A 57671-nucleotide genomic window follows, 5' to 3' on the forward strand; every position below is an offset into this window, starting at 1 on the left:
ATCCAGACCGCATCCAGACCAAACGCCGGGTCCTGGGTGGTGATGCCCTGCAGGGTGCCGAAGACCTGGCCTGGATTGATCGCCATGACCATGTCGGGCTGGATCTCGGACTCCGCCACCGGCACCCCGTGCAGGGTGATGCGGTAGGCAATGGGGGTCAGGTCCAGGTTATCGCGGATGTGTACCGGCTGCACCAGAAAACCCAGCTCCTGTGAGAGTTTCTTGCGCACCCCCTTGATCCGGTTCATCAATTGGCCGCCCTGGTTGCGGTCCACCAGAGGGATCAGGCGATAGCCTACCTCCAGGCCGATGATGTCCACCGGCGGCACATCGTCCCAGGACAGCTCCTTGATCTCGGGCTGGCTCTCGCTCGCCTCGGGCACCGCTGCCTGTAGTTGTTGCGCCTCGTTGCGCCGCTTCACCAGCCAGGCTCCACCACCGGCAATCCCGCCCAGGGTCAAAAAGGCCAGATTGGGCATGCCGGGAATCAGCCCCATGAAACCCAGGATGCCACCGCTGATGGCCAAGGAGCGGTGGTCGGTAAACAGCTGATGCATCACCTGGCCACCCAGGTTGTCCTGACTGGAACTGACCCGGGTGACGATGATGGCGGTGGCGGTGGACAGCAGCAGGGCCGGGATCTGCGCCACCAAACCGTCACCTATGGTGAGCAGTACGTAGTATTCCAGGGCGGTGCTGAAGTCCAGATCATGCTGGATCATACCGATGGCCAGGCCGCCGACGATATTGATCGCCAGGATCAGCAGGCCGGCCATGGCATCGCCGCGGACGAACTTGCTGGCACCGTCCATGGAGCCGTAGAACTCGGCCTCGGCGGCTATCTCTTCGCGCCGACGGCGGGCCTCCTCGTGGTCGATCATGCCGGTGTTCAGATCGGCGTCGATCGCCATCTGCTTGCCCGGCATGGCATCCAGGGTGAAGCGGGCGCTGACCTCGGAGACACGCCCGGCACCCTTGGTGATAACCACGAAGTTGATGATGATGAGGATGGCGAACACCACCAGACCCACGGCGAAGTTGCCGCCGATGACGAAGGCACCGAAGGCCTCGATCACCTTGCCCGCAGCATCGCCGCCCTCATGCCCCTCCAGCAGCACCACCCGGGTAGAGGCGATATTCAGCGCCAGACGAAACAGGGTCACCACCAGCAACAGGCTGGGAAACACAGAAAACTCCAGCGGCCGGACCGCATAGAGCACCACCAGCATCACCACCAGCGATAGGGTGATGTTGAAGGTGAACATCATATCCAGGGCCAGCGGCGGCAGGGGGATGATCATCATCGCCAGCAGCAGCACCAGCATCAATGGCGTGCCTAAGCCCGCCAGATTGCCTGGCCGGATCTGTTTGATGTTGCCAAGTAGCGCGGTAGCGTCCATAAAGCCTGTTCTCAAATGCCTGGGGTCAATTAACAAGGTGCCTTAGCGGCGGAATCCTGAAGAAAAGTCAAAAATTTCAGGGTGCAGTGGGTTCAACCTATATTCCTCAGTTAAGCCACAGAGACACAGACGACTCCAGGGCCACCGATGATCCAGTCATCGGTTTGGCATGACCTACCTCCCTGTAGGCCCGACGGAGGAGGTAGAGCCAAGCCTGGAGCCAGAGCCGAGGTCACAGAGTTGTTTCAACGGGTTAGCTATCAGACCAGGCTCACCTAGAAGGTGCTGAATGCGTGCTTTCCAACACATTGATTTTTCTCTGTGTGCTCTGTGGCTCTGTGGCCAAATGCTCTTTTTAGGTTCAATCTACCCGATTACCCCTGTATCTCAGCCATTATCTCGGCTTGGCGGGGCGTGCCCGCTTCAGCCCTCAGACCACCGGGTCGGTGCGGTATTCCTCTGGAATCATGTAGTCATCCGGTGGCACCGGCACCTCGCTGGCGGTACGCAACTGGTACACATAGGCCAGCAACTTGGCCACCGCCAGATACAGCCCCTGCGGGACGTACTCTCCAATCTCGGCGTTGTAATACAGGGCACGGGCGAGCATGGGGATCTCCATCACGGGAACATGGTGCTCTGCCCCCACCTTGCGGATATTCAGCGCCACCCGATCCACGCCCTTGGCCACCACCTGGGGGGCGCGCATACGCAGTTGATCGTATTTCAACGCCACGGCAAAGTGGGTCGGGTTGGTGACGATGACATCGGCCTGGGGTACCGCCTCCATCATCCGGCGCATCGCCGCCTCGCGCTGCTTCTGGCGAATCTTGCCCTTCACCTGAGGGTCGCCCTCGGACTGCTTGTTCTCGTCCTTGACCTCCTGCTTGGTCATCTTCAGCTGCCGCTTGTGGTCCCACACCTGAAAGGGCACGTCCACCAGGGCCACCAGGATCAGGGTGGCGGAGAGCAGAAACACCGACCAGCCCAGCATCCAGGACATCTCTTCCATGGCCGGTTCCAGCTCCATGGTGACCAGCGCCAGATACTTGCCCATGGTCAGATAGAGCAGGCCCACCGTGGCCCCGCCAACGAGAAAGAACTTGATCAGCGACTTACCCAACTCGACCAGGGACTTGAGCGAGACAAAGCGCTTCATGCCGGTGATCGGATTGATCTTGCTGAACTTGGGTTTCATCGACTCGGTGCTGAAGATAAAACCACTCAGCGCCACCGAGGAAACAATGGCGATGACGATCATGACGGCGAAAAAGGGGGTCAGCATGGTCATGGCATCGACGATGGCGTCAACGAAATGGCGCATCATCGCCTTGGTATCGAAGATATCGGCCCGATCGATCTGAAAATTGGCCAGCGAGACCTTCCAGAAGCCCTGGCCGAAGTGGTCCAGCAGGACCCACAGGGTAAGCACGCCGATCATCGCCATGGCGGCGTTGTTCAGCTCGCGGGAGCGCGCCACCTGGCCCTTGTTGCGGGCATCCGAGATGCGTTTTCCCGAGGGGTCTTCGGTCTTTTCCTGGCCGTCCGCGTTTTCCTGGGCCATGGGCCAATGCTCCGACAATGATCATCACTGCCACTGACCTAACAAGAATCGCGCCAGCTTGGCCCAGGGTATGCCGAATCCTACCTGATTACCCCTGTATCCCGGCCATTATCTCGGCTTGACCCGCCGTGCATGGCTTGAGCCGGGAGGCCGGATCTGCCGACGATCTGACCGGGTATCGCCCATCGCGCTGCAAGTGCCCCTGCCAGGTCGAGCAGCAAGCGGCCCTCGCGGTGCCCTGGCTTGGCGGCGGGCGCGGCCCCCCTATGCCGTGCGGTGAGCCAAAACCAATCGCATTTTCGCTGGCCTCCCTATCAACTTATCCGCTAGGATTGACCCAGGCATCGTGGATAATGCCTGGTCGCCCCAGAGCCCGGGGGATTGCTGCGACCCACTCCAGGACATGCCACCCTCGCCGAGATTAAAACCATGACAAACCAAGGCTATATGCTGGTGTTCAATGGCCATCTGACCCAGGGCAGCGACCCGGAGGAGGTCAGAGAGCAGTTCTGCGCGCTCTTTCAGTTATCGCGCAAACAGGCCGATGTGCTGTTTGACCAGGCCCCCATGGCGGTAAAAAAGGACATCAGCCAGGAGTTGGCGCGCAAATACCAAAAACGCCTCAAGGCCATTGGCATGTTGAGCGAGATCCGCCCCATGCCCGGTCAGACCGTAGTGAAAGCGGCTACCCCGGCACCCGCGCCCCGGCCCCTGCCCTTTGCCCACCAACCCCATGGCGATCCGCCCCCTGCCGACCCGTCCGCCAGCGAGGACGGGCTTGATGACGAGGACAACCGGCCGCGCCGCCTGCCCTTCCGCTTTCATGGCCAGGGCGGCGAGTACTTCCGCATCTGGATCGTCAACATACTGCTCAGCCTGCTCACCCTGGGCATCTACTCGGCCTGGGCCAAGGTGCGCAACCACCGCTATTTCTATGGCAACACCGAACTGGACGGCCACAGCTTCGAGTACCTGGCCAGCCCCATCGCCATCCTCAAGGGGCGCCTGATCGCCGTGCTGATCCTCTCCCTCTATGTCCTGATCGGAAACCTGGTACCCCTGCTCGGGCCGGTGCTGGGCCTGGGCTTTCTTATCGCCCTACCCTGGCTGGTGTGCCGCTCCATGGCCTTTCGCAACTACCACAGCCGCTACCGCAATATCCGCTTCGGCTTCGATGGGGGCTACGCCGGGGCCTTCAAGGCCTTTGTGCTCTGGCCCCTGGTCGGGGCCCTGAGCCTGGGCCTGGCCATCCCCTATGTACTGTACAAGCAAAAACGCTTTCTGCTGGAGAACAGCCGCTACGGCGTACACGGCCTTCAGCCCAGCTTCACCGGCAAGAACTTCTACAGCATCTACCTGGTCGCCCTGGGCATGTTCCTGCTGGGTGCCCTGCTGGCGCTGATCCCCCTGGTGGGGCCGGTGTTCACCCTGGTGGCCTATCTGTTTGCCTTTGCCTATATCTCGGCCCACACCAGTAACCTGATCTACAACCAGACGCGGGTGGAGCGCTTTGGCTTTGACAGCCGCTTGCAGTTTCTGCGCCTGGCCTGGATCTACTTCAGCAACCTGTTGCTGATCCTGCTCAGCCTGGGCCTGGCCCTGCCCTGGGCCAAGGTGCGCCTGGCCCGCTACCGCGCCCAGTGCCTGAGCCTCAAGGCCAAGGGCTCGCTGGGACGCTTTATCGCCGCCGAAGAGCAGCGCGCCGGTGCCCTGGGCGAGGAGATCGGCGAGGCCTTCGATCTGGACCTGGGCATTTAACCGGATCGGCAGCGAATGAATCCCCCACCGCACCCGGTAGAGGGCCAGCTGTATGCAAACGCCAGCTCCGCCGCCCAGCCCGCCAGCCTGAGCGCCGATGGCCCGGGCCGGGTGCGCCTGCGCAGCGCCGACGGCCACAGCAGCCATGCCCTGAGCGATTTACAGATCAGCACCCGCCTGGGCAATACCCCGCGCCATCTGGGCCTTGCCGATGGTCGCCGCTTCGAGACCCGCGATAACCCTGGGCTGGATCGCCTGCTGCGCGCCCAGCGGGGCCCGCCCGCCGGCCACTGGTTGCATCGCCTGGAGAGCCGCTGGGGGTTTGTTGCCCTGGCCCTGGCGCTGAGCCTGTTGCTGCTCTGGGGCCTGGCCGTCCACGGCCTGCCGGCGGCGGCGCGGGTGGTGGCCATGCAGATGCCCATGGGCCTGACCGACAGCCTCAGCAACCAGGTATTGAAACAGCTGGATGAACGCCTGCTACGGCCCAGCGCCCTGCCCCAGGCGACCCAGACGCGGCTGCGGCAGCGGCTCGATCCCATCCTCGCCGAACAGGACGCCTTCACCTTTGAGCTGCGCTTTCGCCAGGGCGGCAAGGCCCTGGGTGCCAATGCCCTGGCGCTGCCCTCGGGGCTGATCATCATCACCGATGAGCTGGTCCGGCTGGCCCAGGATGATAACGAGCTAGCCGCCGTGCTGGCCCATGAGGTGGGCCATGTGGTGCACCGACACGGGCTGCGGCAGATGGTGCAGAACGCCGCCCTGGGGCTGATCCTGACCTATCTGACCGGGGACATATCCTCCCTCGCCGGGGCCCTGCCCCTGATGCTGCTGCAACTGGGCTATTCCCGCGAGTTCGAGTACGAGGCCGATCGCTTTGCCCGCGATTGGCTCAGCGCCCAAGGCCTCTCGCCCGAGCACCTTGCGGGTATGCTGAAACGCCTGGAAGGGCAGTCGAAGCAGCACAAGGCAGGGGGCTACCTGTCCACCCACCCGGCCACAGAGGAGCGCATCCAGCGGCTGAAAACAGAAGACAGAGGACGGAGGACAGAGGACAGAATTTTGCATCGCTGCGCGACAGATCAATAAACCTGGCGCGAAGCGCCTCAATCCTCTGTCTTCTGTCTTCTGTCCTCTGCCCTCAGGGCTCTATCCCCACAGTGCCTGCCACCAGGCCAAAGGCCTCGTCCAGCAGGTCCAGGAACTCGGTCATGATATTGGCCATGCTGATCCAGATGATGATGATGCCCAGCAGTATGGTGATGGCAAAGCCAATGGAGAAGAGATTGAACTGGGGCGCGGCGCGGGCCATGATGCCCATGCCCAGGTTGACCAGCAGCAGGGTGCCGACGATGGGCAGGGACATGAGCAGACCGCCGGCAAACATACGGCTGGCCCAGGAAACCAGGTTCCACAGATGGATGGAGTCGAACTTGGCCCCCACCGGCAGGGTGTGAAAGCTCTCCACCACCAGCTGGATCAGGATCAGGTGGCTATTGGTGACGACAAACAGCAGGGTGGCCATGATCAGAAAGATCTGCGCCACCACCGGGGCGTTCATGCCGCTGCCCGGATCGACCATGGTGGCAAAGCCCAGGCCCATCTTCAGGGCCATCATCTGGCCGCCGAACACCAGGGCACCGAACACCATCTGCAGGATAAAGCCCATCATCAGGCCGATCGCCAACTGCTGTACGATAAGCAGCACCCACTGCGGTGTCATCACCTCCACCATCGGCATTTTCGGCAACACCGGTGCCGCCACCAGGGTCACCAGCAGGGCCAGGATGACACGATGCCTGGCCTGGACCTGCTTGGCGCTGAACACCGGGGCGGCGGCAAATACGGCACCAATGCGGATGAAAGGCCAGAAGAAATCCGCCAGCCAGGAGGCCAGCTGTGTCTCCAGCAGGATCATCGAATCAATTCAGGGATGGAATCGATCAGCTGAATGGAAAAGTCCATCAGCAACTGCAACATCCAGGGGCCGGCCACGGCCAGCACAAAGCCCACCACCGCCAGCTTGGGGACGAAGGTCAGGGTCATTTCGTTGATCTGGGTGGCAGCCTGAAAGATGGACACCAGCAGGCCAACCACCAGTGCCGCCAACAGGATGGGGACGGACAGCATGACCACCGTCTCCATCGCCTTCTGCCCCAGGTCAATCACCATATCCGGGTCCATCGCGGCCTCCTCAGGGGACGAAACTTCGGGCCAGGGTGGAGGCCACCAGGGACCAGCCATCGATCACCACGAACAGCATGATCTTGAACGGCAGGGAGATGATCATCGGCGAGAGCATCATCATACCCATGGACATGAGTACGCTGGCGACCACTATGTCGATGATCAGAAAGGGGATGAACAGCATGAAGCCGATCTGAAAGGCGGTCTTCAGCTCGGAGATAAGAAAAGACGGCATCATCACCGTCATGGGGATCTCCTCGGTGGAGGCGTAGGGCTGCTCTCGCCCGGACAGACGGGTGAACATGGCCAGGTCATCCTCCCGGATCTGCGCCAGCATGAAGGAACGCAGGGGTTTCTGCGCCTCGATGAAGGCCTGTTCGGCGCTCATCTTTTCCTCCAGGTAGGGGGCGATGGCAGTCTCGTGCATGCGCTCGAACACCGGCATCATGATAAAGGCGGTGAGAAACAGGGCCAGCCCCAACAGGATCTGGTTGGAGGGCGTGGTGCCCGCCCCCATGGCCTGGCGCAGCAGGGCCAGGACTATGATGATACGGGTGAAGGAGGTGGTTACCAACAGCAGGCCGGGCAGCACGCTGATGATGGTCATGAACACCAGCACCTGCAGGGTCAGGCTATAGGACTGACTGCCATCCGGGTTCGATACCACAGTGACGGCATCCAGGCCAGGTGCCGCCAGGGCATCGACCGGGATCAGCGCCAGCAGGGCCAGCAGCCAGGGCATCACGGCGGCGGCACCCCGCTTGGCCCGTCACCCCCTGAGCCCGGTCTGGCCTCATTCTTAGGTTTCAGTTGTTGCCCAAGCTGTTGTTTCAGCTGGGTAGCGAAGCCGCCCGCGCCATCGGCCCGGCCCTGATCCTCGGCTGCGTCGGCCTCGGGCAGCTGTAGCAGTCGGCGGACCTGGCCGGGGGCCACCCCAACCAGGATCCGCTGCCCCTCTACCTCCAGCAACAGGGCGCGCTCGCGCCCGCCCAGGGAGACGCCGCCCACCACCCGCACCGCGCCCCGATGGGCCGGGCTGATGCCCAGGCGCTTGACCAGCCAGCCCATGGCCAGGATCAGCAGCAGCACCAGCAGCAGGCCACCGAAGGCCTCCACATAGCTGACATGGGTGGTCATGGGCGGCACCGCAGTCACCCCCTCGCCGCCCCCCTGGGCGGCCCCGGCGATACCTGGCAGAACTGGCAGAAACAGCGCAAGCGACCTAATCATGGCCCAACTGCTTGACCCGCTCGGTGGGGCTGATGACGTCGGTGAGGCGGATGCCGAATTTCTCGTTCACCACCACCACCTCGCCCTTGGCGATCAGGGTACCGTTGACCATCACATCCAGGGGCTCGCCGGCCAGGCGGTCCAGCTCCACCACCGAGCCCTGGTTCAGTTGCAGCAGATTGCGGATACTGATGTTGGTACGGCCAATCTCCATGGCGATGGTGACCGGTACATCCAGGATGGCATTGATATTGATGTCTTCATGGCCGGTATTCTCGTCCATCAGTTCGGCAAACTGCGCCGCCTGGGCCTGCTCGTCGCCCGAGGCATCGGCCTGCTCGGCCATGGCCGCAGCCCATTCATCGCCTACCGGCTCGCCGTTTTCATCGGTTAGTGTGTCATTGCTCATGTTTGCTTAGCCTGCTTAATAAAACTCGCGAAGGGGGTCAGGGCCAGCCGCCGTGCGCTTGTGCCTGGATTCGGCGGTCACGCCACAAAGCCACAGAGACCACAGAGTTTTTTCAATGGGTTAGGCCTCTATTAACCACTCACCCGTCATTCCAGCGAAGACGGGTAAGTACTCGACCACTCTCATACCTAAAGGGAGAGAGTCAAATCCCTCCCTTTAACAAAGGGGGCCAACTCTCTACCCAGCAAGCTCTCCTCGGTTAGGGGCTTAACGGCCTGAGTAGTCACCCTGGCTTTTCAGACCATCCTCAGCCCGGTTTTTTCGCTGCATCGACCAGCTCCTGCAAGGGGTTGACCGTCTCCCGTGCCAACCATTCGTTGACCTGGATCGCATAGTGCTCATCGGACACCCCCAGCCTGCCATTGAACACGGGAATATCCTGGGAGAGGACATCCAGGGTCTCCGGGATCTCCACCGGGATAATGTCCCCCGGCTTGAGCTTGGCCACCTGGCGCAGGGTCAGCTGGGTCTCGGTGAGTACGCTGTGCAACTCCAGCCGTACCCGCATCAATTCTTCACGGATGGCCTTGGTCCAGCGGGCATCGGCCTCGCCCCGCTCACTGTGTACCCCGGCATCGAGCAACTCGCGGATCGGCTCCAGCATGGAATAGGGCAGGCAGACATGGAAATCGCCGCTGCCGCTTTCCAGATCGACGTGGAAGCTGGATACCACCACCACCTCGCTGGGATTCACGATGTTCGCAAACTGCGGATTCACCTCCATGTTTTCAAAGGAAAAGTCAACATGGAGCACGGGTGCCCAGGAGGCCTGCATATCAATAAAGACATGCTTGAGCAGGATCTGGATGACGCGGTTTTCGGTGGGGGTGAAATCACGCCCCTCGATCTTGGTGTGAAAGCGTCCACTGCCGCCGAAATAACAGTCCACCACGCTGAATACCAGCTTGGGGTCGAAGATCACCAGGGCCTTGCCGCGCAAGGGCGAGATACGCACTATGTTGAGACTGGTGGGCACGAACAGGCTGTGCACGAATTCAGAGAACTTGACCATCTGCACCGCCGAGACGGAAATATCGGCGGTGCGCCTGAGCATGTTGAACAGGCTGGTGCGGTAATAACGGCCAAAACGCTCGTTGATCATCTCCAGGGTGGGCATGCGCCCACGCACGATGCGGTCCTGACTGGCAAAGTCATAAACTGAGGCATCCCCATCGGGCAGGCCCTCATCGGTCTCGGTCTCGACATCACCGCCATCGACGCCGTGCAGCAGGGCGTCGATTTCGTCCTGGGAGAGAAGATCGCTGCCGCTCATGTCACTCCATCACCAGCTTGGTGAAATAGACATTGGCCACCTTGGCCTCTGCCATACCCATTTCCTCGGCCAGTTGATCGATCTTGGCGATCAGCTCGGCCTGTAGCTTTTCCTTGCCGGCGCGGGTCTTCAGCTCCTCGGAGTTCTGGCTGCTGAACAGATTGAGCAGGTGATGCTTGACCATGGGGTCATTGTCCGTCAAGAAATTGAACATGTCCTGGTGTCGCGTCATCACCTCCACCGACACCTGCAACATGCGGTGCTGGCCATCGGGCGGTAGAGTCACCAGAAATGCCGGCTTTATAGAATAGTACAAATAGGGCAGCGGATTGCCCTTCTCATCCACATCCTGGGGCTCGCCCTGCTCGGTCTGTTCCGGCTCATCGGGTTTCTTCTCGCCCCCGTCGCTCATGATCAGATACACCGCCAGGCCGCTGAGAATCATCAGCGCAAAGGCACCGATGACAATCATGATAATGAGTTTTTTATTGGGATTCGCCGCGGCCTCGCCGTCTTCGACATCATCCTCAGGATCACCTTTCGCCATGATTCCTCCGCAGTTGGCACGACCCCTTTGCCGCCAGCCGCCCCCAAGCGGGGCAGGAAACGGGGGCATGGGGTCGAATAGTCAGGTCACGCAATAGCTGGTGACACAATAGCTGATCACACAATAGCAAGTAGCACGCCAAAGTTCATGCCTTGCCCGGCTGCCGCAGGCGCGAATGGGCTGGATTGGCCCTCAGTGCCAGGCAAATCCCTCTATCCCGCCCTGCCCCTGGCTGCCCAGATTCCAGGCCGAGTTGGGTGCCCCCGCACCGCCAGACCTGGCCTTGGGCAGATTCTTGTCCACCAGGACTTGGGTACGGCCCATCTCGATGAAACGGGTGTTCAGCCAGCGGGCATCCTCGGTGTACATACGCACGCAGCCGTGGCTGGCGTTATAGCCGGGCAGGCTATCGGAGCCGTGAAAGGCGATGCCGCCATTGAAGAAGACGCAATAAGGCATGGGCGCGCCGCCACCGGGCTTATCGACAGGAAAGCTGCTGGACTTGCAGTCCGCCCCTTCCTTGCGGAATACGGTGTACTTGCCTGCCGGGGTATGGCACTTTTCCTTGATGTCGGCACACCACTTCTTGCCGCCGGACATAGGCCCCCACTTGAGCAGACGGCCCTCGGGGCTGTAGGCACCCCAGGCCAGTTTTTTCTGATCCACCACCAGGGTGCTGCGCTGGGGGGCCTCGATCGCCTGGGGAAAGGGGGCGATATCATCCAGGTCCAGCCCGGAGAGCTTTTTCGGCACGGCAATCACCTGACCAGGGCGCAGCCGGGTGTTCATCCGATTCAGGCGCATCACCAGCTCGCGCTGACGGCCGTTGGCAAACAACGAGCTCCAGCTTTGGCCCTTCTTCACCTTCACGCATTGGTATTCTTTCTGTTTGCACAGTTCGGCACCAAAGGCGGCTGCGGCAGGCGGCACCCAGCCCAGCGCAATACCGCCAGCAAAAAGAGTCAAAACAGCTAACTGCTTGAACATCAAGATCTCCATACACTAAAAATCATGGGACAGCCAACGCCACCACAGAATATGAAATACCTCTTGGCTGCTTCGGGACTCGGGGCTCGAAAATTGGTTGGGACGGTGCCAGGATCCCTCCAGGCTAGAGCCGCCGCCAGCCGGTGCCGTCCGCACCGTCCTCCAGCACTATGCCCTGCTGCTTGAACAGGTCGCGGATACGATCGGCTTCGGCCCAGTCCTTGGCCGCCCTGGCGGCGTTGCGGGCGCTGATCAGGGCCTCGATCTCGCCATCGCTGAGGCCCTGTACTACCTGTGGATCACCGCCGCGCAGATAGTCCTCGGGGTCCGCCTGCACTATCCCCAGCACGGCCCCCAGCGAGCGCAGTTCCGCCGCCAGCGCCGCCGCCTGTTGCGGCTGCTGGTTGCGGATGCGGTTGATCTCACGCACCAGATCGAACATCACCGCCAGGGCCTCAGGGGTATTGAAATCATCGTTCATCGCCGCCGCAAAGCGCTGATCGAACAGGCGGCTGGGCGGGACATCCAGCGGCAGGCCGCGCAGGGCGGTGTAGAAACGGGTCAGGGCGGCGCGGGCGTTATCCAGGTGTTCCTCATCGTAATTCAACGGGCTGCGGTACTGACTGGTGAGGATAAAGTAACGGATCTCCTCGCCACGATAGCGCCCCAACAACTCGCGCAGGGTGAAGAAATTGCCCAGTGACTTGGACATCTTCTCCTCATTGACGCGGACAAAGCCGTTGTGCATCCAGTAGTTGACGAAGGGATGCCCGGTGGCCCCCTCGGACTGGGCGATTTCGTTCTCGTGATGGGGGAAGATCAGATCGGCACCGCCGCCGTGGATATCGAAGGTATCCCCCAGGGCCTGGGTGGACATGGCCGAGCACTCGATATGCCAGCCAGGGCGCCCCTCACCCCAGGGCGAGGGCCAGCTGGGCTCGCCGGGCTTGGCCGCCTTCCACAGCACGAAGTCCAGCGGGTCTCGCTTGATCTCCCCCGGTGCCACCCGCGCCCCAGACTCCAGATCGTCGATCGACTTGCCCGACAGCCTGCCGTACTCGGGAAAGCTGCGCACGCTGTAATAGACATCGCCATTGTCGGCCAGATAGGCGTGGCCCCGGTCGATCAGCCGTTGCACCATGGCGATGATCTGCGCCAGGTGCTCGGTGGCCCTGGGCTCGGCATCGGGCGGCAGCACCGCCAGGGCCTCGGCATCCTCGTGCATGGCATCGATGAAGCGCTGGGTCAGCTGCAGGAAGGGCTCGCCGCGCTCGTTGGCGCGCTGGATGATCTTGTCGTCGATATCCGTAATGTTGCGGATGTAGTTGACCTCATAGCCGAGTCGCTTGAGGTAACGATAGACCAGGTCAAACACCACCAGCACCCGGGCATGACCCAGGTGACAGTGGTCATACACGGTCATGCCGCAGACATAGAGGGACACCTTGCCCGGAACCAGGGGGCGAAAGGTCTGTTTACGGTTGTGCAGGTCGTTGTAAATCTTCAGCATGGCAGATGTTCAGCATGTCACGGGTAAGGAAGCAGCGACAGGCCGCTCGCGGCCCTGGCACCCAACGCCGCATTCCGGGTTGTGCCTCTGGGCATCGCGGAATGATAGCAGCCCGGGGGGCTTGCGTCCCAGCGACAGATTGCCCCAGCGAGGGATTCAGGCCAAAAGGGCGGGGAGATTTTGCCCTGCCCCGCTCAGTGCGTATCATAGCCCCGCCTATAAACCCCAAAGGAGCAGCCCATGCACGCCATACGCCCCCTCATCCTCGCCAGCCTGCTGCTGATCGGCAGCGGCAGCCTCCTGGCCGCCCCGATCAAGGTACTGATGCAGACCTCTCTGGGTGACATCAGCCTGCAACTGGATGCCGACAAGGCCCCCAAGACCGTGGAGAACTTCCTGCGCTACGTGGACAAGGGCTTTTACGATGGCACCATCTTCCATCGGGTGATCTACGATTTCATGATCCAGGGCGGTGGTTTTGACCGCGACCTGAACAAGAAACAGACCCTGGCCCCAGTCCGCAACGAGGCCAAGAACGGCCTGAAGAACGACCGTGGCAGCATCGCCATGGCGCGCACCGCCGATCCTCATTCGGCCACCGCCCAGTTCTTCATCAACCACGCCGACAACAACAACCTGGACCACCCCAGCTTCGACGGCTGGGGCTACACCGTATTCGGCAAGGTCATCGACGGCATGGACGTGGTGGACAAGATCGCCGAACAGGCCACCGAGGACCGCCCCGGCGGCCTGCAGAATGTGCCGAAAAAGACCGTTGTAATCAAATCCATCAAAAGGCTCTAAGAACCCATGACTCAGGTAAGACTCCAGACCAACCAGGGCGACATCCGTATCGAATTGGATACGGAAAAGGCCCCCAAGACCTGCGCCAACTTCATCCAGTATGTCGAAAGCGGCCACTATGACAAGACCATCTTTCACCGGGTAATCGACAACTTCATGATCCAGGGCGGCGGTTTCATGGCGGACATGATGCAGAAGGCCACCGAGCCACCGATTGAAAACGAGGCCGACAACGGCCTGAAGAATATCACCGGCAGCGTCGCCATGGCGCGCACCATGGACCCCCACTCGGCCACCGCCCAGTTCTTCATCAACGTGGCGGACAACGGCTTTCTCGACCACCCCGGTCAGGACGGCTGGGGCTACTGCGTGTTCGGCAAGGTGGTGGACGGCATGGAGACGGTGAATCGCATCAAGGCGCTGGAGACCGGCAACAAGGCTGGCCACGCCGATGTACCGGTGGAGCCCGTGATCATCGACAAGGCGACAGTGGAACCTGTGGCAAACTAGGCATGGGCGAGCGCCTGTTCATCGCCGATCTGCACCTGTCCGCCCAGCGACCCGAGGTAACGCGGCTGTTCCGGGCCTTTATCCAGCGGCGTGCCCCAGCGGCCCAGGCGCTCTACATCCTTGGCGACCTGTTCGATATCTGGATCGGGGATGATGCCCTGGATGCCTTTGGCCGGGAGATCGCCGATCTCTTGCGGGGTCTGACCGCCCAGGGCAGCGCCTTGTACCTGCAGCACGGCAACCGTGACTTTCTGTTGGGGGAGGACTTCTGCGCCCGCAGCGGTGCCCACCTGCTGAATGAGGAACAGGGCCTGGAGCTGCCCACCGGCCGCTGCCTGCTGATGCACGGCGATCTGCTGTGCAGCGATGATGAGGACTACCAGCGGGCGCGGGCCCTGTTGCACAGCCCCGAATTTATTGCCGATTTTCTCGCCAAACCGCCACGGCAGCGGCTGCAACTGGCCCAGGAATACCGCCGCCGCAGCGGCGAGGCCACCTCGCTCAAGGCACAGGACATCATGGACGTCAACCCGGAGACCCTGCTGCGATATATGCAGCGGCACCAGGCCCAGAGCCTGATCCACGGCCACACCCACCGGCCAGGGTTGCATGAACTGGGAGGCTCGGCCGAGGGCAAAAGACGCATAGTGCTGGGCGACTGGCGGCCAGAAGGTGCCGTCTGCCTGAGCCTGCAGGCCGATCAGGGCTTCCGCCTCTTCGATTTCAGGCCTTAAAGGGAACAAAAGGACGTAGCGTCTTCGAGGGAGTCCAGCGCGCTAAAAAGGAGCCCCCTGGTAGCTCCGAGCGCTGGCTCGGAGGCAGGCAGCCAGGCTCCACACCAGCAGGTTGGGTGTGGGACTGGCTGCACGGTCGTCAGAAGGGATGGCTACCAGCGACGTACGCGGCCGGTGTCCAGGTGAACGAATTGGGGGCCGGGATAATAGCCAACGCCGCCGGAGTGCATGGACAGGGCCGCCAGGCGCACCTGGCTGAGGGAGTGGCCGGGGACGCGGATATCGATGGCGCGACCGTACATGTGCAGGCTGCGCCGGGCCACGCCCCTGCCCTGCCGACGCAGCAAGGCATTGGTCTTGGGTGAGCGGTAGCCGGAGATGATCTGGAAGGGTCTGTTGGTATCGAGCTTCTTGCGCAGGACAAAGAGCTGATCCAACAGGCCCTTATCGATCTGGGTCACCTCGTTGCTGCGGTGATCACGCAGATGGTGGTTGACCTCGGCCAGGGCGTCATTCAGGTATTTGCCGTCTTCCCAGTAGGTCACCTTCAGCTTTTCACCCGTGTGGGTGTTGTGGAAGGCCAGGTAGCGGGCATCGTAGCGTTGCAAGGGCATGGCGCTGCGGTTGCGCGTGCTTGATGGACGCTTGGAGGAAGGTGCCTTGCCCTGAACGATCTGTTCACGCTTGGATTTGGCCTCATCCTTCCAGGAGGAGAAAAAGTCTCCACTGAGGATGTCGATCAGGCTACAGCCACTCAGCCCCAGGGTGGAGCCGGCCACGGCAGCGCCGAGAAAGAGTCGACGCGAGGGCGTGATAATCAGGCCGTCGTTATCGGAATCTTGTTTGTATTCAGACATTAATACACCCTTTCTGATACAGATTCTTAGGAGGATTGTTCGCTAATACTAAACCAGAGATTGGTTTTATTCAAGGTCGTTTAATCGCTTAGCACGGATACATCAGCAAACTTTTCATTTCTGCCGTAGATATCCCGCCTGAAATGCGCCTGACCCTGCTCATCCACCCAAGTCGTGAAATAGGTCAAATACACCGGAATCTTCTCAGGCAAGCCGATATATTTGGTTTCACCCGCCTCGATCGCCTGGATCAGTTGACGGCGTCCCGCGACGGGTTCAGTCTTGTTAAGCAACATGCCTGCCAACTCATAGGGCTGCTGTACCCGCACACAGCCCGAGCTGTACGCCCGCTGCTCCCGCTCGAACAGATTTCTGCTTGGCGTATCATGCAGATAGATGGCGTGGGCGCTGGGCATCTCAAACTTCAGTCGGCCCAGGGCATTGCTCTCTCCCGCCTCTTGGCGCAGCAGATAGGGGAAATCCTCTGCGGTGAGATAATAGGCCCAGTCGATCTCTGCCGGGTCCACCACCTGGCTCATGTCACGCAACAGCACCTGATAGCCGGACTGCTGCAGGTACTTGGGGTTGCTCAGCTGCTTGGGCACCAGGTCTCTGATGCTGATGGACTCGGGCACATGCCACTTGGGGTTGACCTTGAGTTGGGTGATGGTGCTGGAGATGGACGGGCTGGGCCGCTCCTTGCGGCCGACGATCACCCGGGTGGTCCAGAATGGGTTATCCCCCTCGTAGAGGGTTAGCTCAAACGCCGGAATATTGACCATCAAAAACCGACCGTCAAGATTCCGTGGCAGCCAGCGCCAGCGCTCCAGGCTGGCAATGATGCTGCGCAGGCGCTGCTCCACCGGGACATCCAGTTCGGCGCGGGTGGCCGGGCCAACCACCCCGTCTGCGGTCAGGCCATTGCGCCACTGAAAGGCCCGCACCGCCGCCACCAGGTCCGACTCGTAGCGCGGTGAGTCCTCCGGCTCCAGGCTGTTGAAGCTGAACTCGGCCTTGATTCGTCGCCGCAGGGCGGGCACCCAGCGTGAACTATCCCCCGGCCGCAGCAGGGGAATCTGTTGCGGCAGGCTGGCCCAGCCGCCCCGTTCGGCAATCGCCCGGTAGTAGCCATACACCTGGGTCAATCGCTGGTAGCCGGCATGGCGCGGTGGCAGCCCATCAAGCAGTTGCAGCAGGCTCTGCTCCCCCCGCACCACCTGGCCGAGGAACCCCTGCACGCTGTAGTCCTGGGACTTGATCAGCCAGTCCGGGTCATAACGCTTGGGCGAGAGCCGCCCCACGGCAAGGGTCCGGGCATAGGTCAGCAGCAGCTCGCTGAACCTCAGCTCATACTCCACCAGGCGCTGTTTCAGCGGGGCATCCGGGCGGAATTCAGAGAAGGGCACCAGCCATTCGTCGCCAATGCCGGTAAAGGGGGTGGCGCGCACCCGCTCCAGCACCTGTTCGATCCAGTCGGCCGGCCGCCGCTGATCGAGGATCCACAGGGTCTGGTAGTCGCGGGTGTGATAGAACCGGACCAGTTGCGCCCAGTCGCTGGCCGACAGCAGCGCCCCCTGGCTGCGCCCGCCCAGCTGTCGGCGCAGCAGGTGCTGCAGGGAACTGTTACCGGCCATGCTGCGCTCCAGGTCCGCCAGGGGATCAAACACCGCCAGCAGCGGTGCCGACAGCGCGAGCAGTAGCAGGGAACTGATAATGAAAGGGATAGTCTGTCTCATAACAATCTGGTCCGGCAGCGTCGGCCGCAAGGACCTCTGAACTGGACAATGGAATGGGCTGTGGCAACCCCGGATTCCGTTGCACTCCATTATCCGGGCTGCAACCTTACACCTCCGAGCCAGCACTCGGCGCTCCCAGGATCACTGGCAGCGGCAATACCCTCTCACACCAATCCCCTGGCCTGATAGGCACTGAGGAATTGGTCAAAATCCACCCGGTCTGCCGCCTCTGTCTCCCGCTGCTTCTGCAAGGAGCGTTCCACCTCTGCATCAAACGAGGCCTGCACCCCTGCCCCCAGCCGCCGCTGGGCGAAGAAACGGCGGTGCTGCCGCGACATGCGCTGGGCAAACGGATAAAAGCCCTCGCCCTGCTCGCGCATCTCTTGCAGTATCAGCGCCGAGGGCGTGGCGTTGGGGTCGCGCACCTTTTCCCGCTGCTGCTCCAGGGCCTGCGCATAGTCCGGTCGCGCCCGGCCCATGGAATCACACAGCGGAAGCATCGCCTGTAACAGCTCGTCGGCCCAGCGGCGCAGCTCCACGGCCTCACCCTGGCGTTGCAGGCACAGGCCCGGTTCACGGCCACGGTGGGCCACGGCGGCCAGGTTGAGGTCGATCTCACGGCGCTCGCGCCGGTCCAGGGGCGGGCTGTCCAGCAGCAGGCAGAACTGCATCAACAGATGCAAAAAGCGCAGCTGTACCCCATCCACCCCGGTTGGCTGATAGATATTGACATCCAATGAACGCAGTTCCACATAGCGGATACCGCGCTGACCCAGGGCCTCAACGGGCTTCTCCAGCCCCTGCAATGGCTGCTTGGGGCGTACCGTACTGTAATACTCGTTCTCGATCTGCAGGATGTTGGCATTGAGCTGGCGGTATTCCCCGTCCAGCTTGACGCCGATCTCCTCCCAGATCAGGGCCGGGGTAGAGATGGCATGGCTCAGGGAGGCCAGGTAATCGACCAGGGAGTCGTAGTTGGCCTTGATCCCGACGCCCTCCTCCTTGCGGTTCTGATAACCGATGTCGCCCATGCGCAGAGAGGTGGCGAAGGGTTCGTAATAGGTGCCCTCGTCAAACGCCTGCATGTGCCGGGGCCGCTGTTGAAAAAAGGACTTGCACACCGCGGGCGAGGCCCCGAACAGATAAGGCACCAGCCAGCCGAAGCGCTGCAGATTGCGCAGCAGGCCCATGTAGCAGGCATCGGTAAAGTCACGCAGACTGGAGCCGTCCCGCCGCTGCTGCTGCCACAGGGGCCAGAAGGCGGGATCGACCGAGTAATTGAAATGCACCCCGGCAATCACCTGCATCACCCGCCCATACCTGTGCCCCAGCCCGACCCGGTAGATGTGCTTCATGCGCCCGGCATTGGAGTCACCGTAGCGGGCAATGGGGATGCTGTCCTCGCCGTGCAGGACACAGGGCATACTGGTGGCCCACAACAGCTCCTCGGGCAGGCGCTGCTGTACCCAGGTCTGAAGATCGGCGAGGAACTCCAGTGCCGGATCGATCCCGGCAAAGGGCGGCGTGACCAACTCCAGCAGGGCCTCGGAATAATCGGTGGTGATCCAGGGATGGGTCAGGGCCGAGCCCAGCGCCTGCGGATGGGGGGCCTGGCTCACCCCCCCCTCGGGGGCCACCCTCAGGGCCTCCTTCTCCAGGCCTATGCTGGCACCCGCCAGCAGGGGCAACCCGTTGCGCCGATCAAGCCCGGCCAACCCAGCCTCGATTGCGTGGCTTGGCATAATCCCACCCTGTTCAAGACAACAAACCGCCGATTATAGCATTTCGCTGCCCGCAGCCCCTATGAAGCACTGCCATTTTTGGCTAAAGTAGCGCCCACGGATCGACAGAGGACATCCCATGTTACGCTATCTCATCGCACTCGCGCTCCTGCCCCTGGTACTCATGCTGGGCAGCAACGGCCTGGTCCTGGCCCAATCCAAACAGCCAAATATCCGCGCCGCCCATGCCCTGGTGCTGAATGGACAAGGCAAGCCACTGATCAGCAAGAACGCCGATCAAGCCACCCCCATCGCCTCCATCACCAAGCTCATGACCGCCATGGTGGTGCTGGATGCAGGCCAGCCCCTGGACCAGATCCTCAAGATCACCAAGGCCGATCGCGATACCCTGAAGAACACCAGCTCACGCCTGCGCTTCGGCGGGCGTCTGAGTCGGGGCAAGATGCTCACCATCAGCCTGTCCTCCTCGGAAAACCGCGCCGCCCACGCCCTGGCCCGTCACTATCCCGGTGGAGTAAAAGGCTTTGTCCAGGCAATGAACCAAAAGGCCGAGGCCCTGGGCATGTCCCACACCCGGTTTGCCGACCCCACCGGCCTGAGCCCGAACAACATCTCCACCGCCAACGACCTGGCCAAGCTGGTACAGGCCGCCATGGACTATCCGCTGATCCGCCGGGCCACCACCAGTACCTACAACCAGGTCTATCCCTTCAAGAACCGCGGCCCCCTGGAGTACCGGGTGACCAATCGCTTTCTGCGCAACGACAACCCGAACTGGGAGGTACTGCTCTCCAAGACCGGCTACATACGCGAGGCCGGTCGCTGCCTGGTCATGCGCGCCCGCACCGCAGGTCAGGACCTCACCATCATACTGCTCAAGGCACAGGGCAAGCTCACCCCCTACGGCGACTCAAACCGCATCCGCAAGTGGTTACTCCAAGGCAACAGCCAAGTGGCCTGGCAGCACTGAACGCTGCTCACCGAGCAAAAGGCCAAGGCAAAAACGGCATCACTCCTCATCCGGCCCCGGCCAGGAGGTGATGACGGCCTGCACCAGGGTAGCCAGGGGGATAGCGAAGAACACCCCCCAAAAGCCCCAGAAACCGCCAAATACCAGGATAGCAACGATAATGGCCACCGGATGCAGGTTGACCACCTCGGAGAACAGCAGGGGTACCAGCACGTTGCCATCCAACGCCTGGATGATGAAGTAGGACACCGTCAGCCAGATGAAGTCCGGCCCCCAGCCCCATTGAAACCAGGCGATCAGGACCACCGGGAAGGTAACCACGGCGGCACCTATATAGGGGATGATCACCGACAGCCCCACCAGCACCGCCAGCAACACCGCGTAGTTGAGGCCAAACAAACGGAAGGTGACAAAGCTGGCGCTGCCGACGATGAGGATCTCCCAGAACTTGCCGCGCACGTAGTTGGCGATCTGGCGGTCCACATCCTCCCAGATCTGCAGGGCCAGATCCCGCTGGGAGGGCAGAAAACGGGTGCTCCATGCCAGGATCAGATCCTTATCCTTGAGAAAGAAGAACACCAGCAGGGGCATCAGCACCAGATACACCAGAATGGTGATCAGCCCCACCAGGGAGGCCAGGGACAGGGACAGCACCTTCTGTCCCAGATTGGCCAACTCGGTGCGCAGAGTACCCATGACCTCCTGCACCTGCTCGGTGCTGAGCAGATCGGGATAGCGCTCGGGCAGCAGCATCAAAGCCTGTTGACCCTCGGATATCATCAACGGCAGCTGGTTGACCAGATCGGTGATCTGCCGCGACAACTGCGGTAAAAGTCCAAAGATCAGCAGCACCAAAAACAGCATGAAACCGCAAAATACCAGCAGCACCGCCCAGAAACGCGGTAGGGCGCGGTGCTGCAAGGGGGCCACCACGCCCTCCAACAGGTAGGCGATGACAATACTGGCCAGCACCGGCAACAGCATATCGCCCATGCTCAGCACCACGCCAAACCCCACCAGCAGCAGCAGGGTCAGATAGACCACCTGGGGATTGGCAAACTGGCGCCGGAACCAAGCGGTGAGCAACTGCATCAATCGCGCCCCTGGTCCTTGGCCTGTCCCTGATAATTGGCAAAATGGCGCTGAAACATTGCCTCCAGCTCGTCGATAACATCCATGGCATCGCGCCCCTGCAGCAGGTGCTCGGTCATCAGGCCGGAGGTCTCATGCAGCATCTGGGAGCGATCCAGCATGTAGAAGGACTCGGACAGGCGCTTGATCGCCCCCACCACGGTCTCCTCCTCCGGCCGGGGGATGGGCCTGGGCTCGTGGCGCACGGGTTCGGCACCGCCCAGCTCCTCCTGAAAGCGCTGGTGCAAAAAGGCGGCAAAGGCCCTGAGGCTGGCCTTGTCCTGGCCATTGAGTTCCCGGTAGAGGCGCAAGAGTTCGCGCTCCTCCGGGCTGCTGCCGGCACCAGCGTTGAATGGGGGATGCGGCATGAGCATGGCTACTGCTCCCGGCAATAGCTGCGGGCAAAGTCCAGCAGCTCTTCCATCACCCGCAGGCGGAATTTCTGCTTCTGGTGCACGAAGGAGAAGGGCCGGGTCATGGGCGGGTCCAGGGGCACCGCCACCAGGGTACCCAGGCGCAGCTCCTTCTGGATGGTGGAGCCGGACATTATCGACACCCCCATGCCCGCCTCCACCGCGCCCTTCACCGCCTCGGGGCTGCCCAACTCCATGGCCACATGCATGTGCAGGTCATTATCGCCGTTCTGGGTGGTCAGATAATCGCCAATCACCTCACGGGTACCCGAGCCCTCCTCGCGGCAGATAAAGGGATAATCCAGCAGCCGCTTGAAGGTCAGTTTTTTCAGCCGAGCCAGGGGATGGCCCTGGGGCAGAATGGCCACCAGCTGGTCCTCGGTGCAGTGCTCCACCACCAGATTCTTGTTCGCCACCGGTGACTCCACCACCCCCAGATCGATGGCATTGCTCTCCACCATGGAGACGATGCCATCGGAATTGGACACCCGCAGCTGGATCTCCACGTCCGGGTAACGCGCCTTGAAGTCCCCCAGCAGGGCCGGCAGCATGTACTCGGCGATGGTGGTACTGGCACCGATCAGCACCACGCCACTGATGTCGCCGGTCAGCTCCCGCACCTCGTTTTCCATCTGGTTGTAGAGGTCAAAGATCTGGTCGGCAAAGCCAAATACGCGCACACCGGCCTCGGTCAGGCTGATGCGATTATGGGTGCGGTCAAACAGGCGGGTATTGAAATGCTCCTCCAGCTGACGCACCTGAAAGGTCACCGCCGGCTGGGTCATGTGCAGCGACTCGGCCGCCTTGGTAAAGCTCAACAACCGCGCCACGGTATGAAATACCTGTAATCGCCTGTCCGCCATCAACGCCTCCGCACCCGGCAAGGGGTATAAAGCAAGGAAAATTGGAATAAGTGCAACTTATAGCCCGGATTATCCCGTCGAGGCCCAAGCAAAGGCAAGCACAATCACCCCTCAGGTGCTCTTGTAGTCCTCCATTTGGTCGAAGTTGAGGTAACGGTAGATCTCCGCCGCGTTGCTGGCAATGGATTCCACCCGCTGCAGGTACTCGGTGGTCTGCGGCAGGCGACCCAGGGCTGCGGCCACGGCGGCCAGCTCCGCTGATGCCAGATAGACGTTGGCGCCCTTGCCCAGCCGGTTGGGGAAGTTGCGCGTGGAGGTGGAGACCACGCTGCTGTTGTCCGCCACCCGCGCCTGGTTGCCCATGCACAGGGAGCAGCCGGGCATCTCGGTGCGCGCGCCGGCACGGCCGTAGATGTTGTAGATGCCCTCTTCGATCAGCTGGCGCTGGTCCATCTTGGTCGGCGGCGCTACCCACAGCCGGGTGGGCACGGCACTGCCCAGGCTTTCCAGCACCTTACCCGCTGCGCGGTAGTGGCCGATGTTGGTCATGCAGCTGCCGATGAAGACCTCGTCGATGGGGGTATCTGCCACCGCCGACAGCGGCTTGATGTCGTCAGGGTCGTTGGGGCAGGCCAGCAGCGGCTCGGTGATCTGGTTGAGGTCGATTTCGATGATCTCGGCGTACTCGGCATCGGCATCCGGCTCCAGCAGCCGGGGGTCGTCCAGCCACTGCTGCATGGCGTCGATGCGCCGTTGCAGGCTGCGGGCGTCCTGATAGCCGTTGGCGATCATCCACTGCAGCAGGCTGATGTTGGAGCGCAGGAACTCGATGATCGGCTCCTGGTTCAGGCGCACGGTACAACCGTTGGCGGAGCGCTCGGCAGAGGCGTCGGACAGCTCGAAGGCCTGCTCCACCTTGAGATCCGGCAGGCCCTCGATCTCCAGTACGCGGCCGCTGAAAACATTCTTCTTGCCCTTCTTTTCCACCGTCAAGAGCCCCTTCTGTATCGCCACATAGGGGATGGCGTTGACCAGGTCGCGCAGGGTAATGCCCGGCTGCATCTGGCCGCTGAAGCGCACCAGCACGGATTCCGGCATATCCAGCGGCATCACCCCCAGGGCGGCGGCGAAGGCCACCAGGCCTGAACCGGCGGGGAAGCTGATGCCGATGGGAAAACGGGTGTGGGAGTCGCCGCCGGTACCGACGCCATCCGGCAGAATCATACGGTTGAGCCAGGAGTGGATGACGCCATCGCCGGGGCGCAGGCTGACGCCGCCACGGGTGCTCATGAAACTTGGCAGGCTGCGTTGCAGCCTGACATCCACTGGCTTGGGATAGGCCGCAGTGTGGCAGAAGGACTGCATCACCAGATCGGCGGAGAAACCCAGGCAGGCCAGCTCCTTGAGCTCGTCGCGGGTCATGGCGCCGGTGGTGTCCTGGGAGCCGACGGTGCTCATGCGCGGCTCGCAATAGGTGCCGGGGCGCACGCCGGGAACACCGCAGGCCTTGCCGACCATCTTCTGCGCCAGGGTAAAGCCCTTGCCGCTGTCGGCCTGCGGCTGCGGTCGGCTAAAGGCTTGCGAGACCGGATAGCCCTTGGCCTCGCGGGCACGATCGGTGAGGCCACGGCCGATAATCAGCGGAATGCGCCCGCCGGCCCGCACCTCATCCAGCAAGGTAGTGGGCTTGAGCGCAAACCGCACCAGGGTCTGGCCGTCTTTCTCGATCACGCCTTCGTAGGGCTTAAGGGTGATGACATCACCCATCTCCAGGGCGTCCACCGAACACTCGATGGGCAGGGCACCGGAGTCTTCCGCCGTGTTGAAGAAGATCGGCGCTATCTTGCCACCGAGGATCACCCCGCCCTGACGCTTGTTGGGGATATAAGGGATATCCTCACCCATGTGCCAGAGCAGGGAGTTGATGGCGGATTTGCGTGAAGATCCGGTGCCCACCACGTCACCCACATAGACCAGCGGGTGACCCTTGGCCTTGAGCTGGTCGATGATCTCCAGGGCGTTTTCCATCTTGCTCGCCAGCATCGCCTTGGCGTGCAGGGGGATATCCGGGCGACTCCAGGCCTCGGTGGCCGGCGACAGGTCGTCGGTATTGGTCTCGCCGGGCACCTTGAATACAGTCAGGGTGAGTTCCTCATCCAGCATGGGTCGGTTGTTGAACCAGTCGGCATCACACCAGGATTGCAGCACGTCGCGGGCGGCCGGGTGCTCGGCGTCGGACATTTGCCGGATGTCGTGGAAGGCGTCGTACACCAGGATGGTCTTGGACAGGGCGAGTACCGCCTCGTGGCTGGTCTGCTCATCATCCAGCAGTTCGATCAGCGGCGCGACGTTGTAGCCGCCGAGCATGGTGCCGAGCAGGAAGGTGGCACGCTTGCGGTCGATCAGCGGGCTGTTCGCCTCGCCCTTGGCCAGGGCGGTGAGAAAGGCGGCCTTGACGTAAGCGGCCTGATCCACCCCCGGCGGCACCCGGTTTTCCAGCAGATCGACGAGCAGCTGCTCCTCACCGGCCGGCGGGTTCTTCAGCAATTCCACCAGGGCGGCGGTCTGCTCGGCATCCAGCGGCAGAGGCGGCAGGTCTTCTTTGGCGCGTTGGGCGACATGGGTGCGGTAGGCTTCAAGCACGGGCGTTCTCTCTTGATTCTGGGGAAACAGGGATACGGATTGTAACCAAAATCTGCCCCCCTGGCTTGACCCGAACGCCGGGCCCGGCGCCATCAGGGCAGATCGCTGCGGCGGAACAGGACAAAGCCCAGCCAGGCGGCCAGGCTGCCCAGCAGCATGGGATAGATCAGGGCGTAGGCGATGAAGCCGCCGTTGCCGAAGTTATCCAGGATCACGTAGGCGGTTGGCCCGAGCATGACCAGCTGAGGATCAAACAGCATCATGCTGGCGGTGCGGAACACCTGCAGGGGATTGGCCAGGGCGATGGCCACCGCCATCTCCGCCGGCAGGTGTTCGCGGATCATCACCCCGAGCAGGATCAGATCGAGAAACAGCAGCAGGGCCAGCCAGACCATCAGGGCCGAGCCCTGGGCTACGTCGGAGCTGCGCGCCAGGGTGGAAATGAGCATGCCGATGCCGAGAAAGCACCAGGTCAGGGCCATGAGCAAGCCGGTGTAGTAGATCACCAGATCCCAGGGGGCGGCGGCGCCCTTGGCCATGCCCCAGGCCACGGCGGCCAGCATGGCCAGGACTACCGGTAGATAGACCACCACGAAGCGGCCGAGAAAACGCCCCCAGAACCAGGCCCCCAGGCCGATGGGCAGGGACAGCAGGTATTCGAATACCCCGGCCTCGCGGTCCCCCGCCACCGAGCGCACCGTGGTGATGAGCACGAAGATGGGCAGCATGGCCATGGTCAACTGAATGTAGGTGACCATCAAACGCGACAGACCGGTAAAGCCCATGACGCGAGACTCCGCCAGGCCAAAGGCGAACAGCACCACCACCAGACCGCCGAATACCAGGCTATAGACCATGAACCAGCGCGTGCGCAGGGATTCGATGATGTCGGTCTGGGCGGAGAGCAAGAGATTTTTCATGGTGATGCCTTGGAATAAAGTCCGCGAATAAACGCAAATAACGCAAATGAGGGCCTGGTTAGCCAAGCGCTGTCTCAAGGTTCTTGAAGCTAAAAACAGCATTTAGCCACGGAGCCTCAAATTCCTTCTTTGCAAAGGGGGAACCAAACTCTCTACCCTACCAGGTCGCCCGGCAAAGCCGGGATAATGACTGAGACACTGGGGTAATCAGAATATTTTCCATCTCTGCGTCCTTTGCGCTCCTTGGTGCCCTCTGCGTCCCATCTTGATCCAGCCTGCACAGACCTCGGATCAGGGCCGGATGGAGGGCAACTTATCCAGATCACCCGCCTGCTGCTCTTGCTGGCGCACCCGCTCCAGCAGGTGCTGGCTGTGTTCCTGGTTGTGCCTTTCGATCTCTTCCACCCGTTTGATCGCCTGGGCAAAATTCAGCGCGCCGGGGGCCGCTTCGCTCTGCGCGCCGAGCATATAGGCCATGGGGCTCATATCCACCGGCACGTACCAGGCAGTGCGGGCGTCGATCCACTCCTGGGTGCGATGGTGCGCCACCCAAATCCGGGTCTCGGGGGCGTCCTTCCAGGGCTTGTCCTCCAGCCAAAGGGTGGCGCAGCCGATGTCATCGAACCAGGCTATCTGCAGGCGCTTCTTGCCTTCCGGCAGATAGTGCACCTGGGCGGCGAAGGGCCGGTCGCTGAGCACCATGCGGCAGCGCTCGCAGGCATCGCGGTCCCACTTGGGCTGCTGCGGGCCTTCGATGTCGCCAACGCAGCCGGACAGCAAGACCAGCAAGGCCAACGGCAGCAGACGCCAATCAGGCCGCATCCGGGGTTTCCTGCATCTGGATGCTGGCCAGCAAGGCGGCGTAGCGCGATAGCAGGGCGAGAAAGCGCAGCCGATCGGGTCCGGGGATGCTGCCGTTCCAGATCCGGCCGGATTCATCGCTCTCAAAGCCCCAGTCGCCGATGGCCTGGGCAAAGGCCGGTTCCGGCTGGATCAGGCCGACCTTGCAGCTGAGGCTGGAGGACATATCCACCAGGTCGGCCACCCGGTCATCCAGGATCACCGTGCCCTGATCCAGCTCGATCACCCGGTTGACCAGGCTGGCCACCTCGTCCAGCCGGTGGCTGGAGATGAGCATGGCGCTGCGCTCCTTCTTCTCCGCCAGGATCTGGAAGAATACCTTGCGCGCCGCCGGGTCCAGGTTGGCGGCGGGTTCGTCCATCACCAGGATCTCGGCCTGCCGACCCAGGGCGATGGCGATCAGCAGCTTTTGCTTCTGCCCACCGGAGAGCTTGACAAAGGGCTGGCTGCGGAACTTATCGGCATCGAAGCCCAGCTCGGCGGCCAGGCCATGGATCTGCTTGGGATCGGACTGACAGAGGCTGGAGGAGAAGCGGATCAACTGCCCCACCGGCATGCGCAGCGGCGGCGGCAACTGGGGCACGAAGCCCACCTTGGCCAGCACCTGCTCGCGCTGGACGCGGGGATTGACCCCATCCAGCAGCACCTCCCCCTCAAAGCGATACTCACCCAACAGACAGCGGATCAAGGTGGTCTTGCCGGCGCCGTTGGAGCCAATCAGGGCGATGCGATGACCGCGCTCTATGCTCAGGTCTATGCCCTGCAGCACCTGACGGCCACGGAAGCGCTTGCGCAGTTGTTTGAGTTCGATCACTGGGTATTCCTGATTGACAAAGTCCGCAAATGAACGCCGATGGACGCAAATAGTACCTAACCCGGTATAGCCGTAAGCAAAAATTGGAACGCAAAGAGCGCAAAGGTAACGCAACGAACGCAAAGAGTTACAGAAGTTGTAAATCCGTAGCCCAAATGCAGACAAGCGAAATCCAGTAAGGCCATACGCTGGCTGAGCGAAGTCGAAGTCGGCTGTGGTTCGCTTCGACTTCGCTCAGCGAACGGCTTAAGTTGACGCCATAGCGTCAGTTGCTGCAGTGACTTACACAGTAAATTTTGCGTTTATTCGCGTTCATTTGCGGACTACTTTCTTACACCAACTTGCTCAGGCCCTTGAACTCGTATTTCAGCGAGTCGGTGGGGCAGACATCGACGCACAGGCCGCAGCGGGTGCAGTCGGCACCCACGTCTTCGTGCACCTGGCTGGCACCGCCGCGGATGGTCAGATCCAGCACATGGGGCACCAGGCAGACCTTGCGGCAGTCGCCCTCGTGGTGGCAGGCCTCGGCGTTGTAGGTCACGCGCAGGGGTGAGATCACGCCGACCACGCCGTAGGTCATGCCGATGGGGCAGACGTAGCGGCACCAGGCGCGGCGTGAGTAGAACACCTCGAAGGCAAGCAGGGCCAGCACCCAGAGCAGGGCCAGGCCGGGGCCGTAGATCAGGGCGCGACTGAGGATGCCGGTGGGCGAGAGGGTCTCGAATACCGTATAGCCGGTGACCAGGGCCAGCACCACGAACAGGAGATAAAAGACCGTGCGTACCTTGCGGTTGAAGCTGTGGTCGCTGACGATCTTGCGCTTGGCCAGCCACAGATGCAGGTACTCGGCCCACTCGGCGAGCAGGTGATAGGGGCAGGCCCAGGAGCAGAAGGTGCGCCCGCCCAGCAGCACCCAGAGCAGAAACACCGTGACCGTGCCGATGAACAGGTTCAGCACCATCACCTTGTAGGCCAGGATCACCTGCAGCGCAGAATTGAGATCGGCCATGTGGAAGCCGACAAAGCGCGAGGCGGTCAGGGCCCCTTCCAACAGCTGTATGTCAAAGTAGAAAGAAACGACAAACAGCAGGTTGACCGCGATCAGGGTCAGCCAGCGGCGCTTCAGCCACTTGCCGCCGTAGGGCTGTTTGTGCTCGATGTGGACCTTTTCCAGGTCAGACTTGCTCAGTGTGCCTTTCTTGGCCTCGTAGATAGCCCTGAGCTCCTCGGATTGCTCTTCCTTGCCGGGACGGGCAACCCGGTAGCCGAACAGGTGCTTGAAGGACTTGCTGATATAACCCATCTCAGGCACCTCCAGGGTGATCGACGGTCTTCTTGATATTCATGGTGAGGGAGGGGATCTGCGGCGGGCAGACCATCTCACAGACACCACAGCCGACGCAGCCGTCCAGGATCACCGGCTGCATGCGCTTGACGCCGTCATCCGAGGGCATGGGCACCAGCTTGATGGCGGAGCGCGGCGGGCATTCGTTGCCGATCTTCTGCGCCACTCGGGCGGTGTTCTGCGGCTCATCGTTTTCCGCCTCGGCGGCGCACTCGGCGATGCGGATCTCGATCGGGCACAGGCGCACGCACAGATCGCAGATCTCCAGATCAAAGGGATGGTCGGCCAGGGGGATGGGGTTCCAACGGTCCACCTCGCTGAAGCGCAGCACGCCCTTGAAATCGGCGCCCCGCGCCTGGCCCTTGAAACCTTGGCCTTGCATGGCCAGGCAGGTATCCGGCCGGGTCAGCTCGGCCAGGCCCATGCGGGTATCGGCGGGGAAGTTCAGATCATGGGTCAGGGCACCGGTGGGACAGGCCAGCACGCATTGCAGGCCATCGCAGGAGAAGTCGCAGGCCTGTTCGCGGGCATCGATATAGGGCACGCCGATACCGAAACCGTCGGTGATGTCCGCCAGCTTGATGGCGTAAACCGGGCAGACCTGGACGCACTGGCCGCATTTGATGCAGCTGGCAAAGAACTCCTGCTCATCCAACGGGGTCTTGATGGCACCGGGCGGGCGCAGGCGCAGGGCGCTGCCCTGCAACACCGGGTAATAGCCCAGCAGAGAGGCACCCAGGACCCCGGCGGCAAGCACGCCGCTGCGCAGAAACTCACGCCGCGTCTTCTCACCGGGCTTGGGCGGGGTCTTTTTCGCCTTGGGCTTTTGGTCGCTATTCTGATCGCTCATAGTCGTCTCATTCATGCGAAATTCAGTTGGTTTGCCACAGAGCCACAGAGAGCACAGAGAGGCTTTTATCGTTGTAACCTTCCCCCTCTCCCCGAAGGGGCGAGGGGCTTAACCGCCTGAGTGGTTACTTCTCGTTTTGATTCTTCTCTGTGCGCTCTGTGGCTCTGTGGCTAAATCCCTACTGCCCCATGGACCGGCGCAGGGCCTCCAGGGCGTCGTATTCGGTCTCGGCACCGGCCTTAGCCGGGGCGATGGCCTGGATCTCCGGGTCGGCCTGGGTTTGGATCACCCAGTCCTGGCTCATGCGCGGGCGCTTGTCGCGCACCAGCATCTTGGGCTCGGAGAAGGGTGCCAGGCGCTCCAGGAAATCCAGGGCCTCCATCACCGGAGAGCCCTTGAAGAACTGCGCCGGGGGCACGTCCATCCAGATGCGGTCAGCGTAGCTGTACAGCTCGTAGGGCGTATCGCCGATGCCATCCTCGTCCAGATCGAAGCCCTGATAGTCTTCCCAGTAGTTGTTCTCCCAGTGATTGCGGTTGGCGGTCTTGCCGCCCCCTGACACCACAACCTGAGTCATATTGCCCTTGAAGCGGTTGCGCTCCATGAAATTACCGGTCCAGTCGTTGAGAAACTGCACCCCCACCCCGCTGTAGGCCACCAGGTTGTCGTGGATGCGATTGGTCGCCTCGGGGTCGTAGGGCGAGACATCCAGGTACATGCCCACAGCGCAATACAGGATCTGGTTGCCGATGATATCGACGTCCGAGGTCTCCTTGAAGCCTATGCCCATGCCAGTCGGACCTGCGGCATAGGCGATGGTGTTGTTCTTCACCCGCACGCTGTCGCTGTACATGAGGAAGATGCCCACCGAGTTGTCCTGATAGTAGTTGTCCACCACCTCATTGAACCGGGAGTACATGAAGTGCAACGAATAGCGCCCCCGACGGGCATCGTTACGGGCGATCAGGTTGTCCTTGGAGTACCAGACCACCATGTCGCGGGAATCGCGGATGATGTTATCGGTGATCTTATTATTGAAGCTGTACCAGAGCCGTACCGCGTCGCCACGCATGCCCAGATCAAAGGGCTTGGAGCTGATCCGGTTGTTGCGCACTATGTTGTTGCTGGACTGCTGCAAGTCAACGCCGAACAGGGCGTTGTCTATGACATTGTCCTTGACCACATTGTAATCGCCGCGTACCTGCACGCCGGAGTCGATGTCGTTGTGTGACTCGCCGGTGTTGGTCAGGCGCAGCCCCTGCAAGGTGACGCCATCGCTGTCGATGACGATCACCGAGCCCTTGCCGCCGGCATCTATGGTGACCTGGCCACGGCCATCTATGCTCATTGGCTTGTCGATCACCACCGGGCCTGAGTAGATGCCCGGCGGGGGCACCAGATCCTTGAGTTCCTCGGTGGCGTCAACCAGTTCCTGAAACGGGGGATGGCCTGCCTGGGCATTCAGGCCAGGCAGGACCAAGGCACCCAGCAACAGGGGCCGCAGCAGGGCACGCATTCCGGGCTCAGGCTTGCTTGGTCTGTTTCAGCCGCAGCAGGGCGGCAACGGCCAGCAGCACCGACATCAGCAGCATCAGACCAAAGCCCATGGCCGGATAGGAATGGGTGGAAAACTGGGCCACCTTGCCCTGCCCAAACACCGTGGGCATGAAGGGCTTGACGGTAAAGGCACCCATGTCGTTCAGGGTATGCCCGTACCACCAGAGCCAGGCGGAGTATTCAATGATAAAGAACACCGGCAGGGCCAGGGGCACCACCACCAGCAGCCAGTAGAACAGGCCGCCGGTCTTGTAGGAGCCAATGGTCAGTACCACCATGGCGATAAGGATGCCGGCGAATACCAGGTGCATGGCCAGGGTCATGGTCTTGACCATGGGGTTGATTTCTTCCGGGTTGTTGAACCAGCGGCCGAGGCTCTTTTCGTAGTGCCAGATGAGGATCTGCGCGGTACTGCCGTTCCAGGGCTCGGACTCTGAGGTGCGCGTCTGATCCCGCTCGAAGGTCTCGCGCAGGTCGTGCAGCAGGGCCTGTTTGTCGCTGTGCTTGGCCTTGGTCTGCTCCGAGGGCAATTCCACATCCACGCCTGAGTCCTCCAGGGATTGGCGCAGGCTGCCAACGATGCCGCCGATGACGATCTCAGGCTCCTGCTTCTTGCCTGCCTCCTGGTCCAGGGAACTCATCATCGCCTCGATATAGCCTTCGTTCATCAGACGAAAGCCGTTGCCGGTGTAGAATGTCATGTACATCCACACCGCGATGACGGAGAAGCCGACCGCCAATATGCCCACCCGCATCTTCGGTTTGGTACAGAGAAAGCCCAGCAGCATGACGCCGAGAAAGGCCACCAGGAACTGGCTGAAGCCACGCTCTATGGGGCCGCCGGCGGCTATGGGGTACATGCCGACGTAGTGATTGATGGTGTCCATTTCGTGCACGCAATCCAGTGCCTCGTCCTCGGTGATCTCGTCCTTTTGCAGCAGTTTGCAGCCGTTGAACACGCCGTTCATGTGGAAGTGGATGCGCACCCCGTCGGGAAAGGACTCCTCGGGATAATTGGGCGCGGTCAGGGATACCCACCAGATGGGTGAATAGTAGATGACGGCCAACAGGCCAAGGGCGGCCAGGGTCAGTGCGACAACCAGGGGTGATTGCCGAATTGAGGTTTTACTGCTCATGGGATTGGGCTCTTGCTAGGGCGAGGCAAAACGTCGGCCCCGCAGGGCCGACGCCAGACCGATCAGGGATCAATCGTAGTCAGGATTCTGGTAATCCTTGGATGGAGCCAGCAGTTCCTTGCGTGGCATGTGCCGGGAGGTGTAGTTGATCACATGCTTCATGTCATCGTCGGTGAAGCCCTTGATCTGCTCGACCATTTCCGGGTTCGCATTGCGCCGCTTGCCGTCACGGATCCACTCGAACTGACGCAGCATGTAGTTATAATGCTGGCCGTTGATGCGGGGATAGAACTTCTCGTTACTGCCCTCGCCATCGTCACCGTGACACTGGGTACAGTTATCCATGTAAAGTTTTTTACCCTTCTCAAACTCCGGAGTACCCTCGGCCCAGGGACCCTGGCCGGGCTCGGGGTTCATCGGCAGCTTGGAGATGTAGTCGGTGACATCGGCGATCAGCTGGGCCGGGGGGATTTCACCATGACTAAAACCGGCCGCAGCCATGATCTGATCGTCCAGGGCAAAGGGATACATGGTGGGGTTGTCGCGATTGCCGGCGCGGATATCCGCCAACTGTTTGATCAGCACATTACGATGCTGGCCGGCCAACTGGGGAAAGGTGCCATCGGTGAGACCCCAGCCTTCCAGCAGATGGCAGGCGGAGCAGACCTCATAGACCAGGATGCCGCGTTCGCGGTCGGGGGTCAGATGCATGGCCTCGTCCTTCTCGCCACCGGCCTCGTTCCATTCGGCCGAGGCCATGCCGGTCATGACAGCTGCAGCCAGGCCAACGGCTGCGGTTAGACTTTTGTATTTCATAGATTTACCTCTTGTGGTCCGATACAGGTGCGGACCTTTGGGTGAACACTTGGGATGAACCCGAACCGGTCGGCCTCCCGCTATCCGGATGGGGCCATTGAGCTTAGACCCCTGACCCGAATACCCCTTGACACTTATCAAAGACAAAGAGGCAGGAGTGGCCCAGGCCTCAGCTAGCGCGACCTGAGATCAGGGCTGCAGGGTAGTTAGCCAGTCGGCGATGGTGCGCATCTCTTCCTCGGAGACCAGGCCCATGACGCCCTTCATGGCGGCGGACTGGCCATTGGCGCGCACTCCTTCCTTGATGTCCTTCATCTGGTTGAAGGCGTAGTCGGCATTCTGGCCGGCCAGCTTGGGGTAGATGGGCATGATGGGGGTCTTGGCATCCTTACCGTGGCAAGACCAGCAGGTCTTGGCCTTGTACAATTCGGCCCCGTCCATGGCCAGGGCACTGCCCAGGGGGGCAAAAGACAGGGTTAGGGCGGCGGCTGCGAAAAATTGCTTTTTCATGGGTTCCTCGGCTTGTAACGTGAATTAGGTATGTGTTTTTGTTCTGGACCCAGATGATCCTCACCCGGCGGAGTCTAATACAGCCGACCTGTGGGTGCATTGATCTTTGTTAAATCCAGGCAAAAAAAGAGGGGGAGCCAGGCTCCCCCTCCCATTACCCGCTAGGGGGTTGTTTCCTTACTGGACCTTCTTGGCCCCGTTTTCTTCCAGGTAGGTCTTGGCGCGCAGACCGATGTCAGCCGCCTTGACCTGGTACTGCCACCACTGACCGGCCCAGAGGGTGGCGTTGTGGTAGTCACCCTTGGCTACGGCTTCGTCTGCCTTCTTCTTCATGTCGGCGGCAAAGCCCAGCTGCTCGGTGGCGTCTTCCACCAGGGCGACCACAGGGGCGAAGTCCTTGTAGTTGTGACTGGTGATGAACTTGACCACGGAGTCGATGACGGCCTGGGTATCCAGGTTGGTCTTCACCTGCTTGTCGTAGTCGGCCTGGGTGTACTGCTGACCTTCAGCCATGGCCCCGGTTTCCATCTTGTAGCCCTTGGGCTTGACCAGCAGATAGCCCTGCATTTCCAGATGCAGCGCCGAGCAGAACTCGGTGCAGTAGTAGGGATAGACGCCGGCCTTGTCAGCGGTGAAGCTGTAGGAAGACACCTTGCCAGGCTCCATCGACAGGTTGACGTTATGGGTGTACATGGCAAAACCATGGGTCTCATCCTGGGCGCGTTCCAGGTTGGTCAGGTGAATGCTGACCTTATCGCCTTCTTCCACCTCGATGATTTCCGGGGTGATGTGGGAGCGGATCACGGTGCCATAGACATGCACCTGGCAGTTACCCTGGTCGTCACAGTTGCGTTCGACCTTCTCACGACCGGCGCGGGTGGCCCATTCGGAACGCTTGTTGGTACGGGTATTGGTGCCGGACTTGTAGCGTACCGCAGGCTTCAGCTTATCAGCCTTGATGCCCACCACGTAGTGGGGTTCGCCCAGGGGCAGGGGCATGTCGTACAGCAGCTGCATCTTGTCGCCGCTGATGTCGATCAGCTGGTGGTTCTGCGGGTGCAGCGGGCCCACCGGGTTGAACCGGTCGATGGCCAGCTTGTTCAGGGCAATCAGGTACTTGCCATCCGGTGACTTGGAGTCGCCCTCCATCGTCACCAGGTGACCTACGTTGTAGTGGATATTGATTTGATCCAGCACCTTGCCTTCACAGTAGTCCCACTTGGTGACCATGGAATCGACGTAGATGGAGGTGTAGGCCACGCATTCCTTGGCATCGTACTGGGTATGCAGCGGACCCAGACCCACCTGAACCTGGGTATGCAGGGCATCCTTCAGGGCGATGATGGGCAGACCGTAGGGGTCTTTGCCTTCGAACTTCTTGTTCTTGATGGCGTCCTGGATCTTTTCCCAGCTATACACCCAGGCATGGGAGTCGAGCTTACCGGATACGATGATGCGATTACCCTTGGGGTTGACGTCCACGCCGTGCGGGCTCTTCGGCTCGGGCACCAGGAACACCAGTTCTTCGGCAATGGCCTGTTCCATGGTGATCAGGTACTGACCCTTGGACTTCTTGACCTTGCCGGCCTTGACCAGCTCTTCGGCCTTCTTCCAGTTGGTGATGTGCAGGAAGTCGGTGTCTTTCTGCGAGCAACCGGCCTCAAACGGCGGGCGTCCGCGCTCGATACCACCCACATAGCGTTCGGAACAGAAGGAGTTGGTGAAGCCCCAGCCGTAAGAGACCTCCTTACCGGCATCGGACAGATCCTGACTATAGGGAGGCAGTTCGAAGGTAAAGGAGTTTTCCGGGTCGATGCGGCCTTCTTTTTTATCGAAGCGCCAGTAGGTCACGCCACCACGGTACTTGTCGTTGAACTGTTCCAGGGGCACGAACTCATCTTCAAAGGGCGCGGCGTACTGGGCCGCTTCCATGACGTATTCGGTGTTGGGTGTGACGAAGGCGCCACCGTGGGAGGATTTGAAGAAGGGGTTGACCACGATCTGCTTGGTTTCGAAGTCGTGCAGGTCGATCATGGCGATACGGGGGTTGGCCTTGTCGTTGATGAACAGGAACTTGCCATCGTATTCGCCATCGGTCTCGGAAAAGGCCGGGTGGTGGGTGTCACCCCAGATGATGTCCTTGCCATGGACCTTGCCCTGATCTAGCACGGCCTTGGATTCGTCATCGAAGCCATAGCCCTGCCAGGGCTCCGGGGTGAACACGCCGATGTACTTGAGGATGCGCATGGAGGGCACGCCATAGACGATGACCTGGCCGCTCTGACCGCCGGAGCTGAACATCAGGTATTCATCACGACCACCGGTGGGGGTATAGGTCTTGGCGGCGGCGAGAATGTCTTTCTGCGTCAGGCCGCGTTCTTTCATGACCTCTTCCAGACTGGCGGACCAGGCGGAAGACGCCGAGCCCAGGGCCAGACCGAGGCCAACAGCCACGGCTGTGAGCTTTTGCTTTGGTAATTTCATATTCAGGTATCCCCTAAGTACGAGAGAGAAGGCACCGCCCTTGCGGGCAGTTTGAGTCATTTGACGCGCAGATTTTCGGCCTGGGAGGGCATTTGGCCCATTGACCTAGGTCAAGAAAACGAAATTTTGTGTGATTTGCCGCACAAAAGCGGGCAGCCGCCAGCAATCAGCTTCGGCATTCTGTAGCCGGGTTGGAGCGCAGCAGAACCCGTACCGACACCGCCGATGGCTGGCCGCGGCCAATCACGGCAGGTACTTCAGCAACTCCGCGTGCAGCTTCTCCGGGCTGATGCCGTGCAGAAACTTGGTGATATAGCGCCCCTGGGCGTCCAGCAGGTAGAGGCTGGCGGAGTGGTCCATGACGTACATATCGTCCGGCTTACCCTCCTCCAGGACCTTTTCGTACTTGACGCTGAGGCTGTCGGCCAGGCGGTCGATCATCGCCTTGGGTCCGGTCAGACCGACCAGACGGGGGTCGAAATAGGTGACGTATTTGCGCATCACCTCGGTGTTGTCCCGCTCCGGATCGACGGTGATGAACCAGGGCTGGATCAGGTCGGCCTTATCGCCCAGCATTTGCAGGGTCTGGCCCAGCACCGCCAGGGAAGTGGGGCAGATATCCGGGCAGAAGGTATAGCCAAAATAGAGGATCTGGAGCTTGCCCTGCATATCCTGATTGGTCACAAGCCCACCCAGATGATCGGTGAGCATGAAGCGCCCAACGCCGGCACCTGGGGCTATGGGGGTGGTATCCAGCTCTGTATGGAGTTGTTTCTCTGTCGCCTCCACGGGCGCAAGGGCGAGGCAGGAGCGAATGCCATCGGCCAGCTTCTGCATCAGGTTGAAATAGTGATCCGGCCCAGGCTCCAGCCCCTGGCCCAGGGAGTCCAGCTCGGCGGTGCGCAGCCTGATCCCCTGGGTCAGGGTGGCGGCATGGGAGTCGCTCACCCCGGCCTCCAGCAACAGGCAGCTGGCACGGCCATCCTGCAGCAATTGGCGCAGTTGCAACAGCTTCTCCGCCGCAGCCTGTTCCTCCGGCCGTTCGATCAGCCGATCCACCACCTTGAGCGCATAGGCCTGCTCGAAGTATTGCAGGGTGTCAAGATACTGCAGGGCCGGGGCCGCCTTGAAACCGCGATAGCTGTTTTCCATCTCCCGGTCGATCTTACGCAGGCGGTCATGCAGCTGGATGCGATTGGCACTGTAGAGGTGGGCGCGCAGCGGGTCCATCTCCTGCAGCAGCAACGTCATGTCGTCCACCAGGATGCTGATGTTGCGGTTATCCAGCCAGAAATAGGGGTCGCGGCGGTCATCCCGGGTGCGCGAGGGCAGGATCTTCATGCTCGGCGAGTCCAACAGGGCCTCCACCCGCAGCCCTTCGGGCGGGTTGCTCAGCCCCTGGGCCAGACCCCGCTCCAGCTCCGGGCCGACCCAGATCAGCAGGTCGGCCCCTTGCAGCTGTTTCTTCTGCGCCGCGCTGAGCCGTTCGGCATGGGGGCTCTGGCCATCGCCATAGAGCAGCAAGGGGGCATCGCCCCCCTGCATCAGGGCGGCCAGCACCGAATGGATCGGCTTGATGCTGGCCAGCACGCGAAACTCGGCGGCGGCCAGGGGCAAGGCCAGCAACCAGAAGCTCAGGGCCAGGACGATAACAAGCGGCCTATTTCTCATTTGGCATACACCCTTTCCAGTTGTTTGATGGCGGTATCGACCTGTGCCCCCAGTTCGGCCATGGAGGGACAGCGACCCTTGTTCTCGATAAAGGCCATGAAGGATTCATGGGATTGACGGTCAAACAACTCGCCCAGTTGACGCCGTTGCGGCAGGTTGCGAATCAGCGCCATCTTCATGCGCCGGGTCTCCAGCAGGGCCCGGCAATGCAGGGCCACGCCATTGAGGTCCCCCAGCCGTTTGATGGCGTCAAACTGCGCCTGCTGCGACGCTGCGGCCTGGCCACCCATGCCGATCAGGGCCAGCAACAGGGCGGCCGACAGGCTGCGCTGCAACCGGCGCGGGAACGACGGGGGGGCGGTGGCTAGGGACATCACGGTGACGGACGGGGCCTCGGCGTGCAAGGGGAAAATCGTGCCATTCAACCCCAGCTGGGTGGAAAAAGTCTTGACCGATGTCAAAAAATTCATCATCTTGACCGCCGTCAGGCCAGCAGGGGCGCACCCTGCGCCACTGAAACCAGGATTAACCACATGAATATCAATCAGTATCTGGAAAACCATCTACTCTTCAAGGCCCTCTCGCCGGAACAACTGAACCGGGCCTGCTTCGACGCCCGCATGGTTCGGCTTAACCGCACCGAGCAGCTGTTCGGCCAAGGCGAACAGGCCAATGCCTTCTATCTATTGGTGGAGGGCCAGATCAAACTCGCCCGCCTCTCGCCGGGGGGTGACGAAAAGATCATCGAGATCATCAATGCCGGCGGCACCTTCGCCGAGGCGCTGATGTTTCTGCGCGTCAAGCATTATCCGGTCAGCGCCCATGCGATGAAGGACTCCAGCCTGGTGCGCATCAACAGTGAGCACTATTTTGCCGTGCTGGCCGAGTCCAACGACACCTGCCTGGCCATGCTGGGCGATCTGAGCAGCCGCATCCACGGCCTGATCAATGAGATCGACAAGCTCACCCTGCACAATGCCGCCTGCCGCATCGCCGGTTATCTGATGTCGCGGGTGCCGGAAAACGGCCTCGCCTTCGAGCTGGACATCCCCAAGCTGGCCCTGGCCTCGCGCCTGGCGATCAAACCCGAGACCCTGTCGCGCATCATCAAGCAGCTCAGTCAGGAAAACCTGATCAAGGTGGACAAGTCGCAGATCGAGATCCTCGACCCCGGCGAACTCCAGGTCTTCGCCGAAAGCTGCACCCAGCTGGAGGCCGATTTCAGGGACTCCTTCAACCTCGGCTCCTAGGAGCCTGAGCAACCGGCCGCCGGGGGGGTGGCAATGCCGCTTCACAGAAAAAAGTTAACCCATTAGATAATCTAACTCATTGAAAATAATCTGTTATCTCCGCGTCTCTATGGCTTGACTCCCGAATTCAAACCAGCCACCCCCCGCCATCCGGACAAGGGCGGCCTGCCGTAATAACCAAGCAATTGACTAAGATCAAGGCCCTTTCCCTGAATATACCCTCAAATGCTGCGGCCAACTGCTAATCCTACGGGGGACTTCAATGTCACAAACCTTCACCAAAGCCATGGCACGGAACATCTTTTACGGTGGTACCGTGTTTTTTGCCCTGCTCTTCCTCGCCCTGACCTACGATACCGAAACGGCCCTGCCCGATCGGGACAACCGTCAGAACCTGACCGAAACCGTCATCCACGGCAAGCGTCTGTGGGAAGAAAACAACTGCGTCGGCTGTCATTCGCTGCTTGGCGAGGGGGCCTATTTCGCGCCCGAGCTGGGCAACGTCTATACCCGCTTCGGCAACAGCACCGAGGCCATCAAGGGCTTCATCAAGTATCGCCCTGCCGATGGCGTGCCCGGTCGCCGCTCCATGCCGCAATTCAATTTCACTGACGAGGAACTCACCGCCCTGGCCGAGTTCCTTAAGTACGTCTCTGAGATCGACGCCGCCGGCTGGCCGCCGAACATCAAGGGTTAATCGGGAGTTTTTATTATGCAATATCAATCACAATCCGTCGCCAAGCTCTATTTCACCGCAGCCATCGGCCTGTTCGTCGGCCAGATCCTGTTCGGTGTCATCCTGGGCCTGCAATACGTCATGGGGGACTTCCTGTTCCCTGAGATCCCCTTCAACGTGGCCCGCATGGTCCACACCAACCTGCTCATCGTCTGGCTCTTGTTCGGCTTCATGGGCGCGGCCTATTACCTGGTACCGGAAGAGGCGGAACGCGAGCTGGAAAGCCCCCTGCTGGCCAAGCTGATGTTCTGGATCTTCCTCGTCGCCGGTGCCCTGACCATCCTGGGCTATCTGCTGGTGCCCTACTCGGGTCTGGCCAAGCTGACCGGTAACGCCCTGCTGCCCACCATGGGCCGTGAGTTCCTGGAGCAGCCGACGATCACCAAGATCGGCATCGTCATCGTTGCCCTGGCCTTCCTCTACAACATCGGCATGACCATCCTCAAGGGCCGCAAGACCGCCATCAGCCTGGTGCTGTTGATCGGCCTGGTGGGCCTGGCGGTGTTGTTCCTGTTCGCCTTCTACAACCCGCACAACCTGGTACGCGATAAGTTCTACTGGTGGTGGGTGGTGCATCTTTGGGTGGAAGGCGTGTGGGAGCTGATCCTGGGCGCTATCCTGGCCTTCGTGCTGATCAAGACCACCGGCGTGGACCGCGAGGTGATCGAGAAGTGGCTGTACATCATCATCGCCATGGCCCTGATCACCGGCATCATAGGTACCGGTCACCACTTCTACTGGATCGGCACCCCCGAGTACTGGCAGTGGTGGGGTTCCATCTTCTCCGCCCTGGAGCCTATCCCCTTCTTCATGATGACCCTGTTCGCCTTCAATATGGTCAACCGTCGTCGCCGTGAACACCCCAACAAGGCCGCCGTGCTTTGGGCCCTGGGTACCGGCGTCATGGCTTTCCTTGGCGCGGGCGTGTGGGGCTTCCTGCATACCCTGGCCCCGGTGAACTTCTACACCCACGGCAGCCAGATCACCGCCGCCCACGGTCACATGGCCTTCTACGGGGCCTATGTGATGATCGTGCTGACCATGATCAGCTACGCCATGCCGCTGATGCGCGGTCGCAAGGCAGCCAATTCCATGAAGCAGCAGGTACTGGAGATGTGGTCCTTCTGGCTGATGACCATCTCCATGGTGTTCATCACCCTGTTCCTCACCGCCGCCGGTATCCTGCAGGTCTATCTGCAGCGCATGGGCGATGCGCCCATGGACTTCATGATGGTGCAGGACAAGATCGCCCTGTTCTACTGGCTGCGTGAGATCGCCGGGATCATCTTCCTTATCGGCCTGATCGTCTATGTGGCCAGCTTCTTCATCGGCCAGGATGAGCCGGAGGCCACCCTGGAGGCCAAGGGTTGATCCTATGATTTAGCCTATCTTCCCTAAGCGGCAGGGATGCCGCCACGGAGAGGACCGTAATCTGTGCTCGGAGTCTCGCGGTCCCATTCGGCCCGCTGATGGTTGAGGATATAACCGTCAGCGGGCCTTTTCTTTGCCAAAATGGCTGGCCGTCCACAGCCTCAGCCTGCAACCAGGCCGAGCGTAAAGCCAGCAGGCACCCCGAAAGTCAGTGGCAATCCGGCGGCGTTCGGCATGGTTTTGAGGGCCAGCATTTTGACCGCTATACCAGCAGTCGTTATGATTTATCAAAGAAATACAAGAGGATAGTGGAATAGAAGATTCGGCGCACGCATGAACGGCAGCTGCTGACCACCGTCCGAGCAACCGATGAGGTGCCTGAGAAAAATTGAACCTCAGTAATGCAGTCGGCAGGAGAAGACGCTGATTTCGTCTTCGCTGACCTGATAAACCAGTCGGTGTTCCTGGGTAATACGTCGAGACCAAAAGCCCTGTAGCTGATGCTTCAATGGTTCGGGCTTGCCAGTACCCGCGAATGGTGTTCGATCGATCTCCTGCAGCAGCGCAACAATCTTTTTCTGAACTTTGCGGTCCACTTGTCCCCAATAATTGAAATCGGCAAAGGCCTGGGGCAAAAAGCTGATCTTGCGCGGCATCTAGGACTCCAGATCGGCCAACTCCAGACGCACCCGCTTGTTCGGGTCTTGCCAATCCTCCAGCGCGTACTGTATGTGACGGCGATTGGCCTCGGTGGACAGCAAATGCGTTGTCGCATCCACTTCCTGCGTGGGTAACATGACAATCACTTCCACTTGACTGCCCTCGGGCAACTCTGGCGAAGAAACTTCCACCCGTCCGCCCTTGAGTACCTGGGTTTCGAGCCTTATAGCCGATAACATGCTGTTCTCCACGAGAATCTGTTTGTTGCTTGCAGTGTAGGACGAGCGGAGGACGCTTGCAATCACCCTGACTGGGGAGCAAGCCACCCGCAGCCAGCTCATCACCCTGTTCCTCACCGCCGCCGGTATCCTGCAGGTCTATCTGCAGCGCATGGGCGATGCGCCCATGGACTTCATGATGGTGCAGGACAAGATCGCCCTGTTCTACTGGCTGCGTGAGATCGCCGGGATCATCTTCCTTATCGGCCTGATCGTCTATGTGGCCAGCTTCTTCATCGGCCAGGATGAGCCGGAGGCTACCCTGGAGGCCAAGGGTTGATCCTATGATTTAGCCTATCTTCCCTAAGCGGCAGGGATGCCGCCACGGAGAGGACCCTAATCTGTGCTCGGAGTCTCGCGGTCCCATTTGGCCCGCTGATGGTTGAGGATATAACCGTCAGCGGGCCTTTTCTTTGCCAAAATGGCTGGCCGCTGGCTGCTGGCCGTTGAAGGCCAGTCAAAGTTCCCTCGGCTTGACGCTGATCAAAGAAACGCCAGTAAAGCGGGTATATAAAGGCAGTCCCCCGCCTGCCTCACCTGGTTGTCCGCTATGAACCTCAAACCCCTTTTCGTCTTATGGCCACTCCTCCTGTTGTCCTTCGGCCTGGCGGCCGCTGAGGATGAGAAGATCGAATACGGCGTGTCGGAATACGCCAACACCTTCCAGGACAAGACCCTCAAGCAGCACCACAATCGCCCCTCCACCGCCGATCATGGCGAATTTGATGAGCTCAAAGGCCCCTTTGCCAGCGGCCCTGAGGTGACCAAGGCCTGCCTCGGCTGTCACAACAAGGCGGGCAGCCAGTTTGCCAAGAACAAGCACTGGACCTGGGAGTACAAGCACCCGGTCACCGGCCAGCTGCTGGGCAAGAAGCACCTGATCAACGGCTTTTGCACCAACGCCCGAGGCAACGAGGGCATGTGCGCCCAGTGCCACGCCGGCTACGGCTGGAAGGATGAGGGCTTCGACTTCACCAAGCTGGAGAACATCGACTGCCTGATCTGCCACGAGTCCACCGGCACCTATTACAAGACCCCCAACAGCGAGGGCAACGCCGCCTGCTCGGTGATGTTCGAGGGCAAGCCGGCGATCGAATGGGAGCGGGTAGCCCAGAGCGTGAGCCTGCCCTCGCGCAACAACTGCGGCAAGTGTCACTTCTTCGGCGGTGGTGGCGACAACGTCAAGCACGGCGATCTGTCCTCGGCCCTGTTCAATCCGCCCAAGGCGCTGGATGTGCACATGGCCGCCGATGGCAATAACTTCGACTGCACCACCTGCCACGTCGGCGAGGGTCACCAGTGGGAGGGCAGCCGGTACCAAATGACGGTGTTCGATGCAAAGGGCACCGGCAAACCGGGCATGCCCCGGGATACCGCCAGCTGCGCCAGCTGTCATGGCCATGAGCCGCACCCCAAGGTGAATGTCAGCGGCCTGCTGCTCAACAGCCACACGGAAAAACTGGCCTGCGAGACCTGCCATATCCCCGAGTTCGCCCGTGGCGGCGTGGCCACGGTCACCCATTGGGACTGGCGCACCCAGGGCAAGCTGAAGAACGGCGAGGGCTACAAGCTCAAGGAATACACCCAGGGCAACGGCGAGCACCGCGCCACCTACAAGTCCATCAAGGGTGACTTCAAGTACGGCGAAAATATCCAGCCGCACTACGCCTGGTTCGATGGCACCTTCAAATTCACCACACTGGATACGGTGTTCGATCCGAGCAAGACCCCGGTGGAGCTGAACTCCTTCAGCGGCCAGCCCGGCGATAAGAACTCGCGCATCTACCCGTTCAAGCGCATGCTCACGGTGCAGCCCTACGACAAGGGCAACAACACCCTGGTGTACATGCACCTCTGGGGCAACGACGAAAACGCACTCTGGGGCAATTACGACCTGCAGAAGGCCATCAGCGCCGGCATGGCCCGCTTCAACAAGCCCTATAGCGGTGAGTTTGACTTCATCGAGACCTACTCCTACTGGCCGATCAACCACATGGTCGCCCCCAAGGAGGATGCCCTGGCCTGCGACCAGTGCCACAGCAGCGAAGGCCGCCTGAAGGGCATCGAGGGTATCTATATGCCCGGCGTTGGCGGCAGTGATCTGGTGGATCGCATCGGCCTGCTGGCGGCGCTGGCCGCCCTGCTCGGGGTGCTGGCCCATGCCCTGTTACGCTTCATCTCTGGCCGCCGGAGGGCCCACTAATGGCACTGCACCGCATTCAGGTATTTCGCATCTTTGAGCGCATCTGGCACTGGAGCCAGGCGCTGCTGATCTTCACCCTGCTGTTCACCGGCTTTGCCATTCGTGATCTGCATCGGCTGATCGACTTCCAGACCGCCGTCAACCTGCACACATTGGCGGCCCTGCTGCTGCTGGCCATCTGGATCTTCGCCACCTTCTGGCTGTTTACCACTGGCCAGTGGCGCCACTATCTGCCCACCAGCAAAAACTTCGCCCAGGTAGCGCGTTTCTACGTCTATGGCATCTTCAAGGGCGAGCACCACCCCTATGTCAAGACCTACAGGCGCAAGCACAACCCCCTGCAGGCCCTGACCTATCTGGCGGTGAAGACGCTGATCTTTCCGGCCATCTGGATCTCCGGCCTGCTCTATCTGGCGGTCAGCTTCGGCCTGTTTGACAGCCTGCAGGCCTCGGGCGTCGGCCTGCTCGCTGACATCCACACCATCGCCGCCTTTGCCGTGCTGATCTTCGTCATCCTGCACGTCTATCTGCTCACCACCGGCCACTCCTTTGCTGAGCACGTCCGCCCCATGATCACCGGCTACGACGAGGTGGAGCTCACCGAAGAGGAATACGCCTACCTCAAGCAGGACGAGCCGCAGAAGATTCAGGATTGAGCCTCATCCGACAACGCGGCCTGACAGGGAAAGTCGGATCGCGCAGCAAGCTGCCCTCCCACAGCGCCCTATGCGGTACACCAAGCCAAGGTCTGCCACGGGTCGAGTTCAGCCCCACAGGCCTTTTCAGGGAACCGAGAAACTTTGACCTAGATCAAGGTGGCCGCACAGACCTGATTTTAGGGTAGCGGCATTGAGATTGTAGTTGAGTGAGCGCAGGGGCATGAAACAACCGGGCAAGGTCTATCTGGTGGGCGCAGGCCCTGGCGACCCCGAGCTATTGACCCTGAGGGCGTTCAAACTGCTACAACAGGCCGAGGCCGTGGTCTATGACCGCCTGGTGGCAGCCGAGATCATGGACCTGATCCCCCAGGGTGTAACCCGCATCGCCGTGGGCAAGGAGCCGGGCAATCACTGCATCCCCCAGAGCGAGATCAACCAACTGCTGGTGCGCCTGGCCCTGGCCGGGCGCAGCCTGGTTCGCCTCAAGGGCGGCGACCCCTTTATCTTCGGCCGAGGCAGCGAGGAGGCCCTGGAGCTGCGCCGCCACGCCATCCCGTTTGAGATCGTTCCCGGCATCACCGCAGCGACCGCCGCCAGCGCCTATGCGGGAATTCCCCTCACCCATCGCGGTCTAAGCCGCAGTGTGCGCCTGGTTACCGGCCACCTGCTCGAGGACCAGCCCCTGCAACTGGACTGGGCCGGCATGGCCGACGCCGAGACCACCCTGGTGATCTACATGGGCCTGAGCAACCTGGCGCAGATCATCGACCAGCTGATCAGCGCCGGGCGCGCCGCCGACACCCCTGCCGCAGCGGTGCAGGAGGGCAGCACACCGCGCCAGCGTCAGGTCATGGCCCCGCTGGGCCAGCTGGCGCGGCGGGTGACAGAGGCCGGGCTGGAGGCCCCGGTGGCCATCATCGTCGGCGCCTGCGTCAATCTGGCCGAGGAACTTGCCTGGTTCCAGCCCCCAACCCTGGAGCAAGACCATGCCCAACGCCTTGCTGGCAGCTAGCCTGCTGCTCATCTCTGGCCTGCCACTGGTCGGCCTGGCCGCCGCCGAACCGGGCACCGGCCCCAGCCCGGCACGCCAGCTGGAGCTGCGCGCCCTGCTGGTGCAGGACTGCGGCTCCTGCCACGGTCTGAGCCTGCGCGGCGGCCTGGGCCCGCAGCTTTTGCCCGAGGCCCTGGCCAACAAGCCCGAGGAATACCTGGTGGCGACCATACTCCACGGTCGCCCCGGCACCCCCATGCCCCCCTGGCAGCACTTCCTCAGCGAGGACGAGGCGCGCTGGATCGCCCAACTGCTGAAACGAGGTTTGCAATGAGCTGGTTTGGATTGGTTTTAGATGGCAGTCCGCGAATAAACGCGAATGTTTCAAGCGGGACTCGGGACTCGGGACTCAGGACTCGTCTGCGGTTCCGATGGATTGCCCTGTCTGGCCTGCTGCTGGGCCTGGCCGCTCCCATTTCTGCCGACCCCCTCGCAACAAAATTGCGCGGCACCGGCGATCTGGGGCTGATTGTCGAGCGCGCCGCCGGCAGCCTGCAGCGGGTGGAGACCAGCACCAACAGCATCCTGTCACGCATCGAGGGCCTGGGCGATCTGTCCCATGCCTCCCTGGTCTATTCCCGCGATGCCCGCTTTGCCTATGTGTTTGGCCGCGATGGCGGCCTGAGCAAGGTCGATCTGCTCGAATCCACTCTGGTCAAGCGGGTGGTGCAATCGGGCAACAGCATCGGCGGCGCCATCTCCCAGGACGGCAAGCTCATCGCCGTGGGCAACTACGAGCCCGGCGGTGTGCGCGTGTTCGACGCCGAGACCCTGGAGTTGGTGGCCGATCTGCCCGCCACCCCGGTCAACGGCAAGCCCTCCAAGGTGGTGGGTCTGGTGGATGCCCCCGGCAACCGCTTCGTGTTCAGCCTGTGGGACGCCAACGAGATCTGGGTGGCGGACATGAGCGACCCCAAAGCGCCGCAGCTGACCAAGTTCACCGATATCGGCCGCCAGCCCTACGATGCCCTGATCACCCCCGATGGCCGCTACTACATCGCCGGCCTGTTCGGCGAGGACGGCCTGGCCCTGCTCGATCTCTGGCAGCTGGACAAGGGCGTGCGCCGCATCCTGCCCGGCTACGGCAAGGGCGAGCAGCCCCTGCCGGTGTACAAGATGCCCCATCTGGAAGGCTGGGCCATGGCCGATGACAAGGTCTTCCTGCCCGCCATCGGCCGCCACGAGGTGCTGGTGGTGGACATGCGCAGCTGGGAAGAGGTCGGCCGCATCCCGGTGCACGCCCAGCCGGTGTTCGTCATGGCCCGCCCCGACGGCCGTCAGGTCTGGGTCAACTTCGCCTTCCCCAACAACGAGAAGGTGCAGGTAATCGACAGCCTCAGCCTCCAGCTGATCCATACGATGGAGCCGGGCAAGGGCGTGCTGCACATGGAGTTCGAGCCCAGGGGCGAGGAGGTCTGGCTATCGGTACGCGACCTGGACAAGGTGCAAATCTACGCCACCGAGGATTTTCGCCTGCTCAAGGAACTGCCGGTGGACAAGCCCTCAGGCATCTTCTTCACCGACCGCGCGCACAAGATTGGCTTGTGACGGGATTTAGGGTCCGCAAATGAACGCGAATGAACACAGATATGTAGCCCGGATGGAGCGCAGCGTCGTCCTGAGCCTGTCGAAGGGCGGAATCCGGGAGGCGGCTACACCCAGATTTTCTCTGCGTCCTCTGCGCTCCTTTGCGCCCTCTGCGTCCTTCTTTTGCGTTTATTCGCGTTCATTTGCGGACTAAAAAAATCATATTAACCATGGCATCAACCCAGCATCATTCCCAGCTCAGCCCCCTCGACCAGCGCCTGCTGAATGAATTCCAGGCCGGTCTGCCCCTGTGCGAGCGGCCCTATGCCGCCATGGCCGAGCATCTCGGCAGCAGCGAGGAGGAGATCATCGCCCGCCTGCAACATCTGCAGGACAGCGGCCTGATCAGCCGAGTCGGGCCGGTGTTTCGCCCCAATCGGGTCGGTGCCAGTACCCTGGCCGCCATGGCGGTGCCGGAGGAGCGCCTGCAACAGGTGGCCGACTTGGTCAGCGGCTATGACGAGGTCAACCACAACTACCGCCGTGAGCATGAGTACAACCTCTGGTTTGTCGCCACCGCCCTGGACCGCCAACACCTGGCCGCCGTGCTGGCCGAGATTGAGCAGCGCAGCGGCATCGCCGTGCTCGATCTGCCGATGATCGAAGATTATTTCATCAACCTGGGATTCCCGCTGCAATGGTCATGAACCGCCCCACCCAAGGCCCCTTCGAGAGCCCGGACCCCCTCGACCTGGCCCTGGTGCAGGCCATCCAGGACGGCCTGCCCCTGTGCCCGCGGCCCTATGCCGAGATCGCCGACCATCTGCAGATCACAGAGGCCGAGGTCATCCAGCGCGTCCAGCGCCTGATGGAGCGCGGCGACATCCGCCGCCTCGGCGTGGTGGTGCGCCACCGCGAGCTGGGCTACCGCGCCAACGCCATGGTGGTTTGGGACGTGCCAGACGACAAGGTCAGCGAACTGGGCCGCCGCCTGGGTGCCCTGCCCTGCGTCAACCTCTGCTACCGCCGCCCGCGCCGTCTGCCGCAGTGGCGCTACAACCTGTTCTGCATGATCCACGGCCGCAGCCGTGAGGAGGTGCTGGAGAACCTGCAACGCCTGATCGACGAGCAGCAACTGGGACACATAGTGCATTCCGTCCTGTTCAGCACCCGCCGCTACAAACAACGGGGTGCCCACTACGGCAAGGACAGTCTGCCTCAGGCCCGCCACTGTCCGGCAACCCCTCAGGTGCGCCTGCTTGGCTAAGCCCGATCAGGCCCCACTGGCCGAGTTGGAGCGCCGCCTGATCAATCGCTATCAGGGCGGCTTTCCCCTCTGTGAACGGCCCTTCGATGCGCTGGCCGAGGCGCTGGACAGCGACTCTAATAGCCTGCTGCAGGCGCTGAAGGATTTGCTTGAACAGGGCTGGCTCAGCCGCTTTGGTCCCCTGTTCAACGCCGAGCGCCTCGGTGGGGGCCTGAGCCTCGCCGCCCTGGCGGTGCCCGAGTCGGACTATGCCCAGGTGGCCGAGCGGCTAGCGCAGATGCCCGAGGTGGCGCACAACTACCGCCGCGAGCACGAGCTGAATATGTGGTTCGTGCTCGCCACCGCCAGCCCGGAGGGCATAGATAGCGCCTGCCGCCAGATCGAACAGGCCACCGGCCTGGAGGTGTTCAACTTCCCCAAGCAGCGTGAGTTCTACCTCGGCCTCTGGCTGGAGCTGGACCAGCAGGGCGGCTGCCAGACCCGGCCCATCCCCTCGCCACAGCTGCCGGGGCAGGTGCTGGATGGGCTGGATCAGGCCATCGTCAGCGCCACCCAGGCCGGCCTGCCGCTTCTGGCCGAGCCCTACCGGGCCGTCGCCGAGCAGCTGGATTGCACCAGTGCGGAGCTATTGCAGCGCTTGGCGCGCATGCTGGAGACCGGCGTCATCCGCCGCATCGGCCTGGTGCCCAACCACTACAAGCTGGGCCTGCGCGCCAACGGCATGAGCGTGTGGAACATCGCCGATGAGCAGCTTGAGCAAGTCGGCCAAGCCATGGGTGCGCTGGATTACGTCAGCCACTGCTACAGCCGCCCCCGCCGCCCGCCGCGCTGGCCCTACAATCTGTTCGCCATGGTCCACGGCCAAAACCGCGAGCAGGTGCAAACCAAGGTGGCGAAAATGGCCCAGCGCTTCGCCAGCCAAAGCCAGGGCCACGAGGTGCTGTTCAGCAGCCAGGTCCTGAAAAAAACCGGGATGAGGTTGTGAAGCCAGCCGCCAGCCTTCAGCGGTCAGCCGTCAGCTTTTTGGCCTACAAGCTGGCCGCTGACGGCTGGCAGCTGGCCGCTCGCCACCGGTGGCAAACTTTTTAACGTCAGGTAAATCCATGTTTCGAATCAGCCGTTATCTTCATGCCCTGCATCGCGGTCAGTCGGTGCGCCCCACCAAGGTGGCGCCCACTGGGCCGGTGGTGATCTGGAACCTGCTGCGCCGCTGCAACCTCACCTGCAAGCACTGCTATGCCACCTCCGCTGATAAGGACTTTGACCACGAGCTGAGCACGCCGCAGATCTACAGCACCATGGATGACCTCAAGGCCTTTGGCGTGCCGGTGCTGATCCTCTCCGGCGGCGAGCCCCTGCTGCACCCGGACATCTTTCCCATCTCCCAGCGCGCCAAGGACATGGGCTTCTATGTCGGCCTGTCGAGCAACGGCACCCTGATCACCGAGACCAATATCGCGCAGATCGCCGCGGTCAATTACAACTACGTCGGCGTCAGCCTGGATGGCATAGGCGCCACCCACGACCGCTTTCGCCGCCGCGATGGCGCCTTCGACGAGTCCATGCGGGGCATTCGCCTGTGCCAACGGGCAGGCATCAAGGTCGGCCTGCGTTTCACCATCACCCAGGACAATGTCGCCGAGTTGCCCAAGATCCTCCAGCTGATGGATGACGAGGGCATAGACAAGCTCTACCTGTCGCACCTGAACTACGCCGGGCGCGGCTACCGCAACCGCCGCGATGACCTGCATCACCGGGTCACCCGCCAGGCCATGGAGCTGATTTTCGACACCTGCTGGGCTGACGTGCAGGCCGGGCGCGAGCGCGAGTTCGTCACCGGCAACAACGATGCCGATGGTCCCTTCCTCCTGCTCTGGGCGCTACGGCACATCCCCGAGCACGCCGAGCGCCTGCAGGTCATGCTGGAGCGCTGGGGCGGCAATTCCTCCGGGGTCAATATCGCCAACATCGACAACGAGGGCCGTGTCCACCCGGATACCATGTGGTGGGACTACAGCCTGGGCAATGTGAAAGAGCGGCCCTTCTCCGAGATATGGCAAGATACCAGCGAGCCGCTGATGGCCGGACTGAAACAGAAAAACCGCCCGCTGCAGGGCCGCTGCGCGGTCTGCCAGTACCGCCCCATCTGCGGCGGCAACAGCCGCACCCGCGCCTGGCGCCTCACCGGCAACCCCTGGGCGGAAGACCCAGGCTGTTACCTGGACGACGAAGAAATTGGCCTGAGCCCCACCCTGACTGCAGAGGTAGCCTGATGAAGATATTACAAATTTTAGGACGCCGAGAGCGCGGAGAAGCGCAGAGAACGCGGAGTCGATTCGATCGTTCCCAGGCTCCAGTGTGGGAATGCCGTAAGGGACGCTCCAGCGTCCCGTCACTTGACGCTGGAGCGTCAAAGGCTGCATTCCCACGCCAAGCGTGGGAACAATCAAGTGCCTCAAAGACTCTGCGCCCTCTGCGCTTCTTTGCGAGCTCTGCGTCCTTATTCGCTTTTGCCTTGCTCCTGTTCGGCCTCACCACCGCCCAGGCCGCTGAGGACCAGCGCAGCCCGCTGCTGCTGAACGCCGACGAGCGCGGCCATGTGCTGGAGGAGATGCGCACCTTCCTCACCTCGGCCCATGGCGTGCTGCAAGGCGTATTGCAGGAGGATGCCGATGCCATCGCCCAGGCCGCACGCAAGGCCGGGCGGGCCGCCGCCCATGCCGTGCCCCAGAGCCTGAGGGCAAAACTGCCGATGCAGTTCATGAAGCTGGGCTCGGACACCCACCAGCGCTTCGACCAGCTGGCGATGGATGCCGAATCCCTCGGCGATGCCAGCCACAGCCTGCAACAGCTGACCGAGCTGATGGGCAACTGCCTGGCCTGTCACGATCTGTATCGGATAGACGTGCAGCCATGAAGATGTTGCGTCTGATTTGGGCTCAGGCATCTGCGCAAAATCCTGCGCCCTATTGCCAGCTTCGGGACTCGGGACTCGGGACTCGGGACTCGAAATGGGGCATCCTTCGCTTTGCCAGTCTTGCTCTGATTCTGGGCCTTATTATGGGAATGAGTCTGCAGACTAGCCAGGCTCAGGCAGCCGATCCCACTGGCCCCGATGCCAACGCCCTCTACCAGCAGCACTGCGCCAGCTGTCATGGCGCGGATCGGCTCGGCGGTACCGGCCCTGCCCTGCTGCCGGAGAACATGGGCCGACTCAAGCCCAAACAGGCGGCCAAGGTCATCGCCGAGGGCCGTGCCGCCACCCAGATGATCGGCTACAAGAATCAAATCGATGCCGCCGGCATCCAGGCCCTGGTGGACTACATCTTCACCCCGCTGCCCGAGATCCCCCGCTGGGGCGAGGCCGAGATCCTCGCCAGCCACATCCAGCACCACCCGCCCGGCAGCCTGCCGGACAAACCCAAATTCCAGGCGGATATCGACAACCTGTTCATCGTCGTCGAGCTGGGCGATCACCACGCCACCCTGCTCGATGGCGATAGCTTCGAGCCCATCCACCGCTTCCCTACCCGCTATGCCCTGCACGGCGGGCCCAAGTACGCCGAGGGCGGCCGCTACGTCTATTTCGCCTCCCGCGATGGCTGGATCAGCAAGTTCGACACCTTCAACCTGACCTATGTGGCCGAGGTGCGCGCCGGTATCAACAGCCGTAACCTGGCGGTGTCCCACGATGGCCGCTTCGTCATGGTCGCCAACTACCTGCCGCACAACCTGGTGATCCTGGACGCTGCCACCCTCAAGCCGGTCAAGCTGATCGAGGCCAGGGACCTCAGGGGTAACAGCTCACGGGTCAGTGCCGTATATACCGCCGACCCGCGCTCCAGCTTCATCGTCGCCCTCAAGGATGTCCCCGAGGTGTGGGAGATCAGCTACCAGATACCGCCGCCCAAGGGCTTCGGCCAGTGGATTCACGACCACAGGGATGACTCCGGCGAGCAGAACGAGGCCAACCACTTCCCCATCCGCCGCATCCTGGTGGAGGATTATCTGGACGACTTCTTCCTTACCCAGGACTACAGCCAGATCGCCGGTACCGCCCGTGGCGGCGAGGGCCAGGTGGTGGACCTGGACCTGGGCCGGGTGGTGGCCAGCATCGACCTGCCCGGCATGCCCCATCTCAGCTCCGGCATCAGCTGGCCCTGGAACAACACCACAGTGCTGGCCACGCCCAACATCCGCGCCAACAGCATCAGCCTGTTCGACATCGAGACCTGGCAGCCGGTAAAGGAGATAGAAACCCTGGGACCGGGCTTCTTCATGCGCAGCCACGAGAACAGCCCCTACGCCTGGGTGGACGTATTCTTCGGCAAGCACAGCGACGCCATGCATGTCATCGACAAGCAGAGCCTGGAGATCGTCAAGACCCTGCGCCCGGCACCGGGCAAGACCTCGGCCCACGTCGAGTTCACCAAGGATGGCCGCTACGCCCTGGTGAGCATCTGGGATCTGGATGGTGCCTTGGTGATCTACGACGCCAAGACCCTGGAAGAGATCAAACGCCTGCCGATGAAAAAGCCCTCAGGCAAGTACAACGTGCACAACAAGCTGAGCCGCTCTTCCGGCACCAGCCATTGAATTTAAGTCTGCAAACGAACGCGAATGAACGACGATCTAGCCACAGGGCACACTGAGGAGTGATGTTCCGAAGTGGCGCTTCCCACTTCATGATCCTATATTCCTCATTTAAGCCACAGAGACACAGACGACTCCGGGGACGGAGGAGGCAGAACGAAGCAGGAGGCCAGCCAGAGTCGAGATCACAGAGTTGTTTCAAAGAGTTACACCTCAGACCAGACTCACCTAGGAGCCTGTCGGATTTAGGATGCTCCTACTGCGCCGGTGGGAAGAACGGCCCAGAATTATTTTGAACATTGGCCCCGATTTTTCGTTGCGTAGGCCAACTCAGCGCCTCAAAATCGTGAAAATTTGTTCTCGTTCTCCCACCTTGCTCGCTACGGACACCTAAACCCGACAGGCTCCTAGAAGGTGTTGAATGTTCGCTTTCTAACTCATTGATTTTTTCTCTGTGTGCTCTGTGGCTCTGTGGCCAAATGCTCTTTTTAGGATGATCCTTAGGTTAAAAAACCCGATGACCGATCCGGTCACCCTTCCTTTGTCTCTTGCTGGTCTCTATGCCGATCCGCAACGGCTTGCCGAGGCGCGGGCCTTGGCCGAGCGCCTTGGCCTGCCGTTGTTGGCCGAGGTGGGGGATAGCGCCTGTTTGAGGTTGGATCAGACCGGTCTGGCACTGCTGCCCGCTGCCCCCTTGGGACCGCTGCAGGTGGATTTTGTTGCCGGTCAGATGGGCCACAGACGCCGCTTTGGCGGGGGTCGCGGTCAGGCCCTGGCGCGGGCGGTGGGGCTTAAGGATGGGGCCAATCCCCAGCTGATAGATGCCACGGCGGGGCTGGGCAAGGATGGCTTGGTGCTGGCCTCGTTGGGCTGTTCGGTCCGCCTGATCGAGCGCTCCCCGATCATTGCCGCCTTGCTTGCCGATGGCCTGCAGCGGGCCTCGTTGCAGCCCGATCTGGCGGACTGGCTGGCGCGGCGGGTGCGACTGCATCCGGGCGATGCCCTGGAGCTTCTGCCCCGGCTGTGTGCCGAGCAAGGGGCCGATGTGATCTATCTGGACCCCATGTTCCCCGAGCGCAAGAAGACCGCTCTGGTGAAGAAGGAGATGCGCCTGTTGCGCCAACTGCTGGGGGATGATGCCGATGCCAATGAGCTGCTTGCCTGCGCCCTGGGCCTGGCCGACAGGCGCGTGGTGGTGAAGCGCCCCCGTCTGGCCGCACCCCTGGCAGGGCCCAAGCCGGACCTGGTCCTATCCGGCAAGAGCACGCGCTATGATGTGTATCTGCGCCATTGAGTCTTTGAACTCAACCCGCTGAGCGACGGGCGGGTTGGGCCTAGAGATCAAACAAGGCCGCGGCGCGGGTCTTGGGCGATGGTCTTTGCTGCTGGCGGATGAAGTCGGCGAGCAGGGTGGCGGCCTCGCGTACCTCGATCTGGGCGATGGCCTTGCGCCCTTCTTCGTCGTCCTCGTCGTGCTCTTCGTCGGGGTTTTCCGGTAACAAGGGCAGGCCTACGCTGCGCCGAAAGCGGTTCTCACTGGCGCGGCGGGCCACCTCTGTCTTGCGCCATTCGGCCCTGCGCTTGCTTTCCAGCAGGGAGACATGGTCGCGTTCGCGCAATTCCTTGACGATGCGGTGCTCCTCGTCGAGGAAGCGAAAGCCGGGGTCCTTGTCGATGCGCTGCCGGTGGGCGGGCAGGACCTGCTCCAGGCCCTGATCCTTGATCAGCTCCACATTGTGCACGGGTTCTATGCTGCCCCAGGGCAAGGCATTCTCCAGGGCGCGTTCACCCTGGTCCTTTTCATCGCCGGCATGGGGGAAGCTGATGTCCGGCACCACGCCCTGAAACTGGGTGCTGCTGCCGCTGATGCGGTAGAACTGGGCCATGGTCAGGCGCAGTCGGCCCAGGTCTTCATCGCCGTTGCGGATGAAGCGGCCCAGGTTGATCAGGGTCTGCACCGTGCCCTTGCCAAAGGTGGGCTCGCCGATGATGATGCCACGGCCATAGTCCTGGATGGCACCGGCGAAGATCTCCGAGGCCGAGGCACTGTCGCTGTTCACCAGCACCGCCAGGGGGCCGCGATAGACCACTTCGGGGTCTTGGTCCTTTTCTATGTCCAGATGGCCGTTGGAGTCCAGCACCTGCACCACGGGGCCGGTGGGGATGAACAGGCCGGTCAGCTCGGTGGCCTCGGTCAATGAGCCACCGCCGTTGTTGCGCAGGTCGATCACCACGCCCTCGACCTCGGCCATTTTCAGCTCGTTGAGCAGACGGCGCACGTCCCGGGTGGTGCTGCGGAAGTCCTTGTCACCACTGCTTTGCCCCTGGAAGTCACGGTAAAAGGCGGGGATCTCGATCACGCCGATCTTGCTGCCGCCCATGCCGGGCAGGCCCTGGATGATGGACTTCTTGGCCGCCTGATCCTCCAGTTTGATGTTGTTGCGCACCAGTTCGATGAGCTTGGGCGGGCTGCCGGCCGGGGCCTTTTTCGGCAGTACCTCCAGGCGCACCGTGGTGCCCTTGGGGCCACGGATCTTCTCCACCACGTCCTGCAGGCGCCAGCCCACCACGCTCTCCACCTCAGAGCCTTGGCCCTGGCCCACGCCCAGGATGCGGTCGCCCTTGAACAGCTGGGCGCTCTCCTCGGCCGGACCGCCGGGGATGGTGCGCACGATTTCGGTGTATTCGTTCTTGTTGCGCAGCACCGCGCCTATGCCCTCCAGGGACAGGCGCATGCTGATGTCGAAGTTTTCCGACACCTCGGGCGACATGTAGCTGGTGTGTGGCTCCAGGGTCAGGGTGTAGGCGTTGATGAAGGCCTGGAACACGTCATCGGCGCTGAACTGGAGGATGCGCCGCTTGAGATTTTCGTAGCGTTTATCCAGGTCCTCCTGGATCTGTTGCTCGGACTTGCCCAACATGCGCAGAGAAAGGATGTCGTTCTTTACCCGTTTGCGCCAGATGTCAGCCAATTCGGTGTCATTTTTCGCCCAGGGTGCCTTGCTGCGGTCGAAGCGGTAATCCTCGTCGATGCTGAAATCCAAATCACCACGCAGCAGCACCCGGGCATAGTCGGTCCAGCTCTCCACCCGTTTGCGGTAGCTGCGGTAGATGCTGAAGGCCGGGTCCAGATCGGCCGTCTTCAGGGCATTGTCGAGCTTTTTGCGGTAAGGCTTGAAACGCTCCAGGTCCTGCTGGCTGAAGAAGCTCTTGTTCGGGTCCAGGCTCTCCAGATAGCGCTTGAAGATGCCCTCAGACAGGGCATCGTCCAGCTCAACCTTGCGAAAGTGGTAGCGGTCCACCACCCGGGTCACGATCACCGCCGTTTGCCGATGCAGGCGGCTGGGGGTCAGGTCCTTCTCGGCGACAACATGGTTGCCATCGATCTCCGCCCAGGCCATCTGCGGGGACAACAGCAGCAGAAGCAGCGGTAATACAACGAATCTTTTCACGGTGGCGCTCATATTAGGTTTGCACATCATCCGCCGCTGCTGCTCAGCCATCGACCAGCAAGGGTCGGCGGTTAGCCGCTGCGGGCTGGTCACTGGCACTGGGACACTGACTGTGTTGACCAAAATAGTAACCCTGGCGCAGACAATAGCCCAGCCATTTGGACAGAAAAAGATTCAGCCGCCACTTGCGTTGCAGGGCGGAGCCATAGGGCTGACCGATCAGCGGCAGTGCCTGCTGGCGCAGCTCCAGCACCTCCAGTTGGCGGGCGTCATGATAGACGCGCAGCCCGGCCGCCGGGTCGTCCACCTCCTGCACCCCTTCCTGGAACCTGTGG

Annotated in this window: 55 protein-coding genes and 1 pseudogene (2 of these 56 running past the window's edge); 22 read left to right on the forward strand and 34 right to left on the reverse strand. The window is 61.6% G+C overall.

The annotated features are described in order from the left end of the window. Together flhA and flhB are read right to left on the reverse strand one after the other, a co-directional pair. Window positions 1-1400 carry the 5' portion of a flagellar biosynthesis protein FlhA gene (gene flhA, locus D5125_01600; protein ID QFY88274.1) on the reverse strand. It extends 700 nt beyond the left edge of the window, so only the first 1400 of its 2100 coding nucleotides appear in the window; the start codon lies at window positions 1398-1400; the stop codon falls past the left edge of the window. A 430-nt stretch (window positions 1401-1830) separates the two neighbouring features. Continuing rightward, window positions 1831-2964, reverse strand: coding sequence for a flagellar biosynthesis protein FlhB (flhB, locus tag D5125_01605; protein QFY88275.1), 1134 nt, complete (start codon window positions 2962-2964; stop codon window positions 1831-1833). Window positions 2965-3393: 429 nt separating this feature from the next. Between flhB and D5125_01610 the strand changes: the two genes are divergently transcribed. Beyond that, window positions 3394-4722, forward strand: coding sequence for a DUF898 domain-containing protein (locus D5125_01610; protein ID QFY88276.1), 1329 nt, complete (start codon window positions 3394-3396; stop codon window positions 4720-4722). A gap of 15 nt (window positions 4723-4737) precedes the next feature. After that, window positions 4738-5808: a M48 family metallopeptidase gene (locus tag D5125_01615; protein QFY88277.1), complete on the forward strand. Its 1071-nt coding sequence runs from the start codon at window positions 4738-4740 to the stop codon at window positions 5806-5808. A 52-nt stretch (window positions 5809-5860) separates the two neighbouring features. On the opposite strand, the gene fliR is transcribed toward D5125_01615, so the two are convergent. The 9 genes from fliR to D5125_01660 all read right to left on the reverse strand — a co-directional run bounded on the left by fliR (window position 5861) and on the right by D5125_01660 (window position 12922). Then, entirely contained in the window at window positions 5861-6637 is a 777-nt protein-coding gene (gene fliR, locus D5125_01620; GenBank protein QFY88278.1) for a flagellar biosynthetic protein FliR, read from the reverse strand. Further along, the gene (fliQ, locus tag D5125_01625; protein ID QFY88279.1) at window positions 6634-6903 is read right to left on the reverse strand and encodes a flagellar biosynthesis protein FliQ; all 270 of its coding nucleotides are present in this window, start codon (window positions 6901-6903) and stop codon (window positions 6634-6636) included. The genes fliR and fliQ overlap by 4 nt, the downstream gene beginning before the upstream one ends. A gap of 10 nt (window positions 6904-6913) precedes the next feature. Then, window positions 6914-7648, reverse strand: a complete 735-nt coding sequence (gene fliP, locus D5125_01630; GenBank protein QFY88280.1) for a flagellar type III secretion system pore protein FliP — start codon at window positions 7646-7648, stop codon at window positions 6914-6916. Then, window positions 7648-8136 (reverse strand): flagellar biosynthetic protein FliO, encoded by a 489-nt coding sequence (locus D5125_01635; protein QFY88281.1) that lies wholly within the window; start codon window positions 8134-8136, stop codon window positions 7648-7650. Before D5125_01635 ends, fliP begins: the two co-directional genes overlap by 1 nt. Further along, window positions 8129-8545 (reverse strand): flagellar motor switch protein FliN, encoded by a 417-nt coding sequence (fliN, locus tag D5125_01640; protein ID QFY88282.1) that lies wholly within the window; start codon window positions 8543-8545, stop codon window positions 8129-8131. The genes D5125_01635 and fliN overlap by 8 nt, the downstream gene beginning before the upstream one ends. A 307-nt stretch (window positions 8546-8852) precedes the next feature. Further along, window positions 8853-9878, reverse strand: coding sequence for a flagellar motor switch protein FliM (gene fliM, locus D5125_01645; GenBank protein ID QFY88283.1), 1026 nt, complete (start codon window positions 9876-9878; stop codon window positions 8853-8855). A 1-nt stretch (window position 9879) separates the two neighbouring features. Beyond that, on the reverse strand, window positions 9880-10425 hold the full coding sequence (locus D5125_01650; protein ID QFY88284.2) for a flagellar basal body-associated FliL family protein: 546 nt from the start codon (window positions 10423-10425) through the stop codon (window positions 9880-9882). Window positions 10426-10617: 192 nt separating this feature from the next. Next, a complete protein-coding gene (locus D5125_01655; protein QFY88285.2) occupies window positions 10618-11295 on the reverse strand; it encodes a L,D-transpeptidase in 678 nt (225 codons plus the stop codon). 241 nt (window positions 11296-11536) lie between these two features. Continuing rightward, window positions 11537-12922 (reverse strand): cysteine--tRNA ligase, encoded by a 1386-nt coding sequence (locus tag D5125_01660; GenBank protein ID QFY88286.1) that lies wholly within the window; start codon window positions 12920-12922, stop codon window positions 11537-11539. Window positions 12923-13162: 240 nt separating this feature from the next. Between D5125_01660 and D5125_01665 the strand changes: the two genes are divergently transcribed. The 3 genes from D5125_01665 to D5125_01675 are packed head-to-tail and all read left to right on the forward strand — an operon-like array spanning window position 13163 to window position 14970. Then, window positions 13163-13726 carry a peptidyl-prolyl cis-trans isomerase gene (locus tag D5125_01665; protein ID QFY88287.1) on the forward strand — a complete coding sequence of 188 codons (564 nt, stop codon included), beginning with the start codon at window positions 13163-13165 and terminating at the stop codon, window positions 13724-13726. Between the two features lie 6 nt (window positions 13727-13732). Further along, window positions 13733-14236, forward strand: a complete 504-nt coding sequence (locus tag D5125_01670) for a peptidyl-prolyl cis-trans isomerase (protein QFY88288.1) — start codon at window positions 13733-13735, stop codon at window positions 14234-14236. 2 nt (window positions 14237-14238) lie between these two features. Next, window positions 14239-14970 carry a UDP-2,3-diacylglucosamine diphosphatase gene (locus D5125_01675; GenBank protein QFY88289.1) on the forward strand — a complete coding sequence of 244 codons (732 nt, stop codon included), beginning with the start codon at window positions 14239-14241 and terminating at the stop codon, window positions 14968-14970. A 152-nt stretch (window positions 14971-15122) separates the two neighbouring features. Here D5125_01675 and D5125_01680 read toward each other — a convergent pair whose 3' ends face one another. The 3 genes from D5125_01680 to D5125_01690 form a co-directional block, all read right to left on the reverse strand. Next, entirely contained in the window at window positions 15123-15584 is a 462-nt protein-coding gene (locus tag D5125_01680; protein ID QFY91029.1) for a DUF882 domain-containing protein, read from the reverse strand. Window positions 15585-15907: 323 nt separating this feature from the next. Further along, a complete protein-coding gene (locus D5125_01685) occupies window positions 15908-17563 on the reverse strand; it encodes a L,D-transpeptidase family protein (protein QFY88290.2) in 1656 nt (551 codons plus the stop codon). Between the two features lie 164 nt (window positions 17564-17727). Continuing rightward, a complete protein-coding gene (locus D5125_01690; protein QFY88291.1) occupies window positions 17728-19305 on the reverse strand; it encodes a glutamate--cysteine ligase in 1578 nt (525 codons plus the stop codon). A gap of 118 nt (window positions 19306-19423) precedes the next feature. On the opposite strand from D5125_01690, the gene D5125_01695 reads away from it, so the two are divergent. Continuing rightward, complete coding sequence (locus D5125_01695) at window positions 19424-20275, forward strand: serine hydrolase (GenBank protein ID QFY88292.1); 852 nt, start codon at window positions 19424-19426, stop codon at window positions 20273-20275. 39 nt (window positions 20276-20314) lie between these two features. Here the strand turns inward: D5125_01695 and D5125_01700 are convergent, their stop codons facing one another. From D5125_01700 to D5125_01775, 16 genes are all read right to left on the reverse strand, one after another. After that, window positions 20315-21367, reverse strand: coding sequence for an AI-2E family transporter (locus D5125_01700; protein QFY88293.1), 1053 nt, complete (start codon window positions 21365-21367; stop codon window positions 20315-20317). Beyond that, window positions 21367-21780, reverse strand: a complete 414-nt coding sequence (locus tag D5125_01705; protein QFY88294.1) for a hypothetical protein — start codon at window positions 21778-21780, stop codon at window positions 21367-21369. The genes D5125_01700 and D5125_01705 overlap by 1 nt, the downstream gene beginning before the upstream one ends. 2 nt (window positions 21781-21782) lie before the next feature. Beyond that, on the reverse strand, window positions 21783-22682 hold the full coding sequence (locus D5125_01710) for a LysR family transcriptional regulator (protein QFY88295.1): 900 nt from the start codon (window positions 22680-22682) through the stop codon (window positions 21783-21785). Between the two features lie 111 nt (window positions 22683-22793). After that, window positions 22794-25325, reverse strand: a complete 2532-nt coding sequence (gene acnB, locus D5125_01715) for a bifunctional aconitate hydratase 2/2-methylisocitrate dehydratase (GenBank protein ID QFY88296.1) — start codon at window positions 25323-25325, stop codon at window positions 22794-22796. A 92-nt stretch (window positions 25326-25417) separates the two neighbouring features. Further along, window positions 25418-26245: an ABC transporter permease subunit gene (locus D5125_01720; protein QFY88297.1), complete on the reverse strand. Its 828-nt coding sequence runs from the start codon at window positions 26243-26245 to the stop codon at window positions 25418-25420. Between the two features lie 291 nt (window positions 26246-26536). Then, entirely contained in the window at window positions 26537-27067 is a 531-nt protein-coding gene (locus D5125_01725) for a hypothetical protein (GenBank protein QFY88298.1), read from the reverse strand. Further along, window positions 27057-27920: an ABC transporter ATP-binding protein gene (locus D5125_01730; GenBank protein ID QFY88299.1), complete on the reverse strand. Its 864-nt coding sequence runs from the start codon at window positions 27918-27920 to the stop codon at window positions 27057-27059. Before D5125_01730 ends, D5125_01725 begins: the two co-directional genes overlap by 11 nt. Window positions 27921-28251: 331 nt before the next feature. Further along, window positions 28252-29223: a NapH/MauN family ferredoxin-type protein gene (locus D5125_01735; protein ID QFY88300.1), complete on the reverse strand. Its 972-nt coding sequence runs from the start codon at window positions 29221-29223 to the stop codon at window positions 28252-28254. A 1-nt stretch (window position 29224) separates the two neighbouring features. Continuing rightward, the gene (locus tag D5125_01740) at window positions 29225-30115 is read right to left on the reverse strand and encodes a 4Fe-4S dicluster domain-containing protein (protein QFY88301.1); all 891 of its coding nucleotides are present in this window, start codon (window positions 30113-30115) and stop codon (window positions 29225-29227) included. Between the two features lie 178 nt (window positions 30116-30293). Continuing rightward, window positions 30294-31631 carry a nitrous oxide reductase family maturation protein NosD gene (nosD, locus tag D5125_01745; protein ID QFY88302.1) on the reverse strand — a complete coding sequence of 446 codons (1338 nt, stop codon included), beginning with the start codon at window positions 31629-31631 and terminating at the stop codon, window positions 30294-30296. A gap of 7 nt (window positions 31632-31638) precedes the next feature. Then, window positions 31639-32808, reverse strand: a complete 1170-nt coding sequence (locus tag D5125_01750) for a hypothetical protein (GenBank protein ID QFY88303.1) — start codon at window positions 32806-32808, stop codon at window positions 31639-31641. A 69-nt stretch (window positions 32809-32877) separates the two neighbouring features. Continuing rightward, on the reverse strand, window positions 32878-33624 hold the full coding sequence (locus D5125_01755; GenBank protein ID QFY91030.2) for a c-type cytochrome: 747 nt from the start codon (window positions 33622-33624) through the stop codon (window positions 32878-32880). 189 nt (window positions 33625-33813) lie between these two features. Further along, window positions 33814-34134, reverse strand: coding sequence for a c-type cytochrome (locus D5125_01760; GenBank protein ID QFY88304.1), 321 nt, complete (start codon window positions 34132-34134; stop codon window positions 33814-33816). A 177-nt stretch (window positions 34135-34311) separates the two neighbouring features. Continuing rightward, window positions 34312-36618: a Sec-dependent nitrous-oxide reductase gene (gene nosZ / locus D5125_01765; GenBank protein ID QFY88305.1), complete on the reverse strand. Its 2307-nt coding sequence runs from the start codon at window positions 36616-36618 to the stop codon at window positions 34312-34314. Window positions 36619-36861: 243 nt separating this feature from the next. Continuing rightward, a complete protein-coding gene (locus tag D5125_01770) occupies window positions 36862-38289 on the reverse strand; it encodes an SCO family protein (GenBank protein ID QFY88306.1) in 1428 nt (475 codons plus the stop codon). After that, entirely contained in the window at window positions 38286-38762 is a 477-nt protein-coding gene (locus D5125_01775; GenBank protein ID QFY88307.2) for a hypothetical protein, read from the reverse strand. Before D5125_01775 ends, D5125_01770 begins: the two co-directional genes overlap by 4 nt. Window positions 38763-38822: 60 nt before the next feature. Here D5125_01775 and D5125_01780 point away from each other — a divergent pair, with 60 nt between their 5' ends. The 3 genes from D5125_01780 (at window position 38823) to D5125_01790 (ending at window position 41646) form a co-directional block, all read left to right on the forward strand. After that, window positions 38823-39539 (forward strand): Crp/Fnr family transcriptional regulator, encoded by a 717-nt coding sequence (locus D5125_01780; GenBank protein ID QFY88308.1) that lies wholly within the window; start codon window positions 38823-38825, stop codon window positions 39537-39539. Window positions 39540-39801: 262 nt separating this feature from the next. Continuing rightward, window positions 39802-40236 carry a cytochrome c gene (locus tag D5125_01785; protein QFY88309.1) on the forward strand — a complete coding sequence of 145 codons (435 nt, stop codon included), beginning with the start codon at window positions 39802-39804 and terminating at the stop codon, window positions 40234-40236. A gap of 15 nt (window positions 40237-40251) precedes the next feature. After that, the gene (locus D5125_01790; protein ID QFY88310.1) at window positions 40252-41646 is read left to right on the forward strand and encodes a cbb3-type cytochrome c oxidase subunit I; all 1395 of its coding nucleotides are present in this window, start codon (window positions 40252-40254) and stop codon (window positions 41644-41646) included. Between the two features lie 395 nt (window positions 41647-42041). Here the strand turns inward: D5125_01790 and D5125_01795 are convergent, their stop codons facing one another. Further along, on the reverse strand, window positions 42042-42302 hold the full coding sequence (locus tag D5125_01795) for a Txe/YoeB family addiction module toxin (protein QFY88311.1): 261 nt from the start codon (window positions 42300-42302) through the stop codon (window positions 42042-42044). Then, entirely contained in the window at window positions 42303-42545 is a 243-nt protein-coding gene (locus D5125_01800) for a hypothetical protein (protein ID QFY91031.1), read from the reverse strand. Window positions 42546-42645: 100 nt separating this feature from the next. On the opposite strand from D5125_01800, the pseudogene D5125_01805 reads away from it, so the two are divergent. The 13 genes and pseudogenes from D5125_01805 (at window position 42646) to D5125_01870 (ending at window position 55178) form a co-directional block, all read left to right on the forward strand. Continuing rightward, window positions 42646-42864 (forward strand): annotated as a pseudogene (locus D5125_01805) (nitric-oxide reductase large subunit). Window positions 42865-43134: 270 nt separating this feature from the next. Beyond that, window positions 43135-44787 carry a tetrathionate reductase family octaheme c-type cytochrome gene (locus tag D5125_01810; GenBank protein QFY88312.1) on the forward strand — a complete coding sequence of 551 codons (1653 nt, stop codon included), beginning with the start codon at window positions 43135-43137 and terminating at the stop codon, window positions 44785-44787. Continuing rightward, a complete protein-coding gene (locus tag D5125_01815) occupies window positions 44787-45443 on the forward strand; it encodes a cytochrome b/b6 domain-containing protein (GenBank protein ID QFY88313.1) in 657 nt (218 codons plus the stop codon). Before D5125_01810 ends, D5125_01815 begins: the two co-directional genes overlap by 1 nt. Window positions 45444-45666: 223 nt before the next feature. Next, window positions 45667-46458: a uroporphyrinogen-III C-methyltransferase gene (cobA, locus tag D5125_01820; protein QFY88314.1), complete on the forward strand. Its 792-nt coding sequence runs from the start codon at window positions 45667-45669 to the stop codon at window positions 46456-46458. Beyond that, complete coding sequence (locus D5125_01825; protein QFY88315.1) at window positions 46433-46771, forward strand: cytochrome c; 339 nt, start codon at window positions 46433-46435, stop codon at window positions 46769-46771. Before cobA ends, D5125_01825 begins: the two co-directional genes overlap by 26 nt. Then, the gene (locus D5125_01830; protein QFY88316.1) at window positions 46768-48045 is read left to right on the forward strand and encodes a protein nirF; all 1278 of its coding nucleotides are present in this window, start codon (window positions 46768-46770) and stop codon (window positions 48043-48045) included. Before D5125_01825 ends, D5125_01830 begins: the two co-directional genes overlap by 4 nt. A 209-nt stretch (window positions 48046-48254) precedes the next feature. Beyond that, on the forward strand, window positions 48255-48731 hold the full coding sequence (locus D5125_01835; GenBank protein ID QFY88317.1) for an AsnC family transcriptional regulator: 477 nt from the start codon (window positions 48255-48257) through the stop codon (window positions 48729-48731). Beyond that, on the forward strand, window positions 48728-49291 hold the full coding sequence (locus D5125_01840; protein ID QFY88318.1) for an AsnC family transcriptional regulator: 564 nt from the start codon (window positions 48728-48730) through the stop codon (window positions 49289-49291). The genes D5125_01835 and D5125_01840 overlap by 4 nt, the downstream gene beginning before the upstream one ends. 16 nt (window positions 49292-49307) lie before the next feature. Beyond that, a complete protein-coding gene (locus D5125_01845; protein ID QFY91032.1) occupies window positions 49308-50276 on the forward strand; it encodes an Lrp/AsnC family transcriptional regulator in 969 nt (322 codons plus the stop codon). Between the two features lie 118 nt (window positions 50277-50394). Then, window positions 50395-51564, forward strand: coding sequence for a heme d1 biosynthesis radical SAM protein NirJ (gene nirJ / locus D5125_01850; GenBank protein ID QFY88319.1), 1170 nt, complete (start codon window positions 50395-50397; stop codon window positions 51562-51564). A gap of 242 nt (window positions 51565-51806) precedes the next feature. Beyond that, entirely contained in the window at window positions 51807-52208 is a 402-nt protein-coding gene (locus D5125_01860) for a cytochrome c (protein QFY88321.2), read from the forward strand. Window positions 52209-52351: 143 nt separating this feature from the next. Next, complete coding sequence (locus D5125_01865; protein QFY88322.1) at window positions 52352-53887, forward strand: c-type cytochrome; 1536 nt, start codon at window positions 52352-52354, stop codon at window positions 53885-53887. A gap of 514 nt (window positions 53888-54401) precedes the next feature. Then, a complete protein-coding gene (locus D5125_01870; GenBank protein ID QFY88323.1) occupies window positions 54402-55178 on the forward strand; it encodes a class I SAM-dependent methyltransferase in 777 nt (258 codons plus the stop codon). A gap of 40 nt (window positions 55179-55218) precedes the next feature. On the opposite strand, the gene D5125_01875 is transcribed toward D5125_01870, so the two are convergent. Next, window positions 55219-57348, reverse strand: a complete 2130-nt coding sequence (locus tag D5125_01875; protein QFY88324.1) for a carboxy terminal-processing peptidase — start codon at window positions 57346-57348, stop codon at window positions 55219-55221. A 31-nt stretch (window positions 57349-57379) separates the two neighbouring features. Beyond that, window positions 57380-57671, reverse strand: partial view of a DUF1249 domain-containing protein gene (locus tag D5125_01880; protein QFY88325.1) — the 3' portion only. It continues 224 nt past the right edge of the window; the window shows 292 of its 516 coding nt (coding positions 225-516); its start codon lies beyond the right edge, outside the window; it ends in the stop codon at window positions 57380-57382.

Source organism: gamma proteobacterium SS-5 (assembly GCA_009497875.2).
GTDB lineage: Bacteria > Pseudomonadota > Gammaproteobacteria > Chromatiales > Chromatiaceae > Magnetovirga > Magnetovirga frankeli.

Excerpts from the sequence above, each read along its gene's own strand:
- flhB (QFY88275.1), bottom strand. The coding sequence starts at position 2,964 with ATGGCCCAGGAAAACGCGGACGGCCAGGAAAAGACCGAAGACCCCTCG.
- D5125_01610 (QFY88276.1), top strand. The coding sequence starts at position 3,394 with ATGACAAACCAAGGCTATATGCTGGTGTTCAATGGCCATCTGACCCAG.
- D5125_01615 (QFY88277.1), top strand. The coding sequence starts at position 4,738 with ATGAATCCCCCACCGCACCCGGTAGAGGGCCAGCTGTATGCAAACGCC.
- fliR (QFY88278.1), bottom strand. The coding sequence starts at position 6,637 with ATGATCCTGCTGGAGACACAGCTGGCCTCCTGGCTGGCGGATTTCTTC.
- fliQ (QFY88279.1), bottom strand. The coding sequence starts at position 6,903 with ATGGACCCGGATATGGTGATTGACCTGGGGCAGAAGGCGATGGAGACG.
- fliP (QFY88280.1), bottom strand. The coding sequence starts at position 7,648 with ATGCCCTGGCTGCTGGCCCTGCTGGCGCTGATCCCGGTCGATGCCCTG.
- D5125_01635 (QFY88281.1), bottom strand. The coding sequence starts at position 8,136 with ATGATTAGGTCGCTTGCGCTGTTTCTGCCAGTTCTGCCAGGTATCGCC.
- fliN (QFY88282.1), bottom strand. The coding sequence starts at position 8,545 with ATGAGCAATGACACACTAACCGATGAAAACGGCGAGCCGGTAGGCGAT.
- fliM (QFY88283.1), bottom strand. The coding sequence starts at position 9,878 with ATGAGCGGCAGCGATCTTCTCTCCCAGGACGAAATCGACGCCCTGCTG.
- D5125_01650 (QFY88284.2), bottom strand. The coding sequence starts at position 10,425 with ATGGCGAAAGGTGATCCTGAGGATGATGTCGAAGACGGCGAGGCCGCG.
- D5125_01660 (QFY88286.1), bottom strand. The coding sequence starts at position 12,922 with ATGCTGAAGATTTACAACGACCTGCACAACCGTAAACAGACCTTTCGC.
- D5125_01665 (QFY88287.1), top strand. The coding sequence starts at position 13,163 with ATGCACGCCATACGCCCCCTCATCCTCGCCAGCCTGCTGCTGATCGGC.
- D5125_01670 (QFY88288.1), top strand. The coding sequence starts at position 13,733 with ATGACTCAGGTAAGACTCCAGACCAACCAGGGCGACATCCGTATCGAA.
- D5125_01675 (QFY88289.1), top strand. The coding sequence starts at position 14,239 with ATGGGCGAGCGCCTGTTCATCGCCGATCTGCACCTGTCCGCCCAGCGA.
- D5125_01680 (QFY91029.1), bottom strand. The coding sequence starts at position 15,584 with ATGCCCTTGCAACGCTACGATGCCCGCTACCTGGCCTTCCACAACACC.
- D5125_01685 (QFY88290.2), bottom strand. The coding sequence starts at position 17,563 with ATGAGACAGACTATCCCTTTCATTATCAGTTCCCTGCTACTGCTCGCG.
- D5125_01690 (QFY88291.1), bottom strand. The coding sequence starts at position 19,305 with ATGCCAAGCCACGCAATCGAGGCTGGGTTGGCCGGGCTTGATCGGCGC.
- D5125_01695 (QFY88292.1), top strand. The coding sequence starts at position 19,424 with ATGTTACGCTATCTCATCGCACTCGCGCTCCTGCCCCTGGTACTCATG.
- D5125_01700 (QFY88293.1), bottom strand. The coding sequence starts at position 21,367 with ATGCAGTTGCTCACCGCTTGGTTCCGGCGCCAGTTTGCCAATCCCCAG.
- D5125_01705 (QFY88294.1), bottom strand. The coding sequence starts at position 21,780 with ATGCTCATGCCGCATCCCCCATTCAACGCTGGTGCCGGCAGCAGCCCG.
- D5125_01710 (QFY88295.1), bottom strand. The coding sequence starts at position 22,682 with ATGGCGGACAGGCGATTACAGGTATTTCATACCGTGGCGCGGTTGTTG.
- D5125_01720 (QFY88297.1), bottom strand. The coding sequence starts at position 26,245 with ATGAAAAATCTCTTGCTCTCCGCCCAGACCGACATCATCGAATCCCTG.
- D5125_01725 (QFY88298.1), bottom strand. The coding sequence starts at position 27,067 with ATGCGGCCTGATTGGCGTCTGCTGCCGTTGGCCTTGCTGGTCTTGCTG.
- D5125_01735 (QFY88300.1), bottom strand. The coding sequence starts at position 29,223 with ATGGGTTATATCAGCAAGTCCTTCAAGCACCTGTTCGGCTACCGGGTT.
- D5125_01740 (QFY88301.1), bottom strand. The coding sequence starts at position 30,115 with ATGAGCGATCAGAATAGCGACCAAAAGCCCAAGGCGAAAAAGACCCCG.
- nosD (QFY88302.1), bottom strand. The coding sequence starts at position 31,631 with ATGCGTGCCCTGCTGCGGCCCCTGTTGCTGGGTGCCTTGGTCCTGCCT.
- D5125_01750 (QFY88303.1), bottom strand. The coding sequence starts at position 32,808 with ATGAGCAGTAAAACCTCAATTCGGCAATCACCCCTGGTTGTCGCACTG.
- D5125_01755 (QFY91030.2), bottom strand. The coding sequence starts at position 33,624 with ATGAAATACAAAAGTCTAACCGCAGCCGTTGGCCTGGCTGCAGCTGTC.
- D5125_01760 (QFY88304.1), bottom strand. The coding sequence starts at position 34,134 with ATGAAAAAGCAATTTTTCGCAGCCGCCGCCCTAACCCTGTCTTTTGCC.
- nosZ (QFY88305.1), bottom strand. The coding sequence starts at position 36,618 with ATGAAATTACCAAAGCAAAAGCTCACAGCCGTGGCTGTTGGCCTCGGT.
- D5125_01770 (QFY88306.1), bottom strand. The coding sequence starts at position 38,289 with ATGAGAAATAGGCCGCTTGTTATCGTCCTGGCCCTGAGCTTCTGGTTG.
- D5125_01775 (QFY88307.2), bottom strand. The coding sequence starts at position 38,762 with ATGATGAATTTTTTGACATCGGTCAAGACTTTTTCCACCCAGCTGGGG.
- D5125_01780 (QFY88308.1), top strand. The coding sequence starts at position 38,823 with ATGAATATCAATCAGTATCTGGAAAACCATCTACTCTTCAAGGCCCTC.
- D5125_01785 (QFY88309.1), top strand. The coding sequence starts at position 39,802 with ATGTCACAAACCTTCACCAAAGCCATGGCACGGAACATCTTTTACGGT.
- D5125_01790 (QFY88310.1), top strand. The coding sequence starts at position 40,252 with ATGCAATATCAATCACAATCCGTCGCCAAGCTCTATTTCACCGCAGCC.
- D5125_01795 (QFY88311.1), bottom strand. The coding sequence starts at position 42,302 with ATGCCGCGCAAGATCAGCTTTTTGCCCCAGGCCTTTGCCGATTTCAAT.
- D5125_01800 (QFY91031.1), bottom strand. The coding sequence starts at position 42,545 with ATGTTATCGGCTATAAGGCTCGAAACCCAGGTACTCAAGGGCGGACGG.
- D5125_01810 (QFY88312.1), top strand. The coding sequence starts at position 43,135 with ATGAACCTCAAACCCCTTTTCGTCTTATGGCCACTCCTCCTGTTGTCC.
- D5125_01815 (QFY88313.1), top strand. The coding sequence starts at position 44,787 with ATGGCACTGCACCGCATTCAGGTATTTCGCATCTTTGAGCGCATCTGG.
- cobA (QFY88314.1), top strand. The coding sequence starts at position 45,667 with ATGAAACAACCGGGCAAGGTCTATCTGGTGGGCGCAGGCCCTGGCGAC.
- D5125_01825 (QFY88315.1), top strand. The coding sequence starts at position 46,433 with ATGCCCAACGCCTTGCTGGCAGCTAGCCTGCTGCTCATCTCTGGCCTG.
- D5125_01830 (QFY88316.1), top strand. The coding sequence starts at position 46,768 with ATGAGCTGGTTTGGATTGGTTTTAGATGGCAGTCCGCGAATAAACGCG.
- D5125_01835 (QFY88317.1), top strand. The coding sequence starts at position 48,255 with ATGGCATCAACCCAGCATCATTCCCAGCTCAGCCCCCTCGACCAGCGC.
- D5125_01840 (QFY88318.1), top strand. The coding sequence starts at position 48,728 with ATGAACCGCCCCACCCAAGGCCCCTTCGAGAGCCCGGACCCCCTCGAC.
- nirJ (QFY88319.1), top strand. The coding sequence starts at position 50,395 with ATGTTTCGAATCAGCCGTTATCTTCATGCCCTGCATCGCGGTCAGTCG.
- D5125_01865 (QFY88322.1), top strand. The coding sequence starts at position 52,352 with ATGGGAATGAGTCTGCAGACTAGCCAGGCTCAGGCAGCCGATCCCACT.
- D5125_01870 (QFY88323.1), top strand. The coding sequence starts at position 54,402 with ATGACCGATCCGGTCACCCTTCCTTTGTCTCTTGCTGGTCTCTATGCC.
- D5125_01875 (QFY88324.1), bottom strand. The coding sequence starts at position 57,348 with ATGAGCGCCACCGTGAAAAGATTCGTTGTATTACCGCTGCTTCTGCTG.